We start from the raw sequence: 45,452 nt of genomic DNA, 5'->3' as shown, positions 1-45,452 counted from the left end.
CGAGGCGGCCGCCGCCCAGGCTCGCCGCGACCTGCCGCCCGCCGCCGCGCGCGCCCTGCGCGTCGCCGCCGACAATGTGCGCGTCTTCCATCAGGCGACCCGGCCAGAGGACACGCCCTTCATCGAGACGACGCCGGGCGTGAAGTCGAAGCTGGTCTGGCGGCCCATCGGCTCGGCGGGGCTCTACGTTCCGGGCGGAACCGCGCCGCTGTTTTCCTCACTGCTGATGCTGGCCATACCGGCGGGCGTGGCCGGGGTCGGGCGGCGCGTCGCCGTCACGCCGCCGTCGAAGGACGGCTCGGTCCACCCGGCCATGATCGCCGCCGCCGCCGAGGCGGGGCTGGACGAGCTGTGGCTGCTGGGCGGAGCGCAGGCCATCGCCGCCCTGACCTTCGGCGCCGAACTGGAAGACGGCGTCATCGCGCCCGTCGACAAGCTGTTCGGCCCCGGCAACGCCTATGTGGCCGAGGCCAAGCGTTACGCCTCCGCCCTGCCCGGCGGTCCGGCCTGCGACCTGCCTGCGGGGCCGTCGGAACTGCTGGTCATCGCCGACCGCGACGCCGACTTCGAGATCGTCGCGGCCGACCTGCTCAGTCAGGCCGAACATGACGCCGATGCTCAGGTGATCCTGGTGTCCGACAGCGGCACGGCCTTGAGCGAGATCATCGCCGAGGTCGAGCGTCAGGTCGAAGGCCTGCCGCGCGCCGCCATCGCCCGCGCCTCGCTGGCCGAGGCCCGCGCCATCCGCGTGCGCGACATGGCCGAGGCGTGCGAGGTGGCGAACCTCTATGGCCCCGAACACCTGTCGATCCAGACGCAAGAAGCCGAACGGTTGGTCGAACGGATCAGCGCGGCTGGGGCCGTCTTCGTCGGACGCTGGGCGGCCGAGACGTTGGGCGACTATGCGGCGGGGCCCAGCCACGTCCTGCCGACCGATGGCGCGGCGCGGACGCTGGGCGGCGTGACCACCGCCAGCTTCATGACGACCATGTCAGTGCAGACCGTCAGCGAACAGGGCGCCGCCGCACTGGCCCCCGTCGCCGCCGCACTGGCGCGGATGGAGGGGCTGGAAGCCCACGCCAGAGCCGCCGATCTGAGGAGCGCGGGATGACCGATAATCTCTTCCTTCTCCCCTTGTGGGAGAAGGTGGCCTGCGGAGCAGGTCGGATGAGGGGTGTGCTGGCTTCGCCCTCTTCCGTTTCATGCGCGGATACCGCCCCCTCATCCGTCTCGCTACGCGAGCCACCTTCTCCCACAAGGGGAGAAGGACGGTGTGGCGCAGGAGCAGGATCATGACGCTGCCCGCCCCCTATCCGCCGCTGGTGTCGGGCGGCGACGGTCTGGATCGTTATCCGGCCGAGCCGACCGCGCTGGCGGCCCGCATGGCCGCCCTCTATGGCGTGGACGCCGATCAGGTGCTGCCGACGCGCGGACTGACGCATGGGCTGGAACTGATCTGGCGCCGCGCCGCGCGTGAAGGACTGAAGGTGCAGGCGCCCGACGCCGAGCCCTATACGCAACTGGCCGCCCTCTACGCCCGCCCGGCCGACGGCGCCGACACCGCCGCCGTGGTCGTCCGCGCCCTCGGCTCGCCCGAGGCCGTGGCCGAGATGGCCGAGCGCGTCGCCCCCGCCCTGCTGGTCGTGGACGAGGGGCTCGTCGAGTTCGCCGACGCCCCCTCGGCCGCCATCGTGGTGAAGGACCGCGCCAATCTGATCGTGCTGCGCAGCCTGTCGCTGGCCTATGGGCTGGCCGGGGCGCGGGTCGGGGCGGCGGTCGCGCAAGGACAGACGCTGGCGCGGCTGGCCGAGGTGCTGGAGCCCTACGCCCTGCCCGAGGTCTCAGTGCGGCTGGCGATGCAGGCGCTGGACCCGTCGCGGATGATGGAGACGGCCGAACGCATCAGCGCCGTGCGCCGCGAGCGCGCCCGCGTAGTCGAGGCCCTGTCGCGCATCATGGCGCTGGAGGCCGGGGTCGGGCCGGTGATCATCGCCAAACCCTCCGACCCGGCAGGCGCCGTGGAGGCTCTGCGCCGCTATGGATTGAGCGCCGATCCGGCGGGCGAGCGGATGCGCCTGCCCGTTTCGCTGAAGCCTGAGGTCAACGACCGCCTGCTGGCCGCGCTCGGCGCCGCCAACCCGGCCGCGCGGCGCTGTCGCACGGGTCAGGCCATTCGCGACACCAAGGAGACGCGCATCGTCTGCGCCGTCGATCTGGACAGCGCCGGGCCGGTGAAGATCGAGACCGGCGTCGGCTTCTTCGACCACATGATCGAACAGGTGGCGGCGCACGGCGGATTCTCAATCCGACTGGCGTGCGAGGGCGACCTGCACATCGACCCGCACCACACGATCGAGGACTGCGCCATTGCGCTGGGTCAGGCGCTGAAACAGGCGCTCGGCGAGCGGCGCGGCATCGGCCGCTACGGCTTCGTCCTGCCGATGGATGAGGCGGAGGCGGCTGTCTCCATCGACCTGTCGGGGCGGCCCTATCCGGTGTTCGAGGGGACGTTCGCGACGCCGATGCTGGGCGACTACCGCACCGATCTGACGGCGCACGTGGTGCGCTCGCTGGCCGAGAATCTGGGCGCGGCGGTCCACGTCCGCGTCACCGGCGACGATGACCACCACAAGACCGAGGCCGTGTTCAAGGCGCTGGGCCGGGCGCTGCGACAGGCGATCCGGGTGGAAGGCGATGTCGTGCCGAGCACAAAGGGGGTGCTGTGATGGCGGCTGCTGCTTCCCTTCTCCCCTCGTGGGAGAAGGTGGCTCGCGAAGCGAGACGGATGAGGGGGCGGCCTGCCTCATCCTCCACTGTCTCGCGTGCTGACACCACCCCCTCATCCGAGCGCCTCCGGCGCCCACCTTCTCCCACGAGGGGAGAAGGGCGATGCGGTCGGAGAGAAGGGCGATGAACGTCACCCTGATCGGTTACGGCTCGGGCAATGTGGCCTCGGTGCGGTTCGCGCTGGAGCGGCTGGGCGCGCGGGTGCGGATCAGCGACGATCCCGCCGATGTAGCCGAAGCCGAGCGGATTATCCTGCCCGGCGTCGGCGCGGCCGGTTACGCCATGCAGCGACTGAAGGCGTTGGGCCTGATCGAACCGCTGCGCCGATTTCCACGTCCGCTGCTGGGCGTATGCCTCGGCCAGCAGCTGTTGTTCGACGCCAGCGCAGAAGACGGCGGGGCCGACCTGCTGGGTCTGATCCCCGGTCGGGTCGAGGCCATCCTTCCCGCCCCGTCGCGCCCGTCGCCGCACATGGGGTGGAGCCGCCTGACGATCCGCCGCGACGACCCGCTGCTGGACGGCGTTCAGTCCGGCGACTGGGCCTATTTCGTCCACGGCTATGTCTGTCCCGACGGTCCGGCGACGCTGGCGGCTGCCGATTACGGCGCGCCCGTGCCCGCCGTGGTCAACAGCGCCAACCGCTGGGGCTGCCAGTTCCATCCGGAACGCTCGGCCGCGCTCGGCGCGCGTATCTTGAAGAACTTCCTGGAGTTGCCCGCGTGATCATCTATCCCGCCATTGACCTGATCGAGGGCCATGCGGTTCGCCTGTTGTACGGCGATTTCAATCACGTGACCCGCTATGATTCCCACCCCGCCAACCGGCTGGCGGCCTTTGCCGCCGAGGGCGCCGAGTGGATCCACGTCATCGATCTGGATGGGGCCAAGGCAGGCGAGGCGCGTCAGTATGAACTGATCGGCGACATGGCCCGGGCCGTGCACATCAAGGTCCAGTCGGGCGGCGGCGTCCGCTCGGCAAAGGATATCGAGCACCTGCTGGGCGCCGGGATCAGTCGTGTCGTCATCGGCTCCTTGGCCGTCACCGATACGGATCAGGTGCTGAAATGGCTGGAGCAGTTCGGCCCCGACGCCATCGCCCTGGCCCTGGACGTCCGCTACGAGGACGGTCTGCCCGTGCCCGCCCTGAAGGGCTGGACCCAGTCGTCGGGCGTGGATCTGTGGAGCGTGCTGGACCGCTATCCGGTCGGAATGCTGCGCCACATCCTGATCACGGACGTCGGTCGCGACGGCGCCCTGACCGGCCTGAACCAAGAGCTGCTGTCCGAGGCCATCAACCGACGCCCCGACCTGGACATTCAAGCCTCAGGCGGGGCGGCCAGTCTGGACGACCTGATCGCCGCCAAGGCGATCGGTTGCGCCGGGGCCATCACCGGCCGCGCCCTCTACGCCGGTCGCTTCACCGTGGCCGAAGCCATCAAGGCCGTGAACATGGCCCCGGTTTCAGCCAATGACCGCTAGGCGCATCATCCCCTGCCTCGACGTGAAGGACGGCCGCGTGGTCAAGGGCGTGCGGTTCGAGGGCCACGTCGACATGGGCGACGCCGCCGAACTGGCCGCACGCTATCGCGATCAGGGCGCCGACGAACTGGTCTTCTACGACATCACCGCCAGCCCCGAGGGGCGGACGCTGGACTATGGCTGGGTGCAGGACATCGCCCGGCTGCTGGACATTCCCTTCTGCGTCGCGGGCGGCATCCGCACGGTGGAGCAGGCGGCGCGCTGTCTCGACCACGGAGCGGACAAGGTGTCGATCAACTCGCCCGCCCTGGAGCGGCCCGAACTGATCGGCGAGATGGCGCAGCGGCTGGGACGGCAATGCGTCGTCGTCGGCGTCGACAGCGCCTTTCAGGACGGCGAATGGCGGGTGCACAAATACACCGGCGATCCGGATGCGCGGCGCGGCGCCGGGCGGCTGACGATGGAGTGGATCGTCGAGGCGCAGGAGCTGGGCGCGGGCGAGATCGTGCTGAACTGCATCGATCAGGACGGGGTGCGCAAGGGGTATGACGTGGGCCAGCTGGCCGAGGCGAGGCGGCGGCTGACCATTCCGCTGGTGGCGTCCGGCGGGGCGGGAGCGGCGGAGCATTTCAGGGATGTGTTCCAGCAGGCCGACGTGTCGGGTGCGCTGGCGGCCAGCGTGTTTCACTCAGGCGCGATCGCGATCCCAGAACTCAAGCGTTACCTGGATGCGCAGGGCGTGGAGGTGAGGATATGACAACCATCGGTTTCCTTCTCCCCTCGTGGGAGAAGGTGGCTCGCGGAGCGAGACGGATGAGGGGGCTGCCTGCCTCATCTCCCGCCGTCTCGCGTGCCGACACAGCCCCCTCATCCGAGCGCCTCCGGCGCCCACCTTCTCCCACGGGGGGAGAAGGAAGATGAGCCTCGACATTTCCTCCATCGACTTCGCCAAGGGCGACGGGCTGATCCCGGCCGTGGTGCAGGACGCCGACACCCTTCAGGTGCTGACGCTGGCCTATATGGACGAGGCGGCGCTGCGCGAGACGCTGGACAGCGGCCAGGCCACCTTCTTCTCGCGCTCGCGCGGGGGGCGGTGGCGCAAGGGCGAGACCTCAGGGGACTTCCTCAACGTCGTCTCGGTGACGCCCGACTGCGACCGCGACGCCGTGGTGGTGAAGGTGCGCCCGGTCGGCAACGCCTGCCATCTGAACCGCATCAGTTGCTTCGGCGACGAGGACGCGCCCGGGCTGGGCCGCATCGGGCGGCTGGAGCGCACCATCCATGTCCGCGCCCAGGCCGATCCCGACGACAGCTGGACCGCTCGCCTGATCGCCCAGGGGCCGAAACGCGCGGCCCAGAAGGTCGGCGAAGAGGGCGTCGAGACGGCCCTGGCCGGGGCGGCGGGAGATAATGCGGAACTCGCCAGCGAGGCGGCGGATTTGATCTATCACCTGCTGGTGCTTCTGCACGCGCGTCACATGGTGTTTCAGGACGTGCTGGACGTCTTGGCCCAGCGGGCGGAACCGGCCAATCACTCTGGCTGACTACGGCCTCGCTTGTCGGGCCGATCTTCTGCGAGGGAGGCCCTAGATGGCGGCTTTGATCCTGTTCGGCGGCGGCGGCGACCTGGCCATGCGGATGCTTTTGCCGTCGCTCTACTTCCTGGATCATGACGGGCTCCTGCCGCCGGAGCTGAAGATCATCGGCGCCGCCCGATCGCAGGAAACCGCCGAGGACTACATCGCCAAGGTGCGCCAGGCGGTGCAGCCCCGCGCCGAGGCCGACGGCGCCTGGGACGAGGCCAGTTGGGCGCGCCTGGCCGCCCGCCTCGACTATCTGGCGGTGGACGCCACCGACGCCGAGAGCCTGCGCGCGCTGAAGGCGCGGTCGGGCGAGGAAGAGACGACCTCCTTCCTGGCGGTGTCGCCGTCCCTCTACGGCCGCATCGTCACGGCCATGAAGGCGGCAGGCCTGGCCGAGAAGAACGACCGCATCGTGCTGGAGAAGCCGGTCGGGCGCGATCTGGAGAGCTTCCGCGAAATCGACGACGCCGTGGCCGACGCCTTTGACGAACGGCAGGTGTTCCGCATCGACCACTACCTCGGCAAGGAGACGGTGCAGAACCTGATCGCCCTGCGCTTCGGCAACGCCATCTTCGAACCGCTGTGGAACAATCTGACCATCGACCATGTGCAGATCACGGTCGGAGAAACGGTCGGCGTCGGCGACCGCTGGCCCTATTACGACGAGTACGGCGCCCTGCGGGACATGGTGCAGAACCATATGTTGCAGTTGCTGTGTCTGGTGGCGATGGAGCCGCCCAGCGATCTGGACCCGGACTCCGTGCGCAATGAGAAGGTGAAGGTGCTGCGTTCCCTTCGCCCCGTCATGGCCGAGGACGCCGAGCGCGTGACCGTACGCGGCCAGTATACAGCCGGGGAGGTCGAGGGCCGCCCGGTCGAAAGCTATGAAGCCGAACGCGGCCAGCCGTCGGACACCGAAACCTTCGTCGCCATCCGCGCCGACATCGACAACTGGCGCTGGGCGGGCGTGCCCTTCTTCATGCGCACCGGCAAGCGGCTGGCCGAAAAGCGCACCGAGATCGTCATCCAGTTCAAGCCGGTGCCCCACTCCATCTTCGGCCACGGAGAGCGCGGCGACATCTATGACAACCGACTGGTGATCGAGCTCCAGCCGGACGAGGACATCTCCCTGTCGGTGATGAACAAGAAGCCGGGGCTGGAGCAGCGCATGCAGCTTCAGCCGATCCGGATGAGCCTGTCGTGGGGGCAAGACGGCAAGGACGCCGCCCCGCCGCGCCGCCGCGTCGCCTATGAGCGGCTGCTGCTGGACGCCCTCAACGGCGACTCCACCCTGTTCGTGCGCCGGGACGAGGCCGAGCAGGCCTGGAAATGGGTCGATGAGCTGGCCGACGCCTGGACGTGTCGCGAGTGCAAGCCGCTGGACTATGCGGCGGGCAGCTGGGGACCGGAGGCGGCCGACCTGCTGCTGTCGCGCACGGGCAGGAAGTGGAACGTGAGATGAGAAACGCAAGCACTCTTCCTTCTCCCCCGAGGGGAGAAGGAGCGTCGGCATGATCGAGACCTTTCCCACCATCGACGTATGGGCGGACGCCGCCGCGCACCGACTGGCGGCAGCGCTTGAAGAAGGACTGCGCGATCCCGCGCAGAACGGCTGGGCGGTATTCGCTGGCGCCGGAGGCTCTACACCGGAATCAATCTATCAACGCCTGTCCAACCTGCGCTCCTATCCCGCCTGGCAGCACACCTTCGTCACCCTCGTGGACGAGCGTTACGTGCCGGAGACATCACCAGAGTCGAACGCCGCCCTGCTCAAGCGCACCCTGCTGAGAAATGAGGCCAAGGGCGCGGAGTTCCTGCCCCTGTTTCGCTCCGCCGTGACGGTGGATCGTGCTGCGGCGCTCGCGACTCATGAACTGACGGTCGAACTGGAGAACAACCGTCTGGACGCCGTCCTGCTGGGCATGGGCGAGGACGGGCATATCTGCTCCATGTTTCCGGGCAGTCCGACACTGACCACCCTGCTGACCCCGAGCCTGAAACGCGCCGTCTACGGCGTGCCCGCCGGCCGCGACGGCGCGGCGCCGCCGCAGGAGCGGCTGACGCTCAACCTGCCGTGGCTGGCGGCTGCCCGGCGGGTGATGCTGGCCCTGACGGGCGCGAACAAGCGCGCCGTGTTCGAGCGCGAGGCGGCGGGCGATCCGGCCGTCAGCCCCATCGCCGCCCTGATCGCGGCGAACGCCCCCCTTGAAGTAATCTGGACGGAGGCCGACTGATGGCTCTCAATCCTGTGGTGGCCGAGGTCACCGCCCGCATCGTCGAACGCAGCCGACAGACCCGCGCCGACTATCTGCGCCGCATGGATGCGGCGACGGGATCAGGGTCCGGGCGGGCCAAGCTGTCGTGCGCCAACTGGGCCCACGCCTTCGCCGGGCAGACGGTGGCGGACAAGCTGACCGCCATGACCGGCGCCCAGCCCAATCTCGGCGTCGTCACCGCCTATAACGACATGCTGTCGGCGCATCAGCCGTTCGAGCGCTTTCCGGAGATCATCCGCAAGGCCGCGCGCGAGGTCGGCGCCACGGCCCAGGTGGCGGGGGGAACCCCGGCCATGTGCGACGGCGTCACCCAGGGCCGTCCCGGCATGGAGCTGAGCCTGTTCAGCCGCGACGTGATCGCCATGTCGACCGGGGTGGCCCTGACACACGACGCCTTCGACGCCGCCCTGATGCTGGGGGTGTGCGACAAGATCGTGCCGGGGCTGTTCATGGGGGCGCTGGCGTTCGGCCATCTGCCCGTCGTCTTCGCCCCGGCCGGGCCGATGCCCAGCGGTCTTCCCAACGCCGAAAAGGCCCGCGTCCGCGCCGAATATGCGCAGGGGTTGATCGACCGCGCCGAACTGCTGAAAAGCGAGATCGCCTCCTATCATTCGCCGGGCACCTGCACCTTCTACGGCACGGCCAATTCCAACCAGATGATGATGGAGATCGCCGGGCTGCACCTGCCCTCGACCGCCTTCGTCCATCCCGACACCGGCCTGCGCGACGCCCTGACGGCGGCGGCGGCCAAGCAGGCGATCGAACTGGCGCGCGAAGGGCGCGGCCGCATGGCCGACGTCGTGTCGGAGAAGACCATCGTCAACATGATCGTCGCCCTGCTGGCCACCGGCGGATCGACCAATCACGCCATCCATCTGGTCGCCATGGCGCGGGCGGCGGGGGTGCTGATCGACTGGACCGACATGGATCAGCTGTCGTCGGTCACGCCGCTGCTGGCGCGGGTCTATCCGAACGGTTCGGCCGATGTGAACGCCTTCCAGGCGGCGGGCGGGGTCGCCTTCGTCACCCGCGAACTGGTCGAGGCGGGCAACCTACACGCCGACGTGACCACCATCATGGGGCACGGGCTGGCGCCTTATTTCCGGGAGCCCCGGCTGGAGGACGGCGAACTGGTCTGGCGCGACACGGTGAAGGAGAGTCTGGACCTGAGCATCCTGCGCCCCGCCTCGGACCCGTTCGACCGCGAGGGGGGCCTACGGCTGGTGCAGGGCGATCTGGGCCGGGCAGTCATCAAGATCTCGGCGGTGAAACCCGAAAACCGCATCGTCGAGGCCCCCGCCGCCGTGTTCGAGACGCAGGAAGACGCGCTGCAGGCCTTCAAGGACGGCAAACTAAATCGCGACGTGGTGGTGGTGCTGCGCTTTCAGGGGCCGCGCGCCAACGGGATGCCGGAACTGCACAGCCTGTCGCCTGCGCTCAGCGTGCTTCAGGACAAGGGCTTCAAGGTCGCCTTCGTCACCGACGGCCGCATGTCGGGCGCCAGCGGCAAGACGCCCGCCGCCATCCACGTCAGCCCCGAAGCGCTGGCGGGCGGCCCCCTGGCCCACGTGTGCGACGGCGACGTGATCCGGTTGGATCCCGAGGCCGGGGTGCTGACCACGGTCGGGATCGGCGACCTGGCCGCGCGCCCGGCGGCGACGCGCTCGCGCGCCCATGCCGAGGGCTCGTCCTGGGGCTATGGCCGTGAGCTGTTCGGCGCCTTCCGTCAGGCGGTGTCGACGGCGGAGGAAGGCGCCAGCGTCTGCTTCGCCGCCCCCATCGGCGCGAACGGCCACGACGACGGCCCGCCCGATCCCAACCTGGTCGACCGCGCCGTGGACGCCTGAAGGAGAACCGTATGACCGATCCCCTGTTTCTGGTCGGCGACGTCGGCGGCACCAACGCCCGTTTCGCCCTGGCACGCAGGGGCGACGGCCGCCCCCGGCTGGAGCATTTCGAGAGCTTCCCCGCCGAGACCCACCCGACCTTTCTGGACGGCGTAAAGGCCTATCTCGACAGCTGTCCGGTCAAGCCGACGGGCGGCGTCATCGCCGTGGCGGGGCCGGTGACGGACGGCGCCATCGACCTGACCAACTCGCCCTGGCGCGTGTCGGAGGGCGAGCTTCAGACGCTGGGGCTGAATCCGATCCGGCTGATCAACGATTTCGAGGCCCTGGCCTGGGGCGCGCCGGTCGTGCCCGAAGACGAACTGGCGTCCCTGGGCGGCCCGGCCCAGGGCGATCCGCACGCCGCCATCGCCCTGGTCGGACCGGGCACGGGCTTCGGCGTCTCCGCCCTGGCGCGCGACGCCCACGGCCGCGAGATGGCCCTGCCCAGCGAGGGCGGCCACGCCTGTTTCGCCCCTGGCGACGAAATCGAGGACGAAATCCTGCGCATCCTGCGCCGCCGCTACGACCGCGTCTCGATCGAACGGCTGATCTGCGGGCCAGGCCTGCTGAACCTGCACCGCGCCCTGGCCGAGATCGACGGTCGCGAGACCCACATCGACGATCCCGCCCAGATCACGGCTCAGGCGCTGGACGATCCGAACAGCCCCTGCGGCGCCACCCTGGCCCGTTTCTGCGCCATGCTAGGCGCTGTCGCCGGGGACATCGCCCTGACCACCGGGGCGCGCGGCGGGGTCTATATCGCCGGCGGGATCGTACCGCGCATCCTGCCCTTCATCCAGGCCAGCCCCTTCCGTCGACGGTTCGAGCGCAAGGGTCGGTTCCAGGACTATATGGCCGCCATTCCGACCAAGGTGATCCTGCATAAACACGCCGCCCTTCTGGGCGCCGCGCGCGTGGCCTTCGCCGAGGCGGGCTGAAAATGTGATCACAGGCGCGTGAACCGAATGTGATCCAGCGAGTTTCCTAGGCTCAACCATCTGGAGCACCATCATGCGCAAACTCGTTCTCGCCGCCGTCTCCATCGCCGCCCTGACCGGCCTGGCCGCCTGCCAGAACCCGGCCGAAAAGGAAGCGGACGCCCGCGCCGACGCCGTCGAGGCTCAGGCCGATGTGACGGCGACCCAGCTTGAGAACCAGGCCGACGCCGCCCCGACCGCAGCCCAGGCTGACGCCCTGAACGCTCAGGCGGACGCCGTGGAGAAGAAGGCCGATGAAAAGGCCGACGCCATCAAGGCCGAGGCCGGCAACGCCGATGGCGGCATGACCACCTCGAACACGCCGCCGAAGTCCTAAGCGGACATCGCACAGAACAAGGGCCCCGTCGCGATCGCGGCGGGGCCCTTTTCATATGGAGTGACGGGAAGGCTTCAGACCTTGCCCTTCTCGAAGCCGGTCCAGCAGTCGTCGTAGTCCAGTTGCATCAATGGCGTCTGTTCCGCCCAGGCCGTGGTGCGGATCGGCATCCGCGTCTCGAACATGAAGGCCAGGGTGTTCTCGATCTTGTGCGGCTTGAGGTCCGCCTTGGTCGCGCCGTCCCAGCTGGCCTGATCCGGGCCGTGGCCGCTCATACGGTTGTGCAGGCTGGCGCCGCCGGGGGCGAAGCCGCCCGCCTTGGCGTCATACTCGCCGAAGATCAGCCCCATGAACTCGCTCATGACGTTGCGATGGAACCACGGCGGACGGAAGGTGTCCTCGGCCACCATCCAGCGCGGCGGGAAGATGACGAAGTCGCAGTTGGCCGTGCCCGGCGTGTCGCTGGGCGAGGTCAGGACCGTGAAGATCGACGGGTCCGGGTGGTCGAAGCTGACCGTGCCGATGGTGTTGAACCGCCCCGTGTCATAGCGATAAGGGGCGTAGTTGCCGTGCCAGGCCACCACGTCCAGCGGGCTGTGGTCGAAGGTCGTGACCCACAGCTGGCCGCCGTATTTCTGCACGCACTCAGTCGGACGGTCCACGTCCTCGAAGGCGGCGACAGGCGTCTCGAAATCGCGTGGATTGGCCAGGCCGTTGGAGCCGATGGGGCCGAGGTCCGGCAGGCGGAACGGCGCGCCGTAGTTCTCGCAGACATAGCCGCGCACCTCACCGTCGACCTCGACGCGGAAGCGCACGCCGCGCGGGATGACGACGATGTGGCCCGGCGCGGCCTCGATCACGCCCATCTCGGTGACGAAGCGCTGCGCCCCCTGCTGCGGCACGATCAGCAGCTCGCCGTCGGCCGAATAGAAGACACGATCGACCATCGAACGGTTGGCGACATAGAGGTGGACGCCCACCCCCGTTCCGGAATCGGCGTCGCCGTTGCCGCCATAGGTGGTCAGCCCCTCGACCCAGTCGGTCGGCTGGTCCGGCATGGGCAGCGGATCCCAGCGCATCCGGTTGGGATTGGGCGGCGTCTCGGTAAAGGGGCCGGAACGCACGCGGCCTTGCGCGAACGGCTGATACGGCCCGTGCTGGGCGGAGGGCCGCAGGCGATACAGCCAGCTGCGCAAATTGTGGTCGCGCGGAGCGGTGAAGGCCGCGCCCGACAGTTGTTCGGCATAGAGGCCCAGCGCCGGGCGCTGCGGCGAGTTGCGGCCGACCGGCAGGGCGCCGTCCACCGCCTCGGTGGCGAAGTGGTTGGCGAAGCCTGTCTGATAGGCGGGCGCGTTGGATCGCGTCATGTCGTTTCTCCCTTATCGGGAGGTGTAGCGAGTGAATCTCGCGCCGTCATCCTGAGCCACACGGCTTTGCCCTGGATCAATCGGGAAGCGTCAGAATCCTTGCGCACGGGCCAGGCGTTCGGCGTGGAAATGGGCGTCGCCGAGCAGTTCGTTCAGGACGCGGACCCGCTTCATGAACAGGCCGACGTCGAACTCATCCGTCATGCCGACGCCGCCGTGCATCTGGACCGCCTCCTGCACCGCCAGTTCGGCGACGCGACCGGCCTTGGCCTTGGCGATTCCGGCGGCCTGTTCGGCGTCGGGGTGGCCCGCGTCGATGGCCTGAAGCGCAGCCAGCGTCGCCGCCTTGGCCAGCTCCAGCTCGGTGAACAGATGGGCGGCGCGGTGCTGCAGGGCCTGAAACTCGCCGATCAGTTTGCCGAACTGTTTGCGGGTTTTCAGGTAGTCGAGGGTCGTCTTGAACGCCTGATCCCCCGCCCCGACCAGCGACGAAGCGGCGCAGGCGCGGCCCAGCGTCAGGGCGGCGTCCAGCGGCCCCTGCCCCTCACCCACCGCGCCGATGACGGCGTCAGCGTCGACCTGAACCTCGCTCAGCGTCACGCGGGCGGCGTTGTGGGCGTCGACCATGACGGTGCGCTCGACCGTCACGCCCGGCGTCGTCGGATCAATCAGGAAGAGGGTCAGGCCTTCGTCCGTTTGCGCGGCGACGATCAGGGCGTCGGCGACGTGGCCGTCCAGCACGAAGCCCTTGGCGCCGTTCAGCTTGAAGCCGTTGCCCGAGCGTTCAGCGCGCGTTGCGATCCTGGCTGGCGCATGTTTGGGCCCTTCGTCGACAGCGAGGCTGAGGATGGCCTCGCCCGCCGCGATCTTCACCAGCCAGGCCATCTGCGCTTCTGATCCCGCCGTCTTCAGCACCGTCGCCGCCAGCACGGACGAACCCATGAAGGGCGACGGCGTCAGGGTGCGGCCCAGACTTTCGGCGATGACGCCCGCCTCGACCGCGCCGAGGCCCGAGCCGCCGTCTTCCTCAGGGATGACGACGCCGGAAAAGCCCATCTCGCCGAACGCCCGCCACAGGTCGCGTGAGACGCCGTCCGCGTCGCGGCTGTCGCGCAACTGGCGCAGGTGGGCGATGGGCGCGCGTTCGCTCAGGAAGCCGTCGGCGGCGTCCTGAAGCAGGGTCTGCTCTTCGGTCAGGATCAGGGGCATGGGCTCAGGCTCCCGGCAGTTGCAGCAGGTGTTTAGCGATGATGTTCAGCTGCACCTCACTGGTCCCGCCCTCGATGGAGTTGGCCTTGGTGCGCAGCCAGTCTCGGGCGGCCTGACCGTCGTTCGAGCGCTCGCCCTCCCATTCCAGCGCGTCCGATCCGCCCGCCGCCATGGCCAGTTCGTGGCGGCGCTTGTTCAGTTCGGAGCCGTAGTATTTCAACATGGAGGCGATCGCCGGGTGGGCCTGTTTCGCTTTCATCTGATCGCCGGCCCGCTCCATCGCCAGACGGAAGGCGACGGCGTCGATGTCGTAGTCGGCGATGCGGGCGCGCAGGAGCGGCGCGTCCAATCGCCCGGCCTCGTCCAGCCCCAGATTATCGGCCGCGACCTGCCCCAGCGGGCGGCCGACGCCGGTATCGCCCATGGCGCCGATCATGGTCCGCTCATGCGCCAGCAGGGCCTTGGCCACGTCCCAGCCGCGATTCAGCGCGCCGATCAGATTCTCTTTCTCGACGCGCACGTCGTCGAAGAAGGTCTCGCAGAAGGGCGACTTGCCGCTGATCAGGGTGATGGGCCGCGTCGTCACGCCCGGCGTCGCCATGTCGAACAGGACGAAGCTGATGCCCAGATGCTTGGGCGCCTCGGGGTCGGTGCGGACCAGGCAGAAGATCCAGTCGGCCTTGTCGGCGTAGGATGTCCAGATCTTCTGGCCGTTTACGATCCAGTGGTCGCCCTGATCGACAGCGCGGGTCTGGATCGAGGCGAGATCGGAACCCGCGCCCGGCTCGGAATAACCCTGACACCAGCGGATTTCACCACGCACGATGGGGGGCAGGAAGCGCTGCTTCTGTTCTTCCGTGCCGAAGGCCAGCAGGGCCGGGCCCAGCATCCAGACGCCGAAGCTGTAGAGCGCCGGATGGGCCTTGATGCGGCGCAGCTCGGCGGCCAGCACCTTGGCTTCTTCGCGGTTCAGCCCGCCGCCGCCGTATTCGCGCGGCCATTCCGGCGCGGTCCAGCCGCGTTCGGCCATGCGCTCCAGCCAGACCTTGTGTGCAGGGGTCGGAAAGACGGCGTTGCGCCCGCCCCACACCATGTCCGCCTCAAGCGGCTGCGCGCCGCGACACTCCGGCGGGCAGTTCGCCTCCAGCCAGGCGCGCGTCTGCGCGCGGAACGTCTCCAGATCGGCCATGGCCGCCCTCCCTCGCGTTCTTGCTTGGGAAGGACGCTAGCCGGTCCTTTTTGAAAACGGAACCCTACTTCTTCGAGGGCAGGAAGGGCGAGAAGGTGATGACGGTGAAGGTGTCGCGGATGTGCGGGCGCGTCTGCACCTGCTTGGTCACGAAGGTGCCGATGTCGGCATCCTTGGGCAGCTGGAACTTGGCCAGCAGGTCGTGCTGGCCCGACGTCGAATAGACCTCGCTCACATTCTCGACATTATCGACCAGATCGGCCGCAACATCGTTGGCGTAGCCCAACTCGCATTTGATGAAGACGAAAATGGCGGTCATCATGGCCTTCAAGCCTCCCGTTCAAGCGGAGGTCTCTAGCGGATGGAGACGACATGGGTAAGGCTTTGTCGCCCGAGGCGACGCAGATGGAACGGGCCGCGGCCTATGAGGCGGCCTATAACAACCGCGCCCGCGTGCCGGGCCACCCCGCCATTCTGGATCGCTGGCGCAAGGAATCGCTGCGGGTGATCGACGCCCGCCGCCCCGAGACGATCGAATACGGCCCGTCCGAACGACAGAAGATGGAATGGTTCGACGCAGGCGCCGGCGCGCCGGTCGCCGTCTTCATGCACGGCGGCTACTGGCAGGCGCTGGACCGGGGCTGGTTCGCCTGGGTGGCGCCCGCCCTGCTGGAGCATGGGATCAGCGTCGTCGTGCCGGGCTATGACCTGGCGCCCGGCGTCGCGGTCGGCAAGATCATCGGCCAGATGCGTCAGGCGACGGAAGCTGTCCGCGCCCGCACCGGCAAGCGACCGCTGGTGTTCGGCCATTCGGTCGGGGGACATATGGCGGCGGGCATGCTGTCCGAAGGCCGGGCGCGGGCGGCGCTGGCGATCTCGGGCGTGTTCGACCTGGAGCCGCTGGTCCATACCTCGCTGAACGAGGCGCTGGGACTGGACGCGCCGGTCGCGCGCGCCCTGTCGCCGATCCACTGGCCCGCGCCGAACGGAGCGACGCCCGGCGGCACCGCCCTGGACTGCTGGGTGGGCGGAAACGAAAGCAATGAGTTCGTGCGCCAAAGCCGCGAGATGGCCGCCGCCTGGGGCGGCAAGGGCGCCGACACCCATGTCGAGATCGTCGAGGGAGCCGACCACTTCACCGTGCTGGACTCGCTGGCCGATCCCGACAGCGCCATGGTGAAGCGGTTGGTGGAGCTGGCGACCGCTGAATAGCGACGCTTACCAGGATTGATCCCCGCCGCCCTTGACGCCAAGGGCGGCGACCGCCGATCTGCGGCCGTCAGACTTGCGAAGGAGACCCCATGCGCCACGACCGCCTCAGCGTGCTCACCGCCCTTGAAACCCAGGGCGTGGTGCCGGTCTTCTATCACCCCGATGTCGAGGTCTGCGCCGAGGTGATCCGGGCCTGCGCGCGCGGCGGCGCCAAGGCGATCGAGTTCACCAATCGCGGCGACTTCGCCTGGGAGACCTTCACCGCCCTGTCGAAAGAGTTCGCGCGCACCGATCCCGACATCATCATGGGCGTTGGCTCGATCCTGGATGCGCCGACGGCGGCCCTTTATCTGGCGTCGGGCGCGCGCTTCGTCATCAGCCCCTGCCTGGTCCCCGAGGTCGCCAAGGTCTGCAATCGCCGCCAGGTGGCCTATTCGCCCGGCTGCGGCTCGGTGCGCGACATCTCCGAGGCGCAGGAACTGGGCTGCGATATCGTCAAACTGTTCCCCGGCGCCTCGGTCGGCGGGCCGGACTTCGTCAAGGCAGTGCTGGGGCCGATGCCCTGGAGCAAGATCATGCCGACCGGGGGCGTCGACCCGGACGAAGGCTCCATCGCCAAATGGTTCGGCGCCGGCATCGTGGCGACCGGCATGGGGTCCAAGCTGATCACCGAGGCCGCCATTCAGGCGAAGGACTGGGCCGGCATCGAGGCCAAGGTGCGCCAGACCGTCGAGGCGATCGCGGCGTTCAGGAAGAAGTAGCCACGCCTCCTTCCCCCCTCCCTATCCTGCCGTCATTCTCGGGCTTGACCCGAGAATGACGGCGGAGAGGAAGCAAGCAACAGTCCCAAAAAAAGGCCCCGCCGTTTCCAGCGGGGCCTCTTCATATTCAGATGCAGACGCCAATCAGGCGGCGGCTTCGCCCTTGGCGGCCAGCTTGGCCTGGTGGGCGGCCATGCCGGCGGCGATCAGTTCGGCGGCTTCGCCCGCGTCGCCCCAGCCGTTGACCGTGACCGACTTGCCCTTCTCCAGATCCTTGTAGCGGGTGAAGAAGTGCTCGATCTGCTCGATCAGGATGGCGGGCAGCTGACGGTAGCTGGAGACCTCGGTGTAGTAGGGGTTCAGCTTGTCGACCGGCACGGCCAGGATCTTTTCGTCGCCGCCGGCCTCGTCGACCATCTTCAGCACGCCGATCGGGCGCGAGCGGATCACGCAGCCCGGCACCACCGGCGTCGGGTTCAACACGATCACGTCGCAGGGGTCGCCGTCGTCCGACAGGGTGTGCGGCACAAAGCCGTAGTTGCCCGGATAGTACATGGCGGTGTGCAGGAAGCGGTCGACGAACAGGGCGCCCGACTCCTTGTCCATCTCATACTTCACCGGCAGGCCGCCCTGCGGGATCTCGATGATGACGTTGATGTCCCACGGCGCGTTGGGGCCGACCGGGATGGCGTCGATGTTCATGATGCGCTCTTGTTGCAGGTGCGAACGGGGAGAGAATTGACGCGCGTGATAAGCTTTGCGCGGCTTTACGGCAAGCGTCGCGGCGATCACGCTTGCCTTGCGCGGGCCGACGTGGCGTCAATCAGGCATGAGTCTGTTCGATTGGATCGCCCTGTTCGTCTTTGTCGTCGCCTGGTTGGGCTACGGCCCGCTGATTCGCCTGGTGGCGCGACGCAGCGGTTCCCTCAACATGGACATGCTGTCGGTGCGCGACGCCTGGATGCGCGCCATGACCCATCGTGAGATGCGGCTGATCGACAGCCAGCTGATGGGTCATTCGATCAACTCCGCCTCCTTCTTCGCCTCGACCAATCTGCTGCTGATCGCCGCTGTGGCGGGCGTTCTGTTCGGCGGCGAGGCGGCCATGCGCGGTTTCGCCGCCGTCGGCGCCGAACCCGTCGCCCCGCGCCTGATGGAGGCCAAGCTGGCTGTGGTGCTGCTGTGCCTGGCCCGCGGCTTCCTCGACTTCATCTGGGCGCTGCGCCAGTTGAACTACACCGTCGCCCTGATCGGCGCCGCGCCTGAAATCCATGAAGAAGCCGACCGCGTCGCCTATGGCCGCGCCGTGGCGCGCGTGCTGAACCCCGCCCTGACCAGCTTCAACCAGGGCGTTCGCGGCTATTATTTCGCCCTGGCGGCCGCCGCCTGGCTGTTCGGGCCGCTGTGGCTGATGCTGGGAGCCGTGTCGGTGTTCGCCCTACTGGCCTGGCGCCAGCTCGCATCGCCCGCCGCCGGCGCCATCCGGCAGGCTCGCCGCCTGCTTGAACGGGGCTAACGATCTCGCAACTGCGAAATCAACGACACAGCCCTGCACTTCAGGATCATGGGAGTGAGCGCCAAACTCCGTAACACCCCGTGATTGTATAAGATTGAATCGAGACTTGTATTTTTGTGCGCTGCAAACTAGCTTGGTTTTCGACGCTTTCGAGCGTCTTGCCCTTCCTGGGCGTTTCCTCCCTATAGACTTTCAAAGCCGCGCCGTTTGGCGCGGCTCTTTTTTTGCCTCGAGCGCAGCCGTCAGGCGCGCCAGTCGGCGCAGAACTCCGCAATCACCCGACGCAGGGCCGAGCGGCAGCGCTTCCAGCCCGGCGACGGCGCCCAGGCCGCCTCATCCCAGTACAGGCCCCGGCTCAGTTCAATCTGGACGGCCTGAAAGCCCTCATCCGGCCGCCCCCAGGTCTGAGTCGCATAGCCGCCCGCATAGGGCCGGTTCAGCCCGACCGTCAGTCCCTGCGCCTCGAACATCCGCCGCAGACGCCGCGTCAGCAGCGCCTCGCAACTGGTCCCATGCCGGTCCCCCAGCACCACGTCCACGACCCCGTTCGTCGCCCGTGCGGGCATGGAGTGCCAATCGATCAGCACCGCCCGCCCGAACTCGGCCCGCGCCGCCTGCATCATCTCCGCCAGGGCCGCATGATAGGGGGCGTGCACCCGCGCCACCCGCGCCTCGGCCTCGCTTCGCGTCAGCCGACGCCCATAGAGCGGCGTCCCGTCCCCCGCCAGCCGCGCCACCACGCCATAGCCGGCCTGAGCCTTGGCGCTGGCGCGCGGCGCGACTGCATCGACGATGAGGGCCGGATCCCACTCGTCCGGCGCCCGGTTCAGGTCGACATAGGCCCGGCCGACGCGCGCGGCGATCAGGCTCGCCCCCTCTCCTGGCCCGCAGTCGATCAACTGATCCACGGCCGCGTCTTCGGCGCTGCGGACCGCCCGCGCCGAGGCCGTCGCCTCCATGTCGTCGGGATAGAGGTCGCCCGAATGCGGCGAGGCGAACACCAGGGGCGTCGCCCGCCCGGCGTCCGCCGGAACGATCCAGAAGGGCGGCTGAGGCGCATCCATGCCTTCGCCATAGCCTGCTTCGCAGCGGAAGGCGCGCCCCGATGCCGCCGCGCCCCCGTTCGTCTTCATCGCCGGTTTACCCGGCCGAGCCTAGGCTGGCCGCCAATTCCCCAACGGTTTCGATACGATCATGGCGCGCATTCTTCTGGCCGAAGACGACAACTCTCTTCGCGGCTTCCTGACCCGCGCCCTTGAGCGGGCCGATCATGAGGTCGTGGCTTGCGAGAACGGCGACGACGCCATCGACGCCCTGGACCAGGGCCCCTACGACCTGCTGCTGACCGACATCGTCATGCCGGGCGCCGACGGGATCGAGGTCGCGCGCGTCGCCGCCGCTCGCCAGCCGGGCCTGCGCATCATGTTCATCACCGGCTTCGCCGCCGTCGCCCTCAGCGCCGCCCAGGCCTCGCCTCAAGCCAAGGTTCTGTCCAAACCCGTCCACCTGCGCGACCTGGTGAACGAGGTCGAACGCATGATCGCGGCCTAACCGAAAGAAAAGTCGAAGAAAGGCGTCAAAGCCCCTTGCAGGCCCCGCAAACTGCGGGTTATAGACGCCGCCTTCCCGCCCACCGACACATCAGTCGGCCGGGCCGCAGAACAGGCGGACGCGTAGCTCAGCGGGAGAGCACTACGTTGACATCGTAGGGGTCACAGGTTCAATCCCTGTCGCGTCCACCATTCTTTTCAGTGACTTAAGGGCCAATAAGATTCCCGCTGGGAAGGCGTGCCCATGCTTGGCCCATGGAACGTCATTTGCGGTGAGTATCGCGCCCAGGCGCCGCATATCGTGCGCGACGGTCACCACCTACACCTGGACTCGCCCTAATCAAGACCTCCGCCACACTGGCTGCGCGACATCACCGATCCGGTAGCGCATGGCATCCTGGTAAAAGACGAGACCGGGCCGATGGTCGGCGAGGCAGCGCTCCATCAAAGGCCCCGACCCTTGCGACGCCCGCTGAAGGCGACCCTAGCCTTCTCCATGTAGCCGGGGCAGTGGTGGCCATAGCGTCGCTCGATCAGCTTGGCGCTGGTCGAGGTAAAGCCCGCTACTTCCCAGATGGGCACGCCAGCTTGCAACAGCCAGGTGATGCACGTGTGCTTCAGCGTGTGCGGCGTGACGTCATTGCCTAGCCGCGCACGTTCCCGCGCCGCCTCGAACCCAGTTTTCTGCCGCTGAATCACCTCCCCAGCATATTCGCAGGGACCCGTGACCGTCAGGCGGCGCCAGCGCAGAAGATGCGGAAGCAGGCGGTCGGGGATAGGGCAGGGCTCACGACGTTTTCGCGTCTGGCGCTCGTCTTCGCCCCGGCGGTGTATACGGCCCGCCCTAAAGTCGATGTAGCCGGTCGTGGTGCTCTTCTCCCAGCACAGCCTCAGGACCGCAGCGTGCCGCGTGGCGGTGTAAAGCGCGATCAGGATGAACCGGGCCACGTGATACTGGGGCGAAGCGACCCGCTTATAGCCGGTGACCTGCCCACGAACGTCAAAGCCGGTCGGGGCAAAGCCCAAGGCGCCCCAAATGAGCCGGGCTGCCTCGCTCCGCGTCAACCAGCGCGCCTCCTTGGTATTCGCTTCGGGCTTCAGCACCGCGACGGGGCGATCCATCTTGCCGGTCTTCCATGCGAAGTTCAGGGCGGCCGACAGCGTGTCAAGTTCCCGTCGGGCGGTGGAGTCCTTTACCGGCCCGCGCCCGATCACCCCAGCGGTCCGGGCCTTAACGTAAGCCTTACAGGCGCCGGTGACCTGGTCACAGGTCATCTCGCCAAAATGCTCCATCAACCACCTGACATGGGTTGCCTCCGGGCCGTTGTAATCCTCGTCCAGGTTCTCGATGTAGTGGGCTACGGCGTCTGCGACGAGGATGCGGCGCGGGTCGCCGTCCGCGAAGTCCGGCTCGTGCTTGAAGGCAAGATAGCGCGCGAGGGCTTCTTCCGCCTCTCGGCCTTGATCAACGCCGCAGCCCGTGCCGATTTCGCGGCCTCCGTCGAGGATGACGAAGACGGACGGACGACCAGTTCGAGCTCGGAGCCAGAGGCGGGGCGGTTCACGACGACGCGGCACAGCTTTCTCATTTCCAGGATGGCGCGGAGAGTGACGAACCAGCGGCCGCCGACCTTCTCGAGGACTAGGCGACCGCGCCGGTGTTCGGTCATCAGGGTGCTTGCCTTCACCGCCCCGTCAGGAAAGGCGATCGCCGCCGCCTTGGCGAGGAGAAGCGGGCTGTCTAATTGAATTCCCGACGGCAGCATGAAGGGCGGATATTGAAAATTGGCGGGCTGCCCCAAGGCTCCGCCTCCGTCGCTGTCGCCGTCGCCGTCGCTATCGCTGATGGTCACGAGAACACTCCGATTATTGAGACCCGCCGGGGACATCCCGGCGGGGTAGGTACGGCGCGCGATCCACCAGAGCCGCGCGCCTCAGCTCTCAGCAGTTTTCTCTCGCCTCCAATTTGATTAAGAGTATAAGTCACAACTTGCGCAGCGCGTCAATTGATTGTGCGTAGAGATGCTTATCATTCAGCCGGAATGGAGACCCCGATGGCCCGCCTACCAGCTCTTGTGGAAGCCCTGGCTGAAGTTGATCTTCGGAGTCATGCGACGCTCAACCACATCGCGCGACTGGTGCGTGACGCTGGCCAGATCACCTCGACGAAACGCGGCGCCGGTGGCGCGAAAATGGAGTACAGAGACGCCGCCACCCTACTCATGGCTGCCTGTGGTGACATCAATCCGTTGGGGGCGGTGGCGGCGGCGAAGCGCATGCAGGCGCTCGAGCCGATTCCCGCAGACGCTGTGCGGGCCATGCAGCGCGAGGATTTGCCGGCGCACTTCGATTGGTTGCGCGAGCCAACCAGCTTCGCCACCACGCTGACTCGCTTAATCGAGCACGCGCCGCAATTGGAGACTTGGGAAGCGGCGTATCAGGCTGGCGGAGCCGAAGGCGTGGGGGGGGGCGCATCAGAAGCCGAGTTCTCGGTCACGCGCGCAATAAGCCGCTTCGCTCAGGGGGGGTTTCAGCCTGGCCTGTCCAAGCCGGTCCGGGTCATTTTCTATGCGCCAGGCATCGCGGCCGAAATCCATCTCGGCTGGGTTTGGGACGACCTGACCGAGGCCGACGCTTTCCACGAATACTACGCCGCGCCCCAAGCGGCAGGCCAAGTGGAGGGGCCTCATGAGCCTGCGCCCGACGTGATGTTCCCGGTAGAGATCGGCGTGCGCACCCTTCTGGCTCTACACCACGCGGTGAACCAGAAGCCTCGCACGCGCGGACCAGCGAAGAACCCACGCAAGCCGAACACCTAGCAGCCTGGGAATTTAATAGAGCGTTTGACTCTTTATCATAATGGACCTATATGATTGGGATTACCACACCCAATCATATAGGTCTTCCCATGTCCGAACTTTCCCGCGCCGCCCTTTACTTGGCGCCCCTCCTAATGGCTGAGCATCTGAAGGCGTGCGTTCGCCGTGCAAGAATTCTCGGTTGCCGTGTGGTCGCCATCACCGATGACGCCTCCTTCCATGACCCGGATAATTTTGTTCTCGACCGGCTTGCCGAAGGTGAGTTCGACCTCGTGATCATGCGCGCCAGTGCTTCGGTCGAAGCGACGCACGCAGTGTTCGACAGGGCTCCGGCGAAACCCTGATGTCTCCCTCGCCCATCGAAGCCGCACAACTCGATCTGTTCACGCAGGGCCCTGAACGCGACGCCGGACTGGACGCTGGCCTCTGGACGCGTCGCCAGAGTCGCCACGATCACGACCGGAGCGCTGGGCTTGCGCTCGAAGACGCCGCCGTCGCACCCTTGATCCTCGCCCTGGCGCGGTTGGCGGCCCAGCGCGACGCGCGCCGGATCGCTCAGGCCCTGCAGCCCTGACATGCGACTGCCGCTTCCACCGCCGGGCGCTCGGGCCGCCTGTCTGGGCCGCTACTCCTCCGACCTGCAAAATCCGAAGTCGGCCCTCGATCAACTTAGGGAGGCAGAGGACTACTGCATCCGCCAGAAGTGGGTCGTGGTCATGCGCGAGAAGGACGAGGACAAAACCGGCCGCACAACCGTCGGCCGCACCGGCTTCTACAACGTCATTGCCGCTGCCGAAGCCGGGGAGATCGACGTCATCGTCGTAGAAGACATCAGCCGGATGGCGCGCGACGCCACCGACATGATGATCGCGGCGCGTAAGCTGAACGAGGCAGGCGTCGTTCTCTGCATCACAGGTAAAGGGCCGATTAGCGGACTAGAACTTGTTTTGCGCGCCCAGATCGCCCAGGAGGAATCCGAAGCCATTGGCTATCGCGTCAAGCGCGGCCAACGGGCCGCCGCCAGGGACGGCCGTGTCGTCGGCGGGGTCGCCTATGGATACGAACTGTTGGCCGCTCCAGACGAGCACGGCTCCAAGCGCGCCATCGATGACGACGAGGCCGACATCGTCCGCCGCATCTACAAGGACCTTGCGGCCGGAGTCAGCACTCACGCCATCTGCTCGGCCCTGAACGGTGAAAGGATCAAGCCCCCCAGCGGCAAACTCTGGCGACCCAAAGCCATCACCGGCCACCCCGGAACGTTGAACGGGATCGGACGCAACCCACTCTATATCGGGCGGCTAGTTTATGGCAAAACCAACACTCAATTGATCGCCTCCACAGGCAAGACCACTGTGACGCCCGGCCCGATCAGCGACCAGATCGTCACCGAGGTGCCGCACCTTCGCATTCTCGACGACGACCTATGGCTGGCCGTCCAGGATGTGCTGGATGAACGTAGCACCCGCCTGCTCGACGAAAACGGCAGGGCCGTACCGAACCGCGCCAAGTCCCCACCTTATCTGTTCAGCGGCCTCCTGCGTTGTGGCGAATGCGGCCACAACTACAACATGGTCAGCCGCCACCTCGGCTGCGAAGGCCGCCGCCAGAACGCTGGCTGCACCAACCGGCGCAGGGTCAACCGGGACGAACTTCAGGACGCGGTCCTGACCGGACTGAAAGAGCGGCTGCTGCTGCCTCACCTCCTCGACCTCTATCTCGACGAATATCGACGCGAGATCGACGGCGCCATTGCCGAACAGACCAATCGGGCCGAAAATCTCGAGGCGCGCCTGAAGGTCATCGACAGTGAAATCGCCAACCTCCTGCAGGTCGCCAAGGCTGGTTCAGGAGCGGGCGGCGACTTCGCCGTCATGTACGTGCATCAGGAACTCAACAATCTGGGTGCCCAGCGCAAACAGTTGGAGCGCGAGGCGCGCACCCCGGCCCCCACGCCGATCTCCTTGGAAACTGACGCCGTCATCGCTCGCCTGCACGACCTGTTGGATAATCTGAACGATGCCCTGGCCGGGCCCGAGCGTGACGCTGCTCGCGCGCGCGATATCATTCGGAGCTTCATCACGCGTATCGAGATTCGCCCCATGGACGGCGAAAAGCCCGACGGTCGCGGCATCGGCCCGGTCCATGTGACCGTCCACGGCTCTTTGACCGACCTCCTGCAACACGCTTCGCCCAATCGGATGATTCAGCGCCGCGGAGGTACCTTCACGACGCTGAATCATCCGATCATCGCCTTTAAATACAACGTGGAAATCACGCAGAAAGAGACCGAAACGGTTGGTGGACGGTTCGCCGACATCGCCGCGTTCAGCCGGTTGCTCGACGACGCGGACGCCCCTATCGCCCGCGCGACCCTGGTGTTAGCGCTGCACGACGGCCCGGCCTTCCCGACTGCCGGCCAGCTCAAGAGCCTGCGGCTGCGCGCCGACAACTCCATGACCCACTTGATCGAAAGGGGCCGCATCCGCGTCATCGGTGAAGGCCCCCGCAAGGGCTGGGTCTGGAACGACCGCGATGTCTCCGACGAGGAGTGGCTGCGCCGCGCCAAGGAACCGCCCAAGCCGCCGATCGCCGTCGTCCGCATGAGCCCGCCCCAGGCGTTCGTCGTGGTGATCGGTCCTCCGGAAGACGGCGAATAGGCAGGCTCCAATGGTGACTTGGGCGAGCGAGCTAGCGCTTGAAGGCGCGCGCTCGCCTAACCCATAGCGCCAGACCTGCCCATAAAATAATCGAAACCGGTTCAACCTCTGGGGGAGGTGATAGGGACATGCCCGATCAGTTCATCAGCGCACGATACCGGCGGCCGTCAGCGTCACTCGACTTGATCATCTGATATTCCATCCCGCTCGCGATCGCGATCTGAAGCGCGAAGTCCTTTTTCGCCTGGACCACCGCGTCGTCGATCTGGTGGTCACCCTTGACCTCGACGATCACGTATTTCTCGCTCCCGTCAGGCTCTTGTCGCAGGAACAGGAAGTCCGGGTAGTAGCACCGCACCGTGTGCGATTCCGGGTCGATGTATTGGATGAAAAAGTCCGACTGCCCGTGGGTCAGCATGCCGGTGAAGTAGAGCTTCCTCACACGCTTCTCGTGGAGAAGGTCCCAGAACAGGGTGCGTTCGGGATTGGAGTCGAAGCAGTAGGTGTCGAGGTGGAAGCTCTTGGCCCGCTCCGTTTCATCGCTCACGTCGGCCATGCGAACGATCTTGTCGGGCGCGGCCGTGACTTCGTAGTAGCCCGCCGACGGCACCTTGATCAGTTCGACCTCGTGCTCCTCCGTCTCCTGCGCCTCGTCGAGGTCGAACAGCAGCTTGAACAGGCGAGGAATGACCTCGTCGTATAGAAGCTCGTTGAACTCGTTTACGACCGCTACCAGCTCGTCGGCGCCTTCCTTTGTCGAGTCGAGGAGCGCCTCGACTTCCAGCGGCCGGAGGTTCAGATAGCGCGCCACCTCGGCAACGAGGGTCATGCGTACCGCACCAACAGGTCGAACACATGGCCGCACCGACCAGGCTCAGCAGAACATCAAGATCACCCTTGCCAAAGGGGAGCCGTCCACACATGGCGCATGGCGAACCCTTCACCTGCCGCCCGGCGCCGTTCTGCACGGCGAGACCACCTTGAACTTCGCCGATCGCCTGCACCTGCACCTTGAGGGTCCTGCAGAGGCATCGGACCTACGTTTCGGCGTCGCCGCTCTCCTTGGCTTTGACCCACGCCAGCCTTGCGCTTCCGTAAAGTTCGCCATCAACCAGTGGATCGACCAACACATGGTGATGGTGGTCATGCCCGAAGCGTCAATCGGTGTGGATCATCCAATGTTTGGAGCGTTCAACGGCCTGCGCTATGCCTGGAGCCAACTGTTCGAAGCTGAGGCCAATGACGTGACCCCCGTTTCTCATCCAGCCATAACGAGAGTCCTTTGGTGATCTGAGCTGGGGTTGTCGGGGTTGGCAAGAGGCCGGTCAGCGCAGCCCCCAACCAGCGCAGCGGACCGGCCGATCTGTCCGGTGAGCGCTTCTGCATAGGCCTGCGGCGTCAGCCACCCGAGCTTCGAGTGCGGACGCCGTTCGTTGTAATCGCGCCGCCAAGCTTCGAGCACTGCGCGGGCGTGCGGCAGGGATCGGAACAGCGTCTCGTTCAGCAGCTCGTCGCGCAGGCGTCCGTTGAAGCTCTCGTTGAAGCCGTTCTGCTGGGGCTTGCCGGGCGCGATGTAATGCCAGCCGACGCCGGTGCTGTCGGCCCAGGCCAGGACCGCGTTCGAGGTGTATTCCGTCCCGTTGTCGCTGACGATGGTGTCGGGCCGGCCCCGCTGCCGGATGACGGCGTCCAACTCCCGCACGACCCGCGCGCCCGACAGCGAGGTGTCGGCCACCAGCGCCAGGCATTCACGCGTGCAGTTGTCGATCACCGTCAGGATGCGGAAGCGCCGCCCGTCAGTCATCTGGTCGGCCACGAAGTCCAGCGACCAGCGCTGGTTCGCCACCAGTGGCAGCTCCAGCGGTCTTGGGGTGCCGATGGCGCGCTTCCCACCGCCGCGTCGACGGACCGTCAGTCGCTCCTCGCGATAGATCCGCTGGATCCGCTTCCTGTTGACCGCATGGACTTCGCGCCGCAGCAGCACGTGCAGGCGGCGATAGCCGAACCGGCGACGCTCCTGGGCCAGAGCCTTCAGCCGGTCGCGCAGCGCGCCGTCGTCCGGGCGCGTCGCCTGATAGCGCACGCTCGTCCGATCGACGCCCAGCACACGGCACGCCCGCCGTTCGCTCATCTCGTAGGCGGCCTGCAGATGGCTAGCCGCCTCGCGATAGCCGGCGGGCGTCACCACTTTTTTCCCAGCAGATCCTTCAGCGCGACGTTGTCCAGAATCGCGTCCGCCAGCATCCGCTTCAGCTTGGTGCTCTCGTCCTCCAGCGCCTTCAGCCGCCGGGCCTCCGACACGTCCATGCCTCCGAACTTGGCCTTCCACTTGTAGAAGGTCGCCGAGCTGACACCGTGTCGCCGGCACACCTCTGCCGTCGCCACACCGGCCTCCTGCTCCCGCAAGATCCCGATGATCTGTGTCAGGCTGGCGTGTACGCCAGCCTTCGATCCGTGAACCTTGATCGCTTCATTCTGTCCGTCCTTCGTTGGGCGGACTCTAGCTATTCCTGGAGGAGTTTCAGGGGGTCACGTCACCAACTAACCGCAGCAACGCGTGACGTCCTGCGCGTCTGTTGGTGCGATGCGCTTGAATGATCCAAGGCGTGATCACCCGATCTTCCGGAACATCGGCCTCTTCACCACCCTGCACCGCTAGGGCGAGCCACGCGGCTTGCTCTGTTGCGGGCCCGAGGGCGCGTCCGCTAGGAGAGCGCGTGAACAGAGCCTCTCCCGCCTTTATGCATTCGCGCCTTGTTGTTCTTCTAAGCCGCCTTGCGCTCATCGTTTCGGGCGGGGGCGTCCTGGCGGCCGCCTTTCTGCCGATCTCGTCCGCGCCCTCGCTTGGGTCAGATTGGCTGAGCCACGGCGCAGCCTTTCTGGTGCTGGCGGTGCTTTCCGCCGTCGCCCTGCCCAGAGTGTCGCTGCTGCGGCTGTGGTGGGGCCTGACGCTTCTTGGTGTGTTGATCGAGGTGATCCAGGGCTTGCCCGGCGTAAACCGAGGCCCAAGCGTTCTTGAAGCCATCTGGGACTCGGCTGTTGTGGCGGCTGTGTTTCTGGTCATCTCGATCGGAGCTGTAAGGCGCCAAGCCGGCGGCCCGCATGGCGGCCCGGATCACCGCTAAGGCGCGGCCCTCTGCTTACGAGACCCTGTCGCGAGGGGAACCTTTCTGTCCGATCAGCCCTTTAACTCCCCAGTCATCTCATTTGACGTAATCGGGGTTGCTGACGCGATCTCCACCATGCTAATCGCCCCCAGCAATCTCCGGTAGCCGTCCGTTCGAAAGGTCCACCATGAAAAAGTCCCTGAGCGTCGTTGCCGCCGCTCTCGCCGTCGCCGCGGTTTCCGCGGGCGCTTCGGCCCAGTCGGGCGTTTCGGCTCAAACGCCGACCGCGCGCCTGTCGGGTGCTGCTGGTCAAGTGATGGTGGACCGCGGCCAAGGCTTTGTTTCGTCGGACGCAGCCTCGATCCTGCGCGCCGGTGACGTGGTTCGGACATCTGCGGCAAACCAGGTTGTCTTCGCTGACGGCTGCGCGCTGCCGATCGCCGCGGGTCAGGCCTTCACGGTTCCTTCGGTTTCGCCCTGCGCCGCTCAGGTGACGGGCGGCGGCCAGGCTGTTGAGACCGGCGCTGGCGTCGCGGCGGGATCAGCATCTGCTGGGGGGCTGGCAGCGATCAGCACCACGGGTCTGGTGGTTGGCGGTCTGGCGGCCGGCGGTCTGGTGGCCCTTGTGGCGACCGTCGCCGACGATGACGAAGACGAGCCGATCAGCCGCTAAGCCCTGATCACGGAAGTCAAGAAGAGCGGCTTCGGCCTCTTTTTTGCGGTTTGTGCCGGCGCCGGGGGACGTAGCGTATCCACTCGATGATTGATCTGCACTGCCATCTCTTGCCTGGCATTGATGATGGCGCCACCGAGCTCGACGACGCCCTGGCACTGGCCCGGGTGGCGTGGGAAGATGGCATCACCACGCTGGCCTGCACGCCGCACATTTATCCTGGCCTATATGACAACACCGCCGAGATCATCCACGATGGGGTCGCCTCACTACAGGATGAACTTGCAAAGGCCGACATTCCGCTGACGCTGGTGGCGGGCGCAGATGCGCAGCTCACACCGAATATGCTCGAGCAGCTAAAGACCGGCCGCATCCCGACGCTGGCCGGTTCTCGGTACTTCCTGTTTGAGCCGCCCCACCATGTGGCGCCGCCCCGCATGGCTGACGTGATTTTCGAGCTGTTGGCGGCTGGCTATGTGCCGATCATCACCCATCCCGAGCGCCTGACCTGGATCGAAGATCGTTACGCCACGATCTGCGAGGTCTTCGAGGCCGGCGCCTGGATCCAGTTGACCGCCGGCTCCATTACCGGGCTGTTCGGCAAGCGCGCCCAGTACTGGTCGGAACGGATGCTGGACGAAGGCCGCGTCCACATAGTCGCCAGCGACGGACATAATCTGCGCCGTCGTCGCCCTGTGCTCTCGGAAGCACGCGAACGCGTGGCCGATCGGCTGGGACAGCAGGCGGCGCTGGACATGGTGAGCGTCAGGCCGCAAGGCGTGATCCTTGACCATTCCCCTACGGACATGCCCGCCCTGACGAAGGCGCGGCGTCCGGTCGAGCAGCCGGCGCGAAGGCGCTGGTTCGGAGGCTTCAGATGATCCGCATGCGGACCTTCACCCTGGCAACGGCTTTGATGGCGGGCGCCGCCGTGAGCGCCTGCGCGACCCGTTCGGCTGCGCCCCCCGCCGTTCTACCAATGCCCGTCGTTCAGCAGGCGCCGCAGCCGACCTATCGCATTGGTCCGTTTGATCAGTTGCAGGTCAATGTCTTCGGCGTGCCGGAGCTCTCGGGCGCGGCGCAGGTGGACGGCGACGGCCAGTTGAACCTGCCGCTCGTGGGGCCCGTGGACGCCCTGGGCCGCACCCCGCCGCAGTTGGCGGTCGAGGTGGAGCGGGCCTATGCGACGCGCTATGTTCGCGACCCGAACGTCACTATCCAAATCACCACGCCGCAGAGCCAAAGGGTGGTTGTGTCAGGCGAGGTGCGCGAAGCCGGCGTCTTCCCGGTGCAGGGGCGGCTGACCCTGGTTCAGGCGATCGCACAGGCTCGAGGTCTGAGCGATAACGCAAACGCCGGAAACGTGGTTGTCTTGCGCCAGGCCGAAGGCCAACAAACCGCTGCGCGTTTCGATCTGCGCGAGATTCAAGCGGGCCGGCTTGCTGACCCTGAGCTTGCTCCTGGCGATACAGTGATCGTCGACACGGCGCGCGCGCGCCGCCTCATTCGCGACCTGGCGCCGCTGGGCGGCTTCCTGGTCGGCATCTTCAACGTACTGAATTAAAGCTGATGACCTCCATGCTTCCCGCGGCCGGTACCAGCTCTTCTGCTGCAGAGTCTCGTCCCCTGTTCGGGCAGGACGGCGACGGCCTGATCGATTTGCGCCGTCTTTGGCATATTCTGTTGAAGCGCTGGTGGATACTTGCCGGCGTGCTGGCGGTTGCGTTGGTCCTTGGCGTGGTGATCACCCTGCTGTCGACGCCGATCTATCGCGCCAGCGCCACCCTACAGATCGACCGCGAAGCCGCGCAGGTCGTCGACGTGGAAGGAGTTCTTCCGGCCGAAGGCATGTACTCGGCACAGGAATTTTATCAAACTCAATATGGCCTGTTGAAGAGCCGGTCGCTGGCTCAGCGTGTGGTGACGGGACTGCGCCTGGCGCAGGACGCGCAGTTTATCGAAGCAAATCGGCGCAGCCCCGCCAACGCGCAGCCGCGAAGTGACGAGGATGGAGGCTCGCCGGCCGAACGCAATCGGCAGGCCGTCAGTCAACTGCTCGCCAATCTTCGTGTCACGCCAACGATGAACTCCCGCTTGGTGACGATCAGCTATGACAGCGCCGACCCGGCCCTGGCGCAGGCGGTGGTCAACTCCATCACTGAGACCTTTATCGCCACCAACCTGGAGCGTCGCTTCGAAGCCTCGTCCTATGCCCGTCGCTTCCTTGAAGAACGCATCGAGCAACTTCGCGTCCGCTTGGAGGAGTCCGAGCGCGAGCTCGTCGCCTATGCCTCCAACCAGCAGATCATCAACATCCCCAGCGCAAGCGCCACGTCGGACGGAGGCGCAAACCGCGGCCGATCGCTGATCGCCTCATCGCTGGAGGCGCTCAACGCCTCGCTCGCCGAGGCGCGGACTACGCGCATTGAGGCCGAGGAACGCTCACGCGCGGCGCAGGCTTCAACCGGACTGGGACTCAGCGAGGTATTGTCCAGCCCCACCATTCAGGCGCTGCGTGAACAGCGCGCCGAGCTCACGGCGAGGCGGCAGGAGCTGCTTGAACGCTTCCAGCCTGAGTATCCCAGTGTTCAGCAAACTCAGGCCCAGATCACCGAGCTGGATCGGCAGTTGGCGGCGGAAGCCGGCGATGTTCGTCGTTCACTGCAAGGCCAGTATGCGTCAGCGGCCGCCGCCGAACGCTCGATCCAGGGCGAGATCGACGCGCTGAAGGCACAGGCGCTGGACCTGGATCAGCGCAGCATCCGCTACAACATCCTGCAGCGGGAGCTCGACACCAACCGCACCCTTTATGACGGCCTGCTTCAGCGCTACCGCGAGATCGGCATTGCCGGCGGCGTCGGCACCAACAACGTGTCCGTCGTCGACAGCGCCGACCTGCCGGTGAATCCGGTGGCGCCGCGTCCATTGATCAATCTGGCCTTGGCTGGACTGCTCGGCCTGCTGCTGGGCGCCGCCATCATCTTCGTGCTCGAGTTCCTGGACGAATCGCTGCGTGTGCCGGCCGATATCGAAGCGAAGCTGAACCTGCCGCTGCTTGGCAGCGTACCGTGGCTGCCATCGGCTGCGGCTCTGGCGCAGGCCGAGCGCGACCCTCGCTCCGGCTTTTCCGAAGCCTATCACTCCGTGCGATCGGCCCTGCAGTTCGCGCGGCCTGGCGGCATGGTCCGCACGCTTCTTGTGACCAGCTCTCAGCCGGCGGAAGGCAAGAGCACCTCGTCGGTTGCGATCGCCCGCGCCTTTGCGCGGATGGGCAAGAGCGTGTTGCTGATCGACGGCGACCTTCGCAATCCGTCCCTGCACAAGATGCTGGGCGGCAACAACCGCGCTGGCTTCTCGTCGGCCCTCGCGGGATCAGACCTGAACGACCTGCTACAGCCGACGGAGCAGGAGCACCTGACTCTGCTGCCGAGCGGACCGCGCCCGCCGAGTCCCGCTGACCTGCTCTCCAGCCAGGCCTTGCCCGATGTTCTCGGCAGGTTGGCTGAGCATTTCGACCTGGTGATCATCGACGGTCCGCCTGTGATGGGCCTGGCCGACGCCACCTTGCTGGGCAATGCGTCGGAAGGCGTGCTCTTCATCAGTGGCGCGGGCATTGTGCGCCGGGGCACGGCGCTGCGCGCGCTCGACCGATTGAGAGGCGCCGGCGCCGACATTCTGGGCGGTGTGTTGGAGCGCTTCGACTCGAAGCGGGCGAACCTCGGCGGCTACGGCTATGAATACACCTACGCCTACGACTACGGCATGGAGGAAACGCCCGGCGCCAAGGCTCGTCGGCGCAAGCGCTGACGGGCGCCTCGAAAATGGCCCGCCGCCCGCCACAGCATGGTCGTCGTGATAGCCGCAAGCAGGGGGAGCTGCGCGCATCTCCTCTTGCGGCGGTTCTGATCTTTGGCGCCACCGCCGGTGTGGGCGTGGTGACGGGCGCGTTCGGCCTCGGCAGACTGTGGGCGGATGATGCCCCCGAGCGAGCGCTGAGGGCGTGGCCGTGGCAGGCGGAGGCGCACCTGGCTCTTGCTGCGGACACGTTGGGAGGCGCCGCGGGCGTTGCGAGCCCCTCGCTGGCCGAAGCTCACGCACGCAACGCCCTAGAGTACGCCCCCCTGTCGGTGCGCGCCGTCTCCATTCTCGGGCAGGCGGCAATTTCCAAAGGCGAGCTCCAGAACGCCGATGCGCTGATGCAAACAGCGGCCCGTCGCAGCCTGCGCGACGCGCCAAGCCAGACCTGGCTTTTTGCCCGCGCCTTGGATCGCCAGGACTATCCTGCCGCCATGCGCTCTCTGGATGTTCTGCTTCGACGCCGTCCGGACTTGAGTGAGACGCTATCTCCGGTGCTGTTTCCCCTCCTCGACGCCGCGCCGGACGCACGCGCCGCTCTGGCGGAAAGGATGGCGCTGACGCCGCCATGGCGATCGATGCTGCTGACGAGCTACAGTCGAAGCGCCTCTGAACCCGCCTTTGCCTATCATCTCCAGCAGTTGCTGCGGGATGGGCCGGCGCCTCCCACCGATCAGGAAGCCCGTGCCTACATCGATCGTCTTGTCCGCGACCGCGCCTATGTCGCCGCGCTGGTCGCTTGGCAACAACAGCGCCCAAAGACGGCCGCCGGCTTGCTGATCGACGGCGGCTTCGAGGCGGAAGACAGGCTGCCGCCCTTTGGCTGGCAGCTGCTGGCGGCGGACGGAGGTGCGGCCGAAATCATCCGCTCGCCCAGCGGAGAGGGCCGCGCGCTCCAGGCGACGGCGCTCGGTGGCCTGCAGCGGCAGAGGCTGGCGGAACAGTTGCTGGTGCTCGCGCCCGGATCCTACCGGCTGCAGGGGCGTGTGTGGCGTGAAGCGAACACACCCGAAGACGCCCTGGTCTGGACGGTGCGTTGTGAGAACGGGCCTGCCATAGAGGCAACCCAAACCCTACGCGAAAGCGGGGAGGGGACTTTCCTCATCTCCATTTTTTTCGAAACCGCACAGGCCTGTCCCGCACAGCGGCTCGCGCTGGAGACACGTCCGGGTGCGAGCCTGTCCCCGACCACTGCGGTCTATGACGACCTACATATCGAGCCGACTGGTCTTCAATGAACCCGCTTGCCGCACGTGCGCGAACTGGCGGAGACGCCCACCCCTGGTACACCGCAGTCTTGGGCTTGTACCTTGCTTTGGCGCTGGTTCTTGGCGGGGCGTCTCAAGACAACGATGGCTTGGACCTCGTTCTCCGGCTTGCCGGCTTGCCGCTGCTGGCCCTCGGCGCCCTGCGGCTGCTGGCTAGAGAGGATGTCTCCCGCCCGGCCCTGCTGTTTCTTGGATCGCTGATCCTGTTGCCGCTGGTGCAATTGATCCCGCTGCCGCCGGCGGTCTGGAGCGCCCTGCCTGGTCGAGCCGCATTAGCGGCCGATCTCGTCGCAGTGGGTGCGGGTGAGACTTGGCGGCCGATCAGTTTGGCGCCAGGCGCCACGTGGGACGCGCTGTTCGGCCTTACGCCCTTTGCCGCCGTCTTCCTTGGCGTGTTGACACTTCGCCGCTCTCAGGCCCAGACGATGTGGCTGCTGGTCGCAGTGATAGCGGTCATCTCCGTTGGCTTGGGAGGGTTTCAACTGGGCGGCGGCCCCTCCAGCCCGTTTCGCCTCTATGGTCCGGATGCGGGACGCGCAGCGACCGGCTTCTTTGCCAATCGCAACCACTGGGCTGCTTTTCTGGTCGCATCGCTTCCAGCCGTGGCTGCCTGGAGCTTCCAGCGCCGCGCCTCGGCGGATCGAGGGCGCTCCGGCGTCGCACTGATCCTTGGCGCCGTCGCATGTCTCGCCCTGCTCGCGGGGGTGGCGATTTCCGGCTCCAGGGCCGGCGCCGGGCTGTTGCTGCTGTGCGCTCTGGGACTGGCGCCTTGGCTTGGGATCGGCCGACAGATCGACCCGCGTCGCCTTCTTCTGCCTGGGCTGCTGCTCGTGGTCAGTCTCGGCCTGGCTGTCGCCGGGTCCTGGGTGGCTGCGGACCGTTTCACCGATGCGCCTCGTGATCTGCGGTTCGACATCTGGGCCGACGCAGGACGCATCGCGGCCGCCCACCTGCCGTTCGGGACAGGCGCGGGCAGCTTCAGCGCGGTTTTCGCCGGGGTCGAGACGCCCGACGACCTGACCGCCGGCTTCACCAACCAGGCGCACAACGACTGGCTGGAGGTGGGGATCGAATATGGTCTGCTGGCGCTCTTGCCCGTCGTCTTCCTCGTGCTGCTGGTTCGGCAGATGTGGCGGCGCGGGGGGGGGCAGAGCAGCGTCGCCCTTGTCGCCATCGCCTTGCTCCTAGCGGCCTCGCTCGTAGATTATCCGCTTCGCACCCCTGCGCTTCAGGTGTTGATGGCGCTGCTGCTGGGAAGCCTGGCGGGAAGCGGAGCGCGAACAGTCGTGCGTAGAAGCGTGGGATCAACGATCGATTTAGCCGCATAGGGGGGGGAGACAGGCTTAGCCGTTCTCTCCAGCAAGTTCAGCAAACGGCGATCATGCGTCCCCTTGGCGCCGTTCGGCTGAAGGCGCGACCTCCCGAAGCGACCCGGGTTTTAACCCTCTGCTCAGCGTGAGCGAACAGCCTTTCGGATAGCCTGCGCGCCTGTCTCGACAGGCTGCCATCCCAATCTGCCCCAGTGCGTGCGATCAATCTGTAGAGGATCGAACAGGCTCGCTACCATCTCCCCGCGCCCTATCATCCCAAGCGGCGCCGCAAGAAGCGCCTTGGGCGCTGGGTAAAGCAGCATCTTACGGTCGAGGGCTGCCGCCACTTCTCTCACCAGGGTCGCGGTATCAAAATCCTCGGGATCCGCCGGCAAGAAAACCTCAACGGGGGCCGGCGCCGCGATGGAATGACGGATCGCTGAAACTAGGTTGTCGATGGAACAGAAGCTGCGTTTTGCTCTAGCCGTGGCGAAGGGGAGCGGCAAACCAGTTCGGACCAAGCGCACCAGCAACGGGAAACTGCCCTTGGAGCCAGACCCGTAGATCATGGGCGGGCGTAGAATAGCTAATTCAAGCCCGGTTTCGTCGGCAAGCTTTGTCAGCTCCCTCTCGGCCTCGCTCTTAGACCGCCCGTAGGGGTTCGCGGCCGGGTTGGTCGGGGTCTCGGGCCGGATAGCGGCTTTCGAGGACTTGCCGTGCACGTGCAGCGAACTTGTGAATACGAATCGCGTGACCTTGGCTGCAGCAGCCATGCGAGCCGTGTGCAAGGCCAGTTCGACGTTCGCTCGACGCAGATCGTCGGAAGACGCCCGACTCGTTGTGATGCCGGACAGATGTACGACACAGTCCAACCCCGCGAACTGTGACGAATCGGAGGTCAGCGCCCTCACCTCAAGGCCTGCCACTCGGCCAGCACATCGGCCAAACAGCCGCGGAGAGCCACCATCCGCGACCAGTGCTTGCGCTAGAGCCCCGCCGACATAGCCCGACGCTCCGACAATCCCGACACGATCAAGCGCGGATGGCATCACCCTGCCCCTTTCCCAAGACAGTCAGTATAATCAAGCGGACGTAGTCCTTGAGGTTGGGCGCGCGCGTCCAGATTGCGTCCTTCTCGGCGAGTTCGCGCGGCGTTGACATGTCCAGCCCGATGACCTGAGAGGGCCCTGTCACCCCAGGGCGAACGCCGTAGACCCCATGCGCCCGCCGCGCCTCGATCAGCTCGAGCTGTGAAGGCAAGCACGGGCGCGGCCCCACCAGGCTCATCTCGCCGCGAATTACGTTCCAAAGTTGCGGGAGTTCGTCGAGTTTCAACCGGCGCAACCAGCGACCGATCGAGGTGACGTGGGCGCCCGAGATCTCGTGTGTGCCGACGACAGGTGCTCCCTCGGCCATCGTCCGTAATTTGTAGCAGACGAATAGGACTTCGTTTCGGCCGACCCGGTTCTGACGGAAGAGAGCGGGCCCTGGGGAGTCAAGCCGCACCAGAAACGCGACGATCAGCAAGATCGGCAAAGTCACCACCCCGCCTGAGATCGCCGCCACTAGATCGATGGCGCGGATAAGCGTCGATTGCAGCGTGGATCCTCTCGCCACACCAGTACGATCCTGATCCGGCTGCATACGTTTGCTCACGAGTAGTACCTCTGCCGAAACCAGCCAATGCGCCGCGGTCCGGGCGCGAACGCGGAGATGTCGTGGAACATGTTTAAGACCGACGCTGTGGCGGAAACGGGTTGAGGCGGATGGGTGCGCCATCCTACCTTCTACCAGCTTTCCTTTGGATCAAAGACAAGAGCACCGTCACGCCTTCTCCAGGACCGCACCGACATGCCCGGCGATGCGATCCATGGTGGCCTTAAAGGCGAAACGGGAATCATACGCGGCGCGGGCGCGGGCACCCATAGCTTGGAGCTCGATTCTGGGCAGATTGGCCAGATGCAGCATCGCCTCGGCCATGGCGGCGCTGTTCTCGGGCGGCGTGCTGATCCCGGCACCCGCCTCTGTAACGATTCGGGCGGCCTCGCCGCGGACGCCGATCAGGACGGGGCGCCCCATGGCGAGATAGAACTGGGTCTTGGACGGAATGGTGATTTCGAACAGCGGATCGTCTTTGAGGTGGACCACCTGCACATCGGCGGCGGCCAGAACATCGCCGATGTGGGACGGCGGCACCCCGGGCAGAATCTGAACGTTTCGGACCCCTTGTTGACGGACAAGGGTCTCAAGGCGCGCGCGCTCGGCGCCCTCTCCAATCAGGGTTAGTTGGATTTGGGGCGCGATTTTGGCCAGGCTGTGCGCCGCCTCGATCAGCACTTCTAGCGCCTGAACGGTGCCCATGTTGCCGGCGAAGACAAAGTTGAAGCGCCCTTTGAAGTTCAGGGAAGCAAGATCGTATAGGCCATTGACGCGTGCTGCGTCTTCGTCCGCCCAGTTGAAGAAGACGTCAGCGCGGCTAGGATCAACGCCGCGCTCAACCAGCCGCGCCGCCATGCCTTCGGACTGGCCGAGGACCAGGGCTGCGCGTTTGTAGACGAACCGACATGTGGGACCAAGGATGTACGCCAGGGTCTCCGTGGCCGACATGCCCGACGCCGCCACGGTGTCCGGCCATAGGTCCTGAACCTCAAGAAGGAAGGGCTTGCGCCAGACCAGACCGGCGAGCGCCGCCGCCAAACCGGTCGTGATCGGCGGATGATAGACATAGATCAGGTCGAAGCGCCTGGCCTGGACCAGGCAGAAGACAAAAGCGGACAGAAAGAAGGACAGATAGTTGAGAGCTCGCCCGAGGCTGGAGCGATCATGGCTGGGATAAAGGAAGACGCGATGGACGGTGACGCCCTCAATCCGGTCGCGCTTATAGGGCGCAAGACGATAACCCTGCGCCAGCTTGCCGGAGGGATAGTTGGGAAAGCCGGTTAGGACCTCGACTTCATAGCCTCTAGCCTGGAGGTCTTTCACAACCTTCAGGCCACGCGTGGCAGGCTCCGGCCAGAACCACTGGCTGAGATACAGAATGCGACGCGGCACGATCAGTACTCTTTCCAGACCGTCCGGCGCACATAATCCGTGTAGCTGAGGATGATGCGCAGCACCTTGTCCGACACATTTTCAGGCGAATAGTCGCGCACCAGCCGCAGCAGACGTTCATCCCCGCGGGGCTGGCTTTCCAGGACCGCCATGGCCTGAAGCACGCGCTCGGGATTGAGGCCGGTCATCATCACCGCCGCCTCTTCCATGCCTTCCGGGCGTTCGTGAGCTTCGCGCAGGTTCAGCGCCGGGAAGTTGAGTATGGACGACTCTTCTGTGATCGTGCCGCTGTCCGACAGCACCGCCCGAGCCCTGGTCTGAAGGGCGATGTAGTCCAGAAAGCCGAACGGCTTCAGAAGCCGCACCCGATCGTCGAAGGTGACTCCGAAGGCTTCGATGCGGGCCCGCGTGCGTGGGTGGGTGCTGACCAGGACGGGCTCGCCAGTGTGATCGGCCACAGCGTTCAGGCAGTCAGCGAGGCGTCGCAGCTGGCGCTCGGAATCGACATTCTCCTCACGATGGGCGCTGACGACGACGTAGCCTCCTTCGCTCACCCCCACTTCTTCCAGAACGCGCGAGCGTTCGATGGCGGGACGATAGTAGCTCAGCACCTCGTTCATCGGGCTGCCGGTGCAAATCACGCGGTCGGGGGCGGCGCCTTCCCTCAACAGGTAATCCCGCGCGATGGCGGAGTAGGTCAGGTTGATGTCGGCAGTGTGATCGACGATGCGACGATTGGTTTCTTCCGGCACGCGCTGATCAAAGCAGCGATTGCCAGCCTCCATGTGGAAGATCGGGATCTTGCGTCGTTTGGCGGGAATGACAGACAGGCAGCTGTTGGTGTCGCCAAGCACCAGCAGGGCGTCCGGATTTTCCGTCGCCAACACCTTGTCCACGGCGATGATGATCTGGCCGATGGTCTCGGCCGCATTGCCGCCAGCTGCGTCTAGGAAGTGGTCGGGCCTGCGAATTTCCAGGTCCCGAAAGAAGACCTCGTTCAGCTCATAGTCGTAGTTCTGCCCCGTATGGACGAGGACCTGCTCCGTATGATCGTCCAGCCGAGCGATGACGCGCGACAGGCGGATGAGTTCGGGCCGTGTTCCCACGACCGTCATGACCTTCAACTTCTTCACGGCTAGACCTTCTGCGCCACAGTGTCGGGCCGCGCCCGATCGAATACTTCGTTGGCCCACAACATGACGACCATCTCGCCATCTCCAATGTTGGTGATGTTGTGGGTCCAGCCAGGGATGGTCTCGACGATGCGACCCTGGCCGCCTTCCACGACGATCTCGTGCCGCTGATCGGTCAATATATGGCGAAAGCCAAAATGAGCCGTGCCGGTCAGGACCAGAAACTTCTCCGTCTTGGTGTGGTGATAGTGCTCGCCGCGCGTGATCCCCGGGCCGGCCGTGAAATAGGAGAACTGGCCGCAGTCCGGCGTCTTCAGCATCTCCACAAAAACGCCGCGCGGATCGGCGTGCCGCGGCACGTCATAGGCGAAGCTCTCAGGCTCCAGGTAGCTGAGATACGTGGCGTAAAGCGCTCGGTCGAGCCCTTGGCCGACGCGGTCGGTGAAGAGGGTCTCGCGGCTGGCGGCATAGCCGGTGATGGCATTGGCCACCGCCCCGACCGTGGTTTCGTGGATAGGTCCCGCCTCGGCGAAGGCGGCGCCCGACGGCGGATGACGGATCAGATCCAGCATCGCGTCGCACACATCGTCCACATGCACCAGGCGAAGCGACGCCGAGGGATCGTTGACGGCGATCGGCAAGCCGCGCGCGATATTGTGGCAGAAGGTGGCGACCGCCGAGTTGTAGTTCGGCCTCGCCCATTTGCCGAAGACGTTAGCCAGCCGAAAGACACGCACCGGCGCATCCGTCTCTTCCGAATAGCGGAACAGGACGTCCTCGGCCGCGTGCTTGCTGCGGCCGTAAGGATTGTCGCGCTCGGCCTGGATCGACGAAGCGTAGAGGATCGGAATCGGTCTGCCCGCGTCCTTGAGGGCCTTCACCAGCCCTTCGGTCGAGCCGACATTGCCGGTCACGAAATCCGTCTCGTCAACGGGTCGGTTCACGCCCGCCAGGTGAATGACGAACTCCGCTCGCGCCACGGCGGCCCGAATGGCGGCCTCATCCGCATCCGAACCGAGCGGAAGAGGCTCCACTCCGGTCTCCTGAAGCCGCACCATCAGGTTGCGGCCAATGAATCCTCGCGCTCCGGTGACAACAACAGCCATGGCTCAGTCCTCCAGCGAGGCCCGCTCGCCGCTCAGCAGGCGCTGGATGAACTCCAGCTTGAGCAGCAAGGCCTTCATGCCCTCGACGTCCAGACGCTCGGTGTTGTGCGAGTTGTATTCCTCGCCTTCGTGCAGGCAGGCGTCGCCCTGATCGACGAACTTGCCGTAGTTGAGGTCACGGCCGTCCGGCGGCACCCGGAAGTAGTCCCCGAGATCCTCGGAGCGCGCCCGTTCCTCCTTGCCGAGCAAGGATTCATACTGCTTCTCGCCGTGACGAACGCCGATCACGCGCACCTCGTGATCCGGTCGGCCGAACAGTTCCAGAAGAGCCTGAACCAGGGTCTCCACCGTGGCGGCTGGTGCCTTCTGGACGAAGATGTCGCCGTTGTCCCCATGAGCGAAGGCGTAGAGCACCAGTTCGACGGCGTCTTCCAGCGTCATCATGAACCGCGTCATGGCGGGCTCAGTCACCGTGATCGGCTGCCCCTCCAGAAGCTGGCTGACGAACAAGGGAATCACCGAACCGCGCGAGGCCATGACATTGCCGTAACGCGTGCCGCAAACCGTAAGGCCGGCCTCGGCGAAGCTGGCGATCTTCTCTTCGGTGAGGCCGATGCCGGAGGTGATCAGGTTCGTGTAATAGCCGAGTCCCCGTGCCGCCTCGATCAACTCGGCCAGGTCCTGGCGCACCAATGGTTCGCCGCCGGAAAAACCCAGCTGGGCCGCGCCCATCTCGAGTGCCTGGCGGAACACCTCGATCCACTCGGCGGTGCTCAGTTCTTCATGACTACGGGCGAAGTCCAGCGGATTGGAGCAGTACGGGCACTGCAACGGGCAACGATAGGTCAGCTCCGCCAGCAGCCAGAGCGGCGGGCCGGGCTCGTAGCCGGGTTTAGCGAAGCTCGATCCAGAACCGTTCAACGGCAACCTCCAGAAACGCAACGATATCTTCTTGAATCCCTTCGGCCTCGGGATAGCGAGCCTGCAGATCGGCAACGATCGCACCGACGCTACGCGTCCCGTCCACTTCGGTCAGCACCGCCGCAGCGCTCTCATTGAGCTTGATCATGCCTTCCGGGTAGAGCAGCACATGGCAGTTCTGCGCGGGCTCCCACTGGAAGCGGAAACCACGGCGCAACGCTGGAATCTGGGTTAGTTGAATATCGCTCATCATCATTGTCTCGCCAGTGGGCAGGTTGCTGCCTGGCCACGTGGTCATGGTCGTCAGGCGGTCCACTCTACAGGGGCCGGATGCCTCATGGGTGGGCAGGATTTGCCCACGGAACGCGTGCCTACAGGCTGATGCCTTTGTGCCAGATACGCTCGCGGGTCACGGTGTGGTACGGCGGACGATCCAGTTCGTAGGCCATGCTCATGGCGTCGAGCATGCTCCAGAGCACGTCGAGTTTGACCTGCAGGATCTCCAGCATACGCTCCTGCGCCTCGCGGGTGCGGTAGTGCTCCAGGGTGAGCCGCAGACCGTGCTCGACATCGCGGCGGGCTTCCTTCAGGCGCTTGCGGAAGTAGTCGTAGCCGGAGGCATCGATCCAAGGATAGTGCTGCGGCCAGCTATCGAGGCGCGACTGGTGGATCGTCGGGGCGAAGAGCTCGGTCAGCGAGCTGCTGGCGGCCTCCTGCCAGCTGGCGCGACGGGCGAAGTTGACGTAGGCATCCACGGCGAACCTCACACCGGGCAGCACCAGTTCCTGCGACAGGACCTGCTCGCGATCCAGGCCGACGGATTCGGCGAGTCGCAACCAGGCTTCGATACCTCCCTCTTCCCCCGGCGCGCCGTCGTGATCGATGATGCGCTGGATCCACTCCCGACGGGTGTCGCGATCCGGGCAGTTGGCCATGATCGCCGCATCCTTCAGCGGAATATTGGTCTGGTAGTAAAAGCGGTTGGCGACCCAGCCCTGGATCTGCTCGCGCGTCGCCTTGCCGTTGTGCATCGCAATATGGTACGGATGATGAATATGGTAGTAAGCGCCTTTTGCGCGCAGCGCCTGTTCAAAGGCCTGCGGCGAAAGCGGCTGTGCCTGCGTCATGGTTATACCTCGATCAACATGCCATCCCAGCTCACTTCGATACCCTGCTGCGTCAGGCTCTGGCGCTCAGCGGACTCTTCATCCAGGATGGGATTGGTGTTGTTAATGTGAATCAGAATCTTACGTTCCGCCGGCAATGACGCCAGCAGCGCGGCCAGTCCCTGCTCTTCTGAGAGCGCAAGGTGGCCCATATCTTTACCGGTATTCAGCCCGACGCCGGTTGCCGCCAGCTCGTTGTCGCGCCACAGCGTGCCGTCGATCAGCAGACAGTCCGCCTTTTGCAGCCACGGCATCAGCGCCGCGTCCGGCTCGCCCAACCCCGGCGCATACAGCAGGCTTTTGCCGCTGCTGCCGTCTTCCACAAACAGCGCCACGTTATGACCCGGCAGCGGGCGGTTGCGGTACTGCGAATAAGGCGGCGCGTTGCTCAGCAGCGGAATGGCGGTAAAGCGCAGGCTTTGACAGACGCCGACGGTAAACGGGCTGTCCGGCACGATCGGGTGATGCACCAGGCCGCCGTTCCAGTGGGAAAGCATGGTGAATACCGGGAAGCCGGTGGTCAGATCCTGATGCACCTCTTCGGTACACCAGACCTGATGCGGACAGCCTTCACGTAAATTGAGTAAGCCCGCGCTGTGATCGATCTGGCTGTCGGTCAGGATAATGGCGCCGATGCCGGTGGCGCGCAGCACGTCGGGATTATTCAATTCAGGCGAAGCCAACAGCTGATGGCAGATATCGGGCGAGACATTGCACAATACCCAATCCTTGCCGTTGTCGCTGATGGCGATAGAGGATTGCGTCCGCCGCGAGGTTTTCATCGTGCCGTTACGCACGCCCTGACAGTTGTGACAATTGCAGTTCCATTGCGGGAACCCTCCGCCAGCTGCGGAGCCAAGAACTTTGATCTGCATGTGATGACCGGGAAAGGAGAAAAAAAACAGGCCCGCGACGAGCGCGGGCACAGGGATTAACGGTTGGAAATGTACAGAGTCACTTCCAGACCCAGACGTAAATCTTCAAATGCAGGTTTGATCCATGCAGACATTAGGCTTCTCCTCTTGGCGTTAAAATGACGGGGTTGTCACCATTAATTGCGGCAGGCAACCCGCAACTTGTCAAATATGAAAATTTGGCAGCGCAGATGTTGCTCTAATGTGACCTGGATCGCAACTTTTCTATTGACCCCACGTGCGCTTCAGCACCCGCAGCCAGTTACGCCAGGCCAGTTTTTCCAGACGTTTCTCATCAAAGCCAGCATCGGTTAACGCCTTGAAAAGTTTTGGCATTCCCGTTACGTCGCCAAGGCTTTCCGGCACGCTGATGCCGTCAAAATCAGATCCAAAGCCAACCCGATCTTCTCCCACTTTATCGATCAGCCAGCACAGGTGTTTAACAATTTCATGCAACGACGTGTCGGCATTGCGTTGTCCATCGGCGCGCAGAAAGGCGTTGCCAAAGTTAACGCCGACGAAACCGTCGCTGTGGGCGATAGCCGCCAGCTGCGCGTCGGTCAGGTTGCGCGGCTGCGCGCAGAGCGCGTGCGCGTTGGAGTGCGTCGCCACCAGCGGCGCATCGCTGATCTCCGCTGTTTGCCAGAAGGCCTTCTCATTCATATGCGAAAGATCGATCAGCAGCCGTTTGCGATTGCAGGCGCGAATCAGCGCTTTGCCCTCCTCCGTCATGCCGTCGCCGGTATCGGGCGAACCGGGAAAGCCGCCGTTAACGCCGACGCCGAAGCGGTTGGGCAGGTTCCAGAACGGCCCGATGCTGCGCAGGCCCAGCTGATAAAACGTGTCCAGCAGCGCCAGCTCCGGGTCGAGCATCTCGGCGCCTTCAATATGCATCACCAGCGCCAGCACATCCTGTTGCAGGCATTGCTCGATCTCCGCCGCCGTGCGGCACAGACGCGCCCGGCCCTGCGACGCGTCCGCCAGCTCCTGCAAAATCGCCATCTGAGCCTCGGCGATCGCCAGCGCGTCGTTCTGCGCCTGCACGCTGGCGAGATCCTGCTTGCGCTCGCCCGCCAGCCAGACGGCGGGCGGCACGAAGACGGCGAACAGGCCGCCGGCGAAGCCGCCCTGACGCATGCGCGGGTAATCAAGATGCCCGCGCTCAAGCCCGGCGAAAAAGGCCTGCGCCGGATTGTCCGCGTGGTTGACCCACAGACGCAGCAGCAGATCGTTGTGACCATCAAAAAAGGTTTGCGTTTTTATCATTTCAGCATCGCTATAGCCGTCATACTTCAGGCCGCAGATTCGTTGGCTGCGTTCGCTCACACCGGTCACTTA

47 protein-coding genes and 1 tRNA gene are annotated in these 45,452 nt (G+C 65.8%); 28 read left to right on the top strand and 20 right to left on the bottom strand.

The window, feature by feature from the left end; all coding sequences use genetic code 11:
• The 11 genes from hisD to B2Y21_RS03235 all read left to right on the top strand — a co-directional run.
• On the top strand, nucleotides 1-1,111 hold a 1,111-nt coding region (hisD, locus tag B2Y21_RS03285; RefSeq protein WP_292056908.1), incomplete at its 5' end, for a histidinol dehydrogenase.
• Between the two features lie 181 nt (nucleotides 1,112-1,292).
• A complete protein-coding gene (gene hisB, locus B2Y21_RS03280; protein ID WP_292056906.1) occupies nucleotides 1,293-2,726 on the top strand; it encodes an imidazoleglycerol-phosphate dehydratase HisB in 1,434 nt (477 codons plus the stop codon).
• Between the two features lie 184 nt (nucleotides 2,727-2,910).
• A complete protein-coding gene (gene hisH, locus B2Y21_RS03275; RefSeq protein ID WP_292056904.1) occupies nucleotides 2,911-3,510 on the top strand; it encodes an imidazole glycerol phosphate synthase subunit HisH in 600 nt (199 codons plus the stop codon).
• The gene (locus tag B2Y21_RS03270; RefSeq protein WP_292056902.1) at nucleotides 3,507-4,265 is read left to right on the top strand and encodes a HisA/HisF-related TIM barrel protein; all 759 of its coding nucleotides are present in this window, start codon (nucleotides 3,507-3,509) and stop codon (nucleotides 4,263-4,265) included. The genes hisH and B2Y21_RS03270 overlap by 4 nt, the downstream gene beginning before the upstream one ends.
• On the top strand, nucleotides 4,255-5,022 hold the full coding sequence (gene hisF, locus B2Y21_RS03265; RefSeq protein WP_292056900.1) for an imidazole glycerol phosphate synthase subunit HisF: 768 nt from the start codon (nucleotides 4,255-4,257) through the stop codon (nucleotides 5,020-5,022). Before B2Y21_RS03270 ends, hisF begins: the two co-directional genes overlap by 11 nt.
• A 160-nt stretch (nucleotides 5,023-5,182) precedes the next feature.
• The gene (gene hisIE / locus B2Y21_RS03260) at nucleotides 5,183-5,809 is read left to right on the top strand and encodes a bifunctional phosphoribosyl-AMP cyclohydrolase/phosphoribosyl-ATP diphosphatase HisIE (protein WP_292056898.1); all 627 of its coding nucleotides are present in this window, start codon (nucleotides 5,183-5,185) and stop codon (nucleotides 5,807-5,809) included.
• Between the two features lie 46 nt (nucleotides 5,810-5,855).
• Nucleotides 5,856-7,310: a glucose-6-phosphate dehydrogenase gene (gene zwf, locus B2Y21_RS03255; RefSeq protein ID WP_292056895.1), complete on the top strand. Its 1,455-nt coding sequence runs from the start codon at nucleotides 5,856-5,858 to the stop codon at nucleotides 7,308-7,310.
• A gap of 49 nt (nucleotides 7,311-7,359) precedes the next feature.
• Nucleotides 7,360-8,082 (top strand): 6-phosphogluconolactonase, encoded by a 723-nt coding sequence (pgl, locus tag B2Y21_RS03250; RefSeq protein WP_292056893.1) that lies wholly within the window; start codon nucleotides 7,360-7,362, stop codon nucleotides 8,080-8,082.
• Nucleotides 8,082-9,971, top strand: a complete 1,890-nt coding sequence (gene edd / locus B2Y21_RS03245) for a phosphogluconate dehydratase (RefSeq protein ID WP_292056891.1) — start codon at nucleotides 8,082-8,084, stop codon at nucleotides 9,969-9,971. The genes pgl and edd overlap by 1 nt, the downstream gene beginning before the upstream one ends.
• 11 nt (nucleotides 9,972-9,982) lie before the next feature.
• Nucleotides 9,983-10,951, top strand: a complete 969-nt coding sequence (glk, locus tag B2Y21_RS03240; RefSeq protein WP_292056889.1) for a glucokinase — start codon at nucleotides 9,983-9,985, stop codon at nucleotides 10,949-10,951.
• 73 nt (nucleotides 10,952-11,024) lie between these two features.
• On the top strand, nucleotides 11,025-11,327 hold the full coding sequence (locus B2Y21_RS03235; RefSeq protein ID WP_088410480.1) for a hypothetical protein: 303 nt from the start codon (nucleotides 11,025-11,027) through the stop codon (nucleotides 11,325-11,327).
• Nucleotides 11,328-11,401: 74 nt separating this feature from the next.
• On the opposite strand, the gene hmgA is transcribed toward B2Y21_RS03235, so the two are convergent.
• The 4 genes from hmgA to B2Y21_RS03215 form a co-directional block, all read right to left on the bottom strand.
• Nucleotides 11,402-12,694, bottom strand: coding sequence for a homogentisate 1,2-dioxygenase (hmgA, locus tag B2Y21_RS03230; RefSeq protein ID WP_292056885.1), 1,293 nt, complete (start codon nucleotides 12,692-12,694; stop codon nucleotides 11,402-11,404).
• A 90-nt stretch (nucleotides 12,695-12,784) separates the two neighbouring features.
• On the bottom strand, nucleotides 12,785-13,903 hold the full coding sequence (locus tag B2Y21_RS03225; RefSeq protein WP_292056882.1) for an acyl-CoA dehydrogenase family protein: 1,119 nt from the start codon (nucleotides 13,901-13,903) through the stop codon (nucleotides 12,785-12,787).
• A gap of 4 nt (nucleotides 13,904-13,907) precedes the next feature.
• A complete protein-coding gene (locus tag B2Y21_RS03220; RefSeq protein WP_292056880.1) occupies nucleotides 13,908-15,092 on the bottom strand; it encodes an acyl-CoA dehydrogenase family protein in 1,185 nt (394 codons plus the stop codon).
• Between the two features lie 64 nt (nucleotides 15,093-15,156).
• A complete protein-coding gene (locus B2Y21_RS03215) occupies nucleotides 15,157-15,414 on the bottom strand; it encodes an Lrp/AsnC ligand binding domain-containing protein (protein ID WP_040347054.1) in 258 nt (85 codons plus the stop codon).
• Between the two features lie 50 nt (nucleotides 15,415-15,464).
• Between B2Y21_RS03215 and B2Y21_RS03210 the strand changes: the two genes are divergently transcribed.
• Both B2Y21_RS03210 and B2Y21_RS03205 read left to right on the top strand, forming a co-directional pair.
• Nucleotides 15,465-16,304 (top strand): alpha/beta hydrolase, encoded by an 840-nt coding sequence (locus tag B2Y21_RS03210; protein ID WP_292056874.1) that lies wholly within the window; start codon nucleotides 15,465-15,467, stop codon nucleotides 16,302-16,304.
• A gap of 89 nt (nucleotides 16,305-16,393) precedes the next feature.
• The gene (locus tag B2Y21_RS03205; protein WP_292056872.1) at nucleotides 16,394-17,065 is read left to right on the top strand and encodes a bifunctional 4-hydroxy-2-oxoglutarate aldolase/2-dehydro-3-deoxy-phosphogluconate aldolase; all 672 of its coding nucleotides are present in this window, start codon (nucleotides 16,394-16,396) and stop codon (nucleotides 17,063-17,065) included.
• Nucleotides 17,066-17,209: 144 nt separating this feature from the next.
• On the opposite strand, the gene ppa is transcribed toward B2Y21_RS03205, so the two are convergent.
• Complete coding sequence (gene ppa, locus B2Y21_RS03200; RefSeq protein WP_125902163.1) at nucleotides 17,210-17,767, bottom strand: inorganic diphosphatase; 558 nt, start codon at nucleotides 17,765-17,767, stop codon at nucleotides 17,210-17,212.
• Between the two features lie 127 nt (nucleotides 17,768-17,894).
• Between ppa and B2Y21_RS03195 the strand changes: the two genes are divergently transcribed.
• Nucleotides 17,895-18,581, top strand: coding sequence for a DUF599 domain-containing protein (locus B2Y21_RS03195; RefSeq protein WP_125902162.1), 687 nt, complete (start codon nucleotides 17,895-17,897; stop codon nucleotides 18,579-18,581).
• Nucleotides 18,582-18,823: 242 nt separating this feature from the next.
• Here B2Y21_RS03195 and B2Y21_RS03190 read toward each other — a convergent pair whose 3' ends face one another.
• The gene (locus B2Y21_RS03190) at nucleotides 18,824-19,714 is read right to left on the bottom strand and encodes an N-formylglutamate amidohydrolase (RefSeq protein WP_292056868.1); all 891 of its coding nucleotides are present in this window, start codon (nucleotides 19,712-19,714) and stop codon (nucleotides 18,824-18,826) included.
• Between the two features lie 61 nt (nucleotides 19,715-19,775).
• Here B2Y21_RS03190 and cpdR point away from each other — a divergent pair, with 61 nt between their 5' ends.
• Nucleotides 19,776-20,132 (top strand): cell cycle two-component system response regulator CpdR, encoded by a 357-nt coding sequence (gene cpdR, locus B2Y21_RS03185; protein ID WP_003166166.1) that lies wholly within the window; start codon nucleotides 19,776-19,778, stop codon nucleotides 20,130-20,132.
• Nucleotides 20,133-20,248: 116 nt separating this feature from the next.
• Nucleotides 20,249-20,323, top strand: a tRNA-Val gene (locus tag B2Y21_RS03180).
• A gap of 252 nt (nucleotides 20,324-20,575) precedes the next feature.
• Here B2Y21_RS03180 and B2Y21_RS03175 read toward each other — a convergent pair.
• On the bottom strand, nucleotides 20,576-21,709 hold the full coding sequence (locus B2Y21_RS03175; protein ID WP_292056865.1) for a site-specific integrase: 1,134 nt from the start codon (nucleotides 21,707-21,709) through the stop codon (nucleotides 20,576-20,578).
• A gap of 476 nt (nucleotides 21,710-22,185) precedes the next feature.
• On the opposite strand from B2Y21_RS03175, the gene B2Y21_RS03170 reads away from it, so the two are divergent.
• The 4 genes from B2Y21_RS03170 to B2Y21_RS03155 all read left to right on the top strand — a co-directional run bounded on the left by B2Y21_RS03170 (nucleotide 22,186) and on the right by B2Y21_RS03155 (nucleotide 25,610).
• Nucleotides 22,186-22,950 (top strand): hypothetical protein, encoded by a 765-nt coding sequence (locus B2Y21_RS03170; protein ID WP_292056863.1) that lies wholly within the window; start codon nucleotides 22,186-22,188, stop codon nucleotides 22,948-22,950.
• Nucleotides 22,951-23,039: 89 nt separating this feature from the next.
• On the top strand, nucleotides 23,040-23,294 hold the full coding sequence (locus B2Y21_RS03165; RefSeq protein WP_292056862.1) for a hypothetical protein: 255 nt from the start codon (nucleotides 23,040-23,042) through the stop codon (nucleotides 23,292-23,294).
• Nucleotides 23,294-23,524 carry a hypothetical protein gene (locus B2Y21_RS03160; protein WP_292056860.1) on the top strand — a complete coding sequence of 77 codons (231 nt, stop codon included), beginning with the start codon at nucleotides 23,294-23,296 and terminating at the stop codon, nucleotides 23,522-23,524. Before B2Y21_RS03165 ends, B2Y21_RS03160 begins: the two co-directional genes overlap by 1 nt.
• Before the next feature lies 1 nt (nucleotide 23,525).
• Nucleotides 23,526-25,610, top strand: coding sequence for a recombinase family protein (locus B2Y21_RS03155; RefSeq protein ID WP_292056857.1), 2,085 nt, complete (start codon nucleotides 23,526-23,528; stop codon nucleotides 25,608-25,610).
• A 136-nt stretch (nucleotides 25,611-25,746) separates the two neighbouring features.
• Here B2Y21_RS03155 and B2Y21_RS03150 read toward each other — a convergent pair whose 3' ends face one another.
• Nucleotides 25,747-26,439: a TnsA endonuclease N-terminal domain-containing protein gene (locus tag B2Y21_RS03150; protein ID WP_292056855.1), complete on the bottom strand. Its 693-nt coding sequence runs from the start codon at nucleotides 26,437-26,439 to the stop codon at nucleotides 25,747-25,749.
• Between B2Y21_RS03150 and B2Y21_RS03145 the strand changes: the two genes are divergently transcribed.
• Complete coding sequence (locus B2Y21_RS03145; RefSeq protein WP_292056852.1) at nucleotides 26,438-26,899, top strand: hypothetical protein; 462 nt, start codon at nucleotides 26,438-26,440, stop codon at nucleotides 26,897-26,899. The genes B2Y21_RS03150 and B2Y21_RS03145 overlap by 2 nt on opposite strands.
• Here B2Y21_RS03145 and B2Y21_RS03140 read toward each other — a convergent pair.
• Nucleotides 26,869-28,037, bottom strand: a protein-coding gene (locus B2Y21_RS03140) for an IS3 family transposase (protein WP_414632850.1) whose coding sequence is annotated in 2 segments (ribosomal slippage) — nucleotides 26,869-27,800 and nucleotides 27,800-28,037 — 1,170 coding nt in all. Because the reading frame shifts where the segments join, the coding sequence is not laid out codon by codon here. The genes B2Y21_RS03145 and B2Y21_RS03140 overlap by 31 nt on opposite strands.
• Before the next feature lie 290 nt (nucleotides 28,038-28,327).
• Here B2Y21_RS03140 and B2Y21_RS03135 point away from each other — a divergent pair.
• From B2Y21_RS03135 to B2Y21_RS03105, 7 genes are all read left to right on the top strand, one after another.
• Nucleotides 28,328-28,735: a hypothetical protein gene (locus tag B2Y21_RS03135; protein ID WP_292056851.1), complete on the top strand. Its 408-nt coding sequence runs from the start codon at nucleotides 28,328-28,330 to the stop codon at nucleotides 28,733-28,735.
• A 169-nt stretch (nucleotides 28,736-28,904) separates the two neighbouring features.
• Nucleotides 28,905-29,390 (top strand): hypothetical protein, encoded by a 486-nt coding sequence (locus B2Y21_RS03130; RefSeq protein WP_292056849.1) that lies wholly within the window; start codon nucleotides 28,905-28,907, stop codon nucleotides 29,388-29,390.
• An 86-nt stretch (nucleotides 29,391-29,476) separates the two neighbouring features.
• Nucleotides 29,477-30,271, top strand: coding sequence for a tyrosine-protein phosphatase (locus B2Y21_RS03125; protein WP_292056847.1), 795 nt, complete (start codon nucleotides 29,477-29,479; stop codon nucleotides 30,269-30,271).
• Nucleotides 30,268-30,954: a polysaccharide biosynthesis/export family protein gene (locus tag B2Y21_RS03120; protein WP_292056845.1), complete on the top strand. Its 687-nt coding sequence runs from the start codon at nucleotides 30,268-30,270 to the stop codon at nucleotides 30,952-30,954. Before B2Y21_RS03125 ends, B2Y21_RS03120 begins: the two co-directional genes overlap by 4 nt.
• 5 nt (nucleotides 30,955-30,959) lie before the next feature.
• Entirely contained in the window at nucleotides 30,960-33,197 is a 2,238-nt protein-coding gene (locus tag B2Y21_RS03115; RefSeq protein ID WP_292056843.1) for a GumC family protein, read from the top strand.
• 14 nt (nucleotides 33,198-33,211) lie between these two features.
• Nucleotides 33,212-34,483, top strand: coding sequence for a hypothetical protein (locus tag B2Y21_RS03110; RefSeq protein ID WP_292056841.1), 1,272 nt, complete (start codon nucleotides 33,212-33,214; stop codon nucleotides 34,481-34,483).
• Between the two features lie 119 nt (nucleotides 34,484-34,602).
• Nucleotides 34,603-35,841, top strand: coding sequence for an O-antigen ligase family protein (locus B2Y21_RS03105; protein WP_292056840.1), 1,239 nt, complete (start codon nucleotides 34,603-34,605; stop codon nucleotides 35,839-35,841).
• Nucleotides 35,842-35,963: 122 nt separating this feature from the next.
• Here the strand turns inward: B2Y21_RS03105 and B2Y21_RS03100 are convergent, their stop codons facing one another.
• From B2Y21_RS03100 to B2Y21_RS03050, 11 genes are all read right to left on the bottom strand, one after another.
• Nucleotides 35,964-36,872 carry an NAD-dependent epimerase/dehydratase family protein gene (locus B2Y21_RS03100; protein ID WP_292056838.1) on the bottom strand — a complete coding sequence of 303 codons (909 nt, stop codon included), beginning with the start codon at nucleotides 36,870-36,872 and terminating at the stop codon, nucleotides 35,964-35,966.
• Nucleotides 36,856-37,479 (bottom strand): sugar transferase, encoded by a 624-nt coding sequence (locus tag B2Y21_RS03095; RefSeq protein ID WP_292056836.1) that lies wholly within the window; start codon nucleotides 37,477-37,479, stop codon nucleotides 36,856-36,858. Before B2Y21_RS03095 ends, B2Y21_RS03100 begins: the two co-directional genes overlap by 17 nt.
• A 168-nt stretch (nucleotides 37,480-37,647) precedes the next feature.
• Entirely contained in the window at nucleotides 37,648-38,874 is a 1,227-nt protein-coding gene (locus tag B2Y21_RS03090) for a glycosyltransferase family 4 protein (protein ID WP_292056834.1), read from the bottom strand.
• Between the two features lie 2 nt (nucleotides 38,875-38,876).
• Nucleotides 38,877-40,007 (bottom strand): non-hydrolyzing UDP-N-acetylglucosamine 2-epimerase, encoded by a 1,131-nt coding sequence (gene wecB, locus B2Y21_RS03085; RefSeq protein WP_292056831.1) that lies wholly within the window; start codon nucleotides 40,005-40,007, stop codon nucleotides 38,877-38,879.
• A 2-nt stretch (nucleotides 40,008-40,009) separates the two neighbouring features.
• Nucleotides 40,010-41,113, bottom strand: coding sequence for a UDP-2-acetamido-2,6-beta-L-arabino-hexul-4-ose reductase (gene wbjC / locus B2Y21_RS03080; RefSeq protein ID WP_292056829.1), 1,104 nt, complete (start codon nucleotides 41,111-41,113; stop codon nucleotides 40,010-40,012).
• Nucleotides 41,114-41,116: 3 nt separating this feature from the next.
• The gene (locus tag B2Y21_RS03075) at nucleotides 41,117-42,034 is read right to left on the bottom strand and encodes a polysaccharide biosynthesis protein (protein WP_292056828.1); all 918 of its coding nucleotides are present in this window, start codon (nucleotides 42,032-42,034) and stop codon (nucleotides 41,117-41,119) included.
• Nucleotides 42,006-42,350: a pyrroloquinoline quinone biosynthesis peptide chaperone PqqD gene (gene pqqD / locus B2Y21_RS03070; RefSeq protein ID WP_023446620.1), complete on the bottom strand. Its 345-nt coding sequence runs from the start codon at nucleotides 42,348-42,350 to the stop codon at nucleotides 42,006-42,008. The genes B2Y21_RS03075 and pqqD overlap by 29 nt, the downstream gene beginning before the upstream one ends.
• Before the next feature lie 55 nt (nucleotides 42,351-42,405).
• Nucleotides 42,406-43,161, bottom strand: a complete 756-nt coding sequence (gene pqqC / locus B2Y21_RS03065; protein WP_292056823.1) for a pyrroloquinoline-quinone synthase PqqC — start codon at nucleotides 43,159-43,161, stop codon at nucleotides 42,406-42,408.
• A gap of 2 nt (nucleotides 43,162-43,163) precedes the next feature.
• Nucleotides 43,164-44,126, bottom strand: coding sequence for a pyrroloquinoline quinone biosynthesis protein PqqB (pqqB, locus tag B2Y21_RS03060; RefSeq protein WP_292056821.1), 963 nt, complete (start codon nucleotides 44,124-44,126; stop codon nucleotides 43,164-43,166).
• A 5-nt stretch (nucleotides 44,127-44,131) separates the two neighbouring features.
• Entirely contained in the window at nucleotides 44,132-44,209 is a 78-nt protein-coding gene (gene pqqA / locus B2Y21_RS03055) for a pyrroloquinoline quinone precursor peptide PqqA (RefSeq protein ID WP_071883753.1), read from the bottom strand.
• A 130-nt stretch (nucleotides 44,210-44,339) separates the two neighbouring features.
• Nucleotides 44,340-45,440 carry a dipeptidase gene (locus B2Y21_RS03050; protein WP_292056818.1) on the bottom strand — a complete coding sequence of 367 codons (1,101 nt, stop codon included), beginning with the start codon at nucleotides 45,438-45,440 and terminating at the stop codon, nucleotides 44,340-44,342.
• Nucleotides 45,441-45,452: the final 12 nt, after the last annotated feature.

It is taken from the genome of Brevundimonas sp. UBA5936, assembly GCA_002430835.1.
Lineage (GTDB): Bacteria > Pseudomonadota > Alphaproteobacteria > Caulobacterales > Caulobacteraceae > Brevundimonas.
This window is presented reverse-complemented; position numbering and strand designations above follow the sequence as displayed.

Coding starts and splice junctions, on each gene's coding strand:
- edd (WP_292056891.1), top strand. CDS start 8,082: ATGGCTCTCAATCCTGTGGTGGCCGAGGTCACCGCCCGCATCGTCGAA.
- B2Y21_RS03160 (WP_292056860.1), top strand. CDS start 23,294: ATGTCTCCCTCGCCCATCGAAGCCGCACAACTCGATCTGTTCACGCAG.
- ppa (WP_125902163.1), bottom strand. CDS start 17,767: ATGAACATCGACGCCATCCCGGTCGGCCCCAACGCGCCGTGGGACATC.
- hmgA (WP_292056885.1), bottom strand. CDS start 12,694: ATGACGCGATCCAACGCGCCCGCCTATCAGACAGGCTTCGCCAACCAC.
- glk (WP_292056889.1), top strand. CDS start 9,983: ATGACCGATCCCCTGTTTCTGGTCGGCGACGTCGGCGGCACCAACGCC.
- B2Y21_RS03100 (WP_292056838.1), bottom strand. CDS start 36,872: ATGCCATCCGCGCTTGATCGTGTCGGGATTGTCGGAGCGTCGGGCTAT.
- pqqA (WP_071883753.1), bottom strand. CDS start 44,209: ATGTCTGCATGGATCAAACCTGCATTTGAAGATTTACGTCTGGGTCTG.
- hisIE (WP_292056898.1), top strand. CDS start 5,183: ATGAGCCTCGACATTTCCTCCATCGACTTCGCCAAGGGCGACGGGCTG.
- B2Y21_RS03155 (WP_292056857.1), top strand. CDS start 23,526: ATGCGACTGCCGCTTCCACCGCCGGGCGCTCGGGCCGCCTGTCTGGGC.
- B2Y21_RS03195 (WP_125902162.1), top strand. CDS start 17,895: ATGAGTCTGTTCGATTGGATCGCCCTGTTCGTCTTTGTCGTCGCCTGG.
- B2Y21_RS03215 (WP_040347054.1), bottom strand. CDS start 15,414: ATGATGACCGCCATTTTCGTCTTCATCAAATGCGAGTTGGGCTACGCC.
- pgl (WP_292056893.1), top strand. CDS start 7,360: ATGATCGAGACCTTTCCCACCATCGACGTATGGGCGGACGCCGCCGCG.
- cpdR (WP_003166166.1), top strand. CDS start 19,776: ATGGCGCGCATTCTTCTGGCCGAAGACGACAACTCTCTTCGCGGCTTC.
- B2Y21_RS03145 (WP_292056852.1), top strand. CDS start 26,438: ATGCGTACCGCACCAACAGGTCGAACACATGGCCGCACCGACCAGGCT.
- wbjC (WP_292056829.1), bottom strand. CDS start 41,113: ATGGCTGTTGTTGTCACCGGAGCGCGAGGATTCATTGGCCGCAACCTG.
- pqqC (WP_292056823.1), bottom strand. CDS start 43,161: ATGACGCAGGCACAGCCGCTTTCGCCGCAGGCCTTTGAACAGGCGCTG.
- B2Y21_RS03125 (WP_292056847.1), top strand. CDS start 29,477: ATGATTGATCTGCACTGCCATCTCTTGCCTGGCATTGATGATGGCGCC.
- B2Y21_RS03130 (WP_292056849.1), top strand. CDS start 28,905: ATGAAAAAGTCCCTGAGCGTCGTTGCCGCCGCTCTCGCCGTCGCCGCG.
- B2Y21_RS03225 (WP_292056882.1), bottom strand. CDS start 13,903: ATGCCCCTGATCCTGACCGAAGAGCAGACCCTGCTTCAGGACGCCGCC.
- B2Y21_RS03120 (WP_292056845.1), top strand. CDS start 30,268: ATGATCCGCATGCGGACCTTCACCCTGGCAACGGCTTTGATGGCGGGC.
- B2Y21_RS03190 (WP_292056868.1), bottom strand. CDS start 19,714: ATGAAGACGAACGGGGGCGCGGCGGCATCGGGGCGCGCCTTCCGCTGC.
- B2Y21_RS03170 (WP_292056863.1), top strand. CDS start 22,186: ATGGCCCGCCTACCAGCTCTTGTGGAAGCCCTGGCTGAAGTTGATCTT.
- hisH (WP_292056904.1), top strand. CDS start 2,911: ATGAACGTCACCCTGATCGGTTACGGCTCGGGCAATGTGGCCTCGGTG.
- B2Y21_RS03150 (WP_292056855.1), bottom strand. CDS start 26,439: ATGACCCTCGTTGCCGAGGTGGCGCGCTATCTGAACCTCCGGCCGCTG.
- B2Y21_RS03210 (WP_292056874.1), top strand. CDS start 15,465: ATGGGTAAGGCTTTGTCGCCCGAGGCGACGCAGATGGAACGGGCCGCG.
- B2Y21_RS03220 (WP_292056880.1), bottom strand. CDS start 15,092: ATGGCCGATCTGGAGACGTTCCGCGCGCAGACGCGCGCCTGGCTGGAG.
- B2Y21_RS03115 (WP_292056843.1), top strand. CDS start 30,960: ATGACCTCCATGCTTCCCGCGGCCGGTACCAGCTCTTCTGCTGCAGAG.
- B2Y21_RS03165 (WP_292056862.1), top strand. CDS start 23,040: ATGTCCGAACTTTCCCGCGCCGCCCTTTACTTGGCGCCCCTCCTAATG.
- hisB (WP_292056906.1), top strand. CDS start 1,293: ATGACGCTGCCCGCCCCCTATCCGCCGCTGGTGTCGGGCGGCGACGGT.
- B2Y21_RS03205 (WP_292056872.1), top strand. CDS start 16,394: ATGCGCCACGACCGCCTCAGCGTGCTCACCGCCCTTGAAACCCAGGGC.
- B2Y21_RS03110 (WP_292056841.1), top strand. CDS start 33,212: ATGGCCCGCCGCCCGCCACAGCATGGTCGTCGTGATAGCCGCAAGCAG.
- B2Y21_RS03235 (WP_088410480.1), top strand. CDS start 11,025: ATGCGCAAACTCGTTCTCGCCGCCGTCTCCATCGCCGCCCTGACCGGC.
- zwf (WP_292056895.1), top strand. CDS start 5,856: ATGGCGGCTTTGATCCTGTTCGGCGGCGGCGGCGACCTGGCCATGCGG.
- hisF (WP_292056900.1), top strand. CDS start 4,255: ATGACCGCTAGGCGCATCATCCCCTGCCTCGACGTGAAGGACGGCCGC.